The sequence below is a fragment of the Paenibacillus sp. FW507-14B1B genome (assembly GCF_058781425.1).
Genome location: NZ_JBYSWS010000003.1, coordinates 593,445 through 651,115, shown reverse-complemented (window position 1 = coordinate 651,115; position 57,671 = coordinate 593,445). Strand labels below are relative to the sequence as shown.

Here is a 57,671-nt window from a genome sequence, read left to right as displayed (position 1 = left end):
GGATGCTAGGCTATGCCATTGCTAGTTGGATGTCCACACATATACCTCGTTTGAATCGTCTACATGCAGAGGTTGATTTGTCGCAAAAACGCGTCAGCTACACCCGTAGACTGATTGCTTTTGGAGTAGATTGGATGCTTCTTATGCCCGTTGTATTGCTGTTATACGTTCTCCGAGTACCTCTGGCATATTTCATGGTGACCACAGTGTATTTCATTATCATTCCGTATCTCAAAGAAGGAAAGACGCTAGGGAAATCATTTGTACGCATTCGTATAGTAGGTGAAGGCGAGAAGCTGAAGCTGCGTGAAATTGTTATTCGTAATGGACTATTGTATCTGGTATTTGGTGGGGCTCATGTGTTGTTTATGAGTATATACAACTCCGGTATCCTCGGTGTGGTATACCTTCTTGGATTATTTCTGATGGATATGTATGTCTTCATAAATATCACCCTGAGCCTGTTAGACCGTAAGCGCCCACTGCTACATGAACAGAAGAGTGGAACGTACCATGTTATTGTTCGATAAATAAAAGTTACTTCACCCTTCTTAAAAATCCATCACAGAGGACATTTCCATTGGGATATTTGTTACAATATGGAAGTGTAGAGAGGGGTGAAGGAAATTGAAGAGAAAAATGATCTTTATATCGGCTGCCATTATCGGACTGGTTCTGTTACCTATTAATCATCTGGGAAATTCGGTCGGTGATGATCTATTTCGATGGATTGGGATTTCTCCTTGGGCACAAGGTGACAAATATGGGGCTCATATACCGGTTATATTAGGCTTTGTCTTGCTAATCTTTGGAACAATTGGGGTGGTGAACATATATAGACCCCGATATCCCAAAATCATGAGCCGACTTATTCTTGGATATATCGCTATTATGCTTATCTTTCCCTTCGTAACAGAGCAGCTCTTCTTTCTAACGAAGTTCAACTCCACGAGTATTTCTTCTGTAGCCTATTCCAAAAAAGAAAGTCAGTGTAACTATTCTTCCGAAGGTAAGCAGGTAAAGGCGGTTTGTAAGCTTAATATATATAATTACGGGAAGCTCGAGCAGGCAACTATACGGCCAATCATGAATGGTTGGTTGGTTCCGACTGAATTCAAACCAAAAGTTGTTACACTTCACCCTCAATCCCAAACATTTTTGAACGAGGTGTTCTATGGAGAGCAGATTGAAGATACCGAACGTCAAGGTTCAGGGAGTGGTATCGGTCTAGAGATTGAAGTAAACGGTTACAAGAAAAAGTTCGAGTAGGGGGTCTAGATGATGATGAATTTGAACGGTAACAAGTGGCTGATCTGGCAACTAAGCTTAAATGCTGTGATGTTATTTCTTTCAATTGTTGTATTTGCGCTGCATCACGCTCGATTCACACCTTCAAGTTTCGGCTTTCTATATTTTCTTGTTGTTTTGTGTTACGCAGGATTGGTTGTTGCTCTTCTTACCGACTTAATCACATCGGCTACGAGGCAAGTTTACGGGGAAATTGTTCATAAGGAGGGCCGAACCATTCATATAAGTAGAACGGATGGGAAGTTGAAGAAGTATAGAGTGATGGTGCCTGAAGTGCTCCAGAAGCTAGAGAAAGGCCAGTTCGTTACGATGTCACTAAGCAAACTTGCTCAAATCCCTCGATCCATCCGTATTGTTGAATCGCCAAGTGAATATGAGAATCTGCTTGAGGCCCGGTAAAGAGCCGTAAAGCTGAATGATTTTACATAAGAGGAGGGAAATCTCATTCACCGGCTTATAAAAATACCTCTGCTCACACTATGGATGTTCTTGCTATACATCTCTACTGTATGTGCAAGCTGGGCTTATGAGTTTGTAGTTAACGATGGCAGATCATATATCGTCACTAAAGAACGGGTAGAAGAGAAACTCTTAGAGGAGTACGTAGGGAAAGTCACTTACTACTCCACGCAAGAGGGATCCTATAACGGTAACTTCTCTAACTCATATCCTAAAGGCACGCAGTATTACGCCATACAAGGGACATCTCCTAATGAAGTCATCGCGATACAATCACAGACAGGGGAGTACTTTAAAGCGTACTTCAATAGAGAATATGGCGGTAGTGATGATTCGATACAGCCTAAGCAACATAGTGAAATAGCGGCAGAATATGAGAAAAAGGATTATAGTATTGTAATACTATCTGTGCTTTTGGCAGCATTTGTTGCGATGATTATTACAATATCGGCATCAGTGATTAAGAATCATAGAATATAGCATCTTAACAGAGGGGTACGTACATACATGAAACCTATTCGGAATTCGGCTAAAGCAGTCATTATACAGAATGAGCGAGTATTGTTGACGAAGAATGTAGATGAAGAGGGCTTCTTCTACCTGTTTCCCGGTGGTGGACAGGAGAAATTTGAAGAGTTGAAGGATGCTGTTGTCAGGGAATGCATAGAGGAAATAGGATGCCAAGTTGAGGTAAAGGATATTATATTTATTCGCGAATATATCGGAAAAAATCATCAATTTGCAGATTCGGATGCTGATATTCATCAGGTGGAGTTTTATTTTGAATGTGTAATGGATAATCAGGAGGAAGTGTCTAACGGTCATAATCCAGACGAAACTCAGGTGGGTGTGGAATGGATCGAACTCTCACGTCTGCACGAGATGAGGGTCTATCCTTATGATCTGGTTAAACCTTTAACAGAAGCGATAACAACACCGCGATATATTGGTGATTCGATGTGATGGTATCGCATATCTGTTGTTATCAGAATTAACATACATGGGTAAGGAAGCTCTCTACCACGCACCATCATCATGGTGCGTATTTCTATGCTCAAAAACTGCACTACAATAGGAAAATTAGTTGCCTACTCGCTAGTAAGCTATTAAGATAGGTACAGGAACATCGCTTTAATAAGCTGGATGTTTACGTATTCTCCCGCACTTTTCACTCCCGTGAAAGGGTCTACCCCCCATGTAGACGCAAGTTGTAATATCTCCTATAACAACTCCTTCAGTTAGATTTTAAACGTTAAGGATACCTTTGTTATATGTAGCTTGATTGAATGGAATTTAATAATTCCAATTTTTCCCTTACTTCAGATGAGTAAGGTTTTTTGAGTGGTTTTTATTACGATGAGGTGAGACTAGATGAGAAAGAAATTAGTTGGAATAATCGCATTGGTTACTTTGATGTCGATGTTTATGTTAGCAGGTTGTAATTCTTCCAAATCAGGTTTATCTGATTCTGGGAATAGTGCGGGCAGCGTAGATAAAAAGGATGAGTTGGTGTTAGCTTTTGGATCTGAGCCAGAGGCAGGCTTTGACCCTACAACCGGATGGGGGCGTTACGGATCGCCTCTGTTCCAAAGTACGCTTCTAAAGAGAGATAATCAACTGAACATTGTCAATGATCTTGCAACAAGCTATGAAGTAAGCGATGACGGCATGGAATGGACGGTGAACATTCGTAAAGATGTTAAGTTCTCTGATGGGGAGCCTTTAACAACGGATGATATCGTCTTTACATTTGAAACAGCAACTAACAATGGGTCGGTGGTAGATCTTAACCGTATGCGTAAGGTAGAGGCTGTGGATAAATATACGGTTAGGTTTACGTTGAAAGAGCCTCAATCCACTTTTGTTAATACCCTTATAGCAACTGGAATTGTCCCAAAACATGCGTATGGTAAAGACTACGCCGAGAATCCAATAGGTTCCGGACCCTATAAACTTGTGCAGTGGGACAAAGGACAACAGCTTATTGTCCAAGCGAATCCGGAATATTATGATAAACAATCTTACTTCAAGAAGATAACCTTCCTATTCCTGAATGAGGACGCTTCATTTGCGGCGGCACAAGCGGGTACTGTAGATCTGGCCTATATACCGGCTGCATTTAGTAAGCAGAACGTTCCTGGTATGAAGTTAGAATCCATCCAGACCGTGGACAATAGAGGGATCGCATTTCCGTTTGTAAAATCAGGTAACGTTACAAAAGATGGTCTGCCCATTGGTAACGATGTAACCGCAGATCCAGCGATACGCCATGCCATAAATATGGCTGTAGACCGACAAGCACTTGTTGATGGGGTACTGGAAGGACAGGGCACGCCAGCCTATACTTCTGTAGACGGTCTTCCGTGGTGGAATCCGGAAACCGTGATTAAAGACGGTGATATGGCTGGTGCTAAGAAGCTGCTGCAAGAAGCAGGATGGAAGGATACCGATGGGGATGGAATCTTGGAGAAGGATTCCCTGAAAGCGGAGTTCACCCTGTATTACTTGGCTAATGATGCTATCAGACAATCGCTTGCCATTTCTGTCGCTGATATGATGAAACCCTTAGGGATCCATATTAAATTAGAGGGCGGAAGCTGGGATATGATCGCTAAGAACATGCATTCAAGCCCTGTTCTTATGGGCTGGGGAAGTCATGATCCTCACGAAATGTATAACATTTATAGTAGTGAAGCGGCAGGAATTGATTACTATAACACGGGCTATTATTCGAATAAGACGGTTGATAATTATTTCGAGAAGGCTCTTCACGCTACGACCGAAGAAGATGCTCTAGAGTTCTGGAAAAAAGCTCAATGGGATGGAACAACGGGTCTTAGTGCTAAAGGGGATGCCGCGTGGGCTTGGTTAGTCAATATCAATCATTTGTACCTCGTGAAAGATGGACTTGATATCGGAGATCAAAGAATTCATGTTCATGGGCATGGTTGGCCTGCAACTGACAATATTGTGGAATGGAAATGGGCGAAGTAAGGTGCACAAATTAATAGATCGAAAGCTTGGCATATTCATTTTGTGGAAAGGATTGCGGATGGTGACTCTGTTAGTTGCTATTTGTTTCATATCCTTTCTGTTAGTGAAGAACTCCCCGATTGATCCCATTCAGGCCTATATTGGTGCGGATATGTTAAAAGTCAGCCCTGAACAGCGGGCAAAGATTGCTGAATATTGGGGAGTGGATCAGCCTGTCATGGTGCAGTTTTTTCACTGGGGTTCAGCTGTTCTGTCTGGTGATTTGGGAACATCGATGATTTATCGCCGTCCGGTTATAGAGGTTATTGGGGAACGATTCTCGAATTCCCTGGTGCTTATGCTATCTGCTTGGATATTATCAGGCATTATTGGATTTGTGATGGGTGTTGTAGCAGCCATGAAAAAAGGAACTTGGATCGATCGTTTAATCAAATGGTACTGCTTCACCCTAGCTTCTACCCCGACCTTTTGGATGGGGCTTCTAATTCTTATTGTTTTTGCTGTATGGCTCGGATGGTTTCCGGTTGGAATGGGGGTTCCAGCTGGCGTACTCGCAGAGAATGTTACACTGATGGATCGAATTCAGCATCTTGTTCTGCCTGTTCTGACGCTAAGTATGGTTGGTATTGCGAATGTGGCTCTCCATACCCGGCAAAAGCTGATTGATGTTCTTGCGAGTGACTATGTCTTATTCGCTAGAGCAAGGGGGGAACAAGGCTTTGTGTTATTTTGGCGACATGGATTACGAAGTGTGGCATTGCCAGCCATCACGTTGCAATTTGCAGCCTTCAGTGAGCTGTTCGGTGGTGCGGTACTCGCTGAGCAAGTGTTCTCTTACCCTGGTCTAGGACAGGCTACCGTAGAAGCGGGACTACGAGGGGATGTTCCTCTGTTATTAGGAATTGTTATCTTTACTACGATGTTTGTTTTTGTAGGGAATCTACTCGCTGATATAAGTTATCGCGTATTAGATCCGAGAACGAGGGAGGGGAGAGAGGTATGATTCCCATCCTGAAGAAATTTCATTTGAATCATAAGCAAGGGGCCCTTCTGAAGCTATTCATATCCGTCATTGCCATTGCCGTTGTAATTATAGGCGGTCTACTACTTGATGAGGGCAGGATGGTAACCAGTCTTGCGGATCGCAACGCTCCACCGTCTCTAGAGCATCTCTTCGGTACCGATTGGTTAGGAAGAGATATGTTCACACGTACGGTAATGGGGCTTACCTTAAGTATTGGAGTCGGGTTAATTGGAGCTATTGGCAGTGCGTCCATTGCTTTGTTCCTAGGGATGGCTGCGGCAACGATGGGGAGAAAGGCAGACCGTTTTATTTCGTGGCTCATTGATCTCTTTTTGAGTGTCCCCCATCTCGTAACCTTAATTCTTATCTCTTTTACACTTGGAGGAGGATTTAAAGGGATCGTCATGGGATTAGCACTAACCCACTGGCCAAGCCTAGCAAGGGTTATTCGAGCAGAGGTGATGCAAATTCGGTCTGCTGAATTCGTTCAGGTGTCGCGGAGGATGGGCAAGCCCGGCTGGTGGATAGCCGTGAACCACATCATTCCACATATTATACCGCAGTTTGTAATCGGTTTTATGTTACTGTTTCCCCATGTTATTTTGCACGAGGCAGCAGTGACGTTTATAGGCTTAGGTCTGTCTCCACATGAGCCCGCGATTGGAATCATTCTCTCTGAATCGATGAGGTATTTATCTTCTGGAATGTGGTGGTTGGCCTTCTTCCCGGGACTTTGTCTATTAATCATCGTGAGAATGTTCGATCAGATCGGAGAGACCTTAAGGTTGCTCACAGATCCTAATGGGAATCGCGATTAAACGGGTATACCGCGTTCAGTAGAAAGAGGAGTTAATTGAATGTCTATACTTGAAGTTGAAAATTTATCTATCTCGTTTAAACAGTATACAGCGGGTCTTAAGCAGACCAATCATAACGTTATATCTAGTCTGAACGTGAAGCTAGAAGCAGGTGAGATCCTAGCCGTTGTGGGTGCAAGTGGCTCGGGAAAAAGCTTACTCGCGCATGCGATACTAGGCATACTGCCAAGTAATGCTACGATCAGTGGAGTGATGAGATTTGAGGGGGAAGAGCTCACTCCTGCTCGGCAAAAGGCGCTGAGAGGGAAGGATATTGCGCTTGTTCCTCAATCCGTAAACTATCTAGATCCGTTGATGAAGGTTGGCAGTCAAGTCCGTACGTCCGTACGAACTGGAGATGCTGTGGAAGCGCAGCGAGCGGTATTCGAACGCCTCCGCCTTGGACGAGAGGTTGAAGGGATGTATCCGTTTCAGCTTTCAGGAGGGATGGCAAGGCGAGTACTACTATCAACGGCTATGGTGAGTGGAGCGAAGGTCATTATTGCGGACGAACCTACACCGGGAATGGACCCGGTAGTCATCAAGGAAGCACTGAGTCACTTTAGAGAGTTTGCAAACTTTGGCTCTGCTGTCATGATGATTACGCATGATATTGAATCAGCGCTTCAAATTGCAGATAAAATAGCGGTATTCTATGCAGGAACGACGGTTGAGGTCGCGAGAGTGGAGGATTTTTCAGGTCAAGGCGAAGCCATCAGACACCCGTATAGTATGGCTCTCTGGCGTGCATTACCCCAGAATGATTTCATCCCTATTTCAGGGTCTCAGCCTCATCCAGGTGCATTGCCAATGGGTTGTTTATTCGCGCCACGTTGTGCTATGGCCACACCGGAGTGCCATCAGGCACAACCAGCAATGAGGAATCTCAGGGACGGAATGGTGAGGTGCATTCATGCAACTTAAAGCGAACAATATCGGATTTCGATATGATCGTGGTCCATGGTTGTTTCGAGGTGTAAATCTATCGATAGGACCAGGAGAGGTCGTTGGGGTTACGGGTCCAAGTGGACGTGGAAAAACAACCTTGTGCCGCATATTAGCTAGTTATGAGTCCCCCTTGGAGGGGGAGGTTACGTTTAACGGTGCTCCTTTAACGAAGAAAGGGTATCACCCTGTTCAAATGGTTTTACAGCATCCGGAAAAAGCGGTTAACTCAAGATGGAAGATGCATAGAATTCTGAATGAAGGATATCAGCCTGATGAAGCGTTGTTAGAATTGTTAGGAATTCAGCAGGAGTGGTTAACACGCTGGCCCCATGAATTATCTGGGGGAGAGATACAGCGATTCTGTGTTGCCCGGGCCCTGGGGCCGAATACTAGATTTCTAATTGCAGATGAGATGACCACGATGCTTGATGCGATTACACAAGCGCAAATCTGGCAGGCTGTCACGGAAATTGCAAAAAAGCGAGAGATGGGAATTATAGTTGTGAGCCATGAAGCGAAGCTCATGCAAAGGCTTTGTCATCGTGTGATCGAGTTTTAATGGTTCTATGTACAAAAAATCGCCCTTTGGGTAGAGTGGAAGCAACTAGCTTTCACTCACAAAGGGCGATTTTTTTTATTTTCTAATCCTTTTGTTGTTCTTTCTTTTCCTGTACATGCTGCGCTACTTTTTCTTGGATTTCCGACTCTAATACCTGTACTAGATCGTCTTCAAGTTTTTGCTGGGGTTGAGGATGGAACCACTGGATGTCCCCCTTATGAACAAACCCCTTGTATTCTTCTCCTTGCACTTGCAAAGAGAACTGTTGGCGCTCATGTACAGTATCTTCAAAGACGGGTTTTAGTGTAAGATCTTGAATTCCTTTCGAAATTCCATAATGCCGCATTAATGAGTAGATAGTAGATTCAATCTTGTCCACCTTGTCCTCACCAATCATCTGCTTTGGATGAGGATTCAGCCAGAGAATCTCGTCATTATGATAGTGTCCTTTGAATTCTTCACCTTCAATCTTAAAAGTGAATGCAAGCCGCTCATGTACACGGTTCTCAAATAGGGTCTCTACCTCAAAATCTTCAAGTTCAGGATGCTTATTCTTGTCATCAGTCATATTGCATCTCCTCTCATGAAAGTATCTACTTAACCATTACTCCGGTTTTTGTATCATCCTGATTCATAGGACAATATGATCTGAGGCTGTCGTCGTCGTATCATATTAATATTTACGTAAAGAGTGCGGAGAGCGGTCATTCCACTTCTCGCTGATGATGGTATGACAATGATCTAAGATTCGCTCAATCGTTTGGGTAGAGTTAGCAAGGATTCGTATGCAAAATCCTGGTATCGCTAATTTTGAAATTCCAAATGTGAAATCAGATTCGTTCGCCTGGATGGTTTCATATAGCTCATCGAGGAGTGTATTATCCATCTGTTCACTAACGGCGATCATGGAACCTAGGTGGGTATAGCCTTCCAGGAATCCGAGATCAGAAACGCTCTGTTGCTGCGGCATTAGTTTAATGTGATCAAACACGCCAAGCATACCGTCACAATATATTTCCGTCACTAACTGGATCGTATCGTAGCTGAATTTCTCTCCGCTAGGAGACCAGCCAGGCGTGAGAATATCGGTATATAGGAACGTTGCACCGTGCTCCATATGAACAACTGTTTTCTGCTTATAGTGAGCATCCTGATACGCTATTAGTGGATCTGGAAGGTACTCTAAATAACTGCCCCGCTTCAAACGGATTTCCGTTTCTTGATAAGCCAAGCTTTTCGGCGTCTTATATACCTTTGTTGCTGATTGTGTAGTTAATGTAACCTTAGATCCTTCCTCCGCAGAGATTTCCATTCTGTACCGATCGCCGTCCAAGTAACCTCCACCAGGATTTAGTAGATAATAACATACCTGTCCCGAATCGTCAGCATAAATGGGGCGCATTACCTTGAATGCACCTTGGAAGTATACTCGCTTGGCAACGGTTCTCCCTTTGCGGTCTTCCAGATCCATAGATAAAAAGCCCGTCCAATCTGTCATATTAAGCTAAACCTTTTAAAAAAGCATGCTGTCTAATCCATTCCATGACTTCAGGCAAGCCCTCATCATTTTTTAGGTTGGTAAAGAAGAAAGGTTTGTCACCTCGGAATACCTTAGTGTCCTTGGCCATAACCTCAAGGCTGGCACCGACAAACGGAGCAAGATCGGTTTTATTAATGATAAACAGATCAGATTTAATCATACCTTGTCCACCCTTACGAGGAATCTTCTCTCCTTGTGCAACATCGATAATATAAATGGAGAAGTCAACGAGTTCAGGGCTGAATGTCGCCGCAAGATTGTCGCCGCCACTTTCAACGAATATAAGTTCTACATCAGGGTGCCGCTCTATTAATTGGTCGATCGCCGCGAAGTTCATAGAAGCATCTTCACGAATAGCGGTGTGAGGACAGCCGCCCGTTTCTACCCCGATAATACGGTCCTCTGGAAGAACCCCATTTTGAATTAAAAATTTAGCATCTTCTTTGGTGTAAATATCATTTGTGACTACAGCCATTTTGATTTCATTCGCAAGATGGCGAGTCAATTTCTCTACAAGCATAGTTTTACCTGCACCAACAGGTCCTCCGACACCGATTCTGATAGGATTCATGATAGCACTTCCCTTTTCAATTTTTTTAAACATTAAGACATAAATATCCGTATATTCACACGTTCGTGTTTCATTTGAGACAGTTCAATACCAGGTGACACAATGCCGAAATCATCTTGCGTAAGCTCCAAGATGGTATCTACAGCCTTAGTTAATTCAGGTATGAAGAGATGAGTAATGGTTTGACCTGCGGTTTGTCCAAGAGGAATGGCGCGGACTGCGTTTTGGACTTGACTGGAAATCGCAGAGTACAAATAGTAGAGGATGGTATCTTGCTTGGTTACTTGCAGTCCATGAGCTACCATCGAGAAAACAATGGCCGAGTGACCGAAAGCATTCTTATGCTTCACTTCTTCTCCATATTGTGAGAGTATGGGCAACCCATAAAGTGATTGTGTCAGCTTTAGCATTCGGTCCCCAATCATTTGGGTTCCTTCCCGAGTTTCCCTGGGTAAGTTTTGAACCGTTAATAGGCGATCTAGATGCCATATCTGCTGTATATCTTCATTCACAAGAGCCTCATAAACGAGCCGTGAGGCAAGCCCGTCTGAATAAACGAGCTGCTCATGCAAATACACCTTCAACCATTTCGAGAATGTTTCCTGATTATGAACTTTGCCCTCCTGAATGTAGCTTTCAAGCCCGAAAGAATGGCTGAAGGCTCCAGTAGGAAAGTTCGAATCGCATAGCTGAAACAAAGAGAGAAGCTGGTTATTCATGACTGTGGCCTATATGGCGGAATGCCTGTTTGACCTTTCGATCCTCTCGTTTATAAGGAATAGCAAGCTGTTCCAGTAATTCCTCAACTAAATAGTCGTATTGAACGAGCATATCATTATCTTCAAATTGAGCAGGAAGATGGCGATTCCCTAGCTGGTGAGCGATGGATCCCATCTCATGAATACTCCTAGGTTGGATAACAAGCAGGTCATCTGATAGCACATCAATAACGATCATGTTCTTATCATCCATGTATAAGACATCACCAGCTACAAGATCCCGAGGTTCGCTCAGGCGAATACCCAGCTCGTTGCCATGATCTGTTTTTACTCGTTGGATACGCTTCATTAAATGCGCGCTTTCCAGATATACCTTTTCCATATGACGCTTCTCAATATCACGTTTATCCATTTGTTCTAGATTGGTTATAATTTTCTCAATAATCAATGTCTTTCACCTCAGAATAAGAAATATCGCTGGCCCATGGGTACACTATCGACCGGATCGCAGGTCAGCAATTCACCGTTTACTTTTACTTCATAGGTTTGTGGATCTACCGTAATATCAGGTGTTTCCGAATTCAATTTCATACTTTTTTTCGTGAGTGTACGAATGCCACCAACAGGCAGGATTATTTTTTCAAGTCCAAGTTTTTCGTGGACCCCATCGTCAAAAGCTGCTTGCGAAATGAAGGTTGCTGAGCTTTTGGCTAACGCTTTTCCGAACTGAGCATACATAGGACGATAAATATATGGCTGTGGCGTTGGAATCGAGGCATTGGCATCGCCCATTAACCCTACTACGGCAAATCCGTTCTTCAGCACCATTTCTGGCTTTACTCCAAAAAACTTTGGATTCCACAGCACTAAATCGGCCATTTTCCCAACTTCAATAGAACCTACATGTTCGGAAATCCCATGTGTAATGGCTGGGTTAATTGTGTATTTGGCAATATAGCGCTTCGCCCGGTTATTATCTGCATATTGGCTGTCGCCTTGCAGAAGTCCGCGTTGTTTTTTCATTTTGTCAGCAACTTGCCAAGTACGTAGAACAACTTCGCCCACACGGCCCATGGCTTGGGAATCCGAGCTTACCATGCTGAATACGCCCATGTCGTGAAGGATATCTTCAGCGGCGATCGTTTCTCTTCTTATTCTAGAATCTGCAAAAGCGATGTCTTCTGGTACAGAAGGGTTTAAATGGTGACATACCATGACCATGTCAAGGTGTTCATCAATTGTATTAACGGTGTAGGGGAGGGTTGGATTCGTTGAGGAAGGCAGGATGTTAAGGTAACCTGCTGATTTGATTAAATCAGGTGCGTGGCCACCGCCTGCGCCTTCCGTATGGTACATGTGAAGAACTCGATCTTTTACTGCTGCCATCGTTGTTTCCATAAAGCCACTTTCATTTAATGTATCTGCGTGAAGGGCAACTTGAATGTCATACTCATCGGCTACTTGAAGTGCGTAGTCAAGGGATGAGCCGGTAGCGCCCCAATCTTCATGAACCTTTAATCCGATTACGCCAGCTCTCACTTGCTCGGCTAATGGTTCTGTCGAAGCGGCATGTCCCTTACCCGTAAATCCGATATTGATCGGGAGGCCTTCAGCGGCTGCTAGCATTCGGTGAATATTCCATTCACCTGGGGTAACCGTCGTAGCCTTAGATCCTGCAGCAGGTCCTGTACCACCGCCAATTAAGGTTGTTGTACCCGACGTTAACGCTACGTCTACTTGCTTAGGATTAATAAAATGAACGTGTGTATCGATGGCTCCAGCGGTTACAATTAAACCTTCACCAGCAATGATTTCGGTAGAAGTACCTATAATAATATCGATGTTATCCGTAATTAGGGGGTTACCGCTTTTACCAATTCCGAATATTCTTCCATCTCGAAGGGCTAAATCCGCTTTATAGATTCCGGTGTAATCCAAAATAATAACATTGGTGATGACCGTATCAGGCACACCATCGTTACGAGTTGCAAGAGGATGCTGCCCCATGCCGTCCCGTATAACCTTGCCTCCACCAAAGACAACTTCTTCTCCGTATGATGTGTAGTCCTTCTCGATTTGGATAAATAAATCTGTATCTGCCAGGCGAACCGAATCACCTGTCGTTGGTCCGTACATCTCAGCATATTGCTTTCGAGACATTCTAAAACTCATACTCAATCCTCGCTTTCTAATTTTCCATCGACTTTATTGTTGAACCCATACACACGGCGTTCTCCTGAAAAATTAATAAGCTGAATTTCTTTCCCGTCTCCGGGTTCAAAACGAACAGCCGCTCCAGCAGGGACATTAAGTCGTTTACCGTAAGCCTCTTCGCGATTGAATTGAAGTGCTTCATTAACTTCGTAGAAATGAAAGTGCGACCCGACTTGAATCGGGCGATCTCCTGTATTCGTCACGGAAATCGTAAATATCTCACTTCCTTCGTTACAGATGATGTCTTCGTCTTTTAGGATGTATTCTCCCGGTATCATCGTTTGAGCTCCTTTCTAGTTAGCGTATCGGGCTGTGTACGGTTACTAATTTCGTTCCATCTGGAAAGGTTGCTTCAACCTGTATATCGTCTATCATTTCGGGGATTCCTTCCATAACGTCGTCCCTGGTCAAAATAGAGGCTCCGTACTCCATCAGCTCAGCAACGGTCTTACCATCTCTGGCACCTTCGATGACCTCATAAGTAATCAGGGCGACGGCTTCGGGGTGGTTTAATTTTAAACCTCTGTCTTTTCTACGCTTGGCCAGATCGGCTGCGACTACGATCATAAGCTTGTCAATCTCTCGTGGCAGTAAATGCATAGCTACAACCTCCTAAATTATTTCACAACGACAAGAACCCTCCAATCAGAGGAAAGGAGGGTTCTTAATATGAAAAATATAAAATTTCTTTATATAATTTCCCCTAAAGCCCGGTAAGTAAACGTTTCCTCTGAAGTTTGAATTTTTAGCCCATTTAAACTAGTCTATCATAAATGAAGCCCAAGATGAAGCAAAAAATATTGTTCTCCAATTTGATACACATTTCGACGTTTGAGCCAAATCCACTAGGAGAAACTCGAAAGGCTGTTGAATAAATAGGGTATGAATGTTGGGAGCTGAAGTTTGAAAATTAAGGAGGGAGTCCTATGATTATTCGGGAGACTGAGGAAGTTTTTGTGATGACAACACAAGATGACCATGCACATTTTTCAGAGGAAGTAGCCCGGGGGTTTCGAAAGGAATGGTTTCTGGGTGAGCAGTATACAGAAGATTGCCTGCTTGCCATCCGGGAGCATGATCGGAGCTGGATTCGCCTAGATGACACGCCGATATGGAATGATTACGCAGCAGTACCTTTCACATTTATTGATTATCCTGTATTACCGAAGCTGGTGATGTATGAGCTTGGTTTGGACGAAGTAGAGAAGATGAGTTCTTATGCAGCACTTCTGTGTAGTATGCATTTTGCGTCATTTTTCAAGTCCGTTCAGGGTGCCGGGCACGAAGCGGAAGTTGATTTTTATCAGCGAGAGCTTGCAAGGCAAGAACGATTAAAGACGATGCTGAATGATCTGGATGAAGCGATGATTACAAGACATTTTCAACTTTTACAACTCTGTGATGATATATCTCTATATATCTGTATGAACACGGAAGGAGTCTCAAAAGAGCACGAGCACCCTTGGTTTAAGCAGGGCTTTAATAGCTTGGTAGATGGACAGAAGTTTATTGCGGAATGGATCAGTCCCTACGAGGTTCGCATAGATCCTCCAAATTTGTTCCAGCAAGCGTGTAAAGTTCACCTGCGGCATAAACGTGTATCGAAACAACGTATCAACGAAATCGGAATTCATAAGGCTTATCTTGAAAGTGAGTGGACGGACCAGATAGTTACTTTTGTGTGAATAGAACATTTTGCGAAAAAATGAGAAAAGGAGGCCTTTATGACATCATACCGGGGATCGGAGCATTATGATCAGGAAGCTTTTCTAGATCGATATTTGCAGCGGAGAAGCTGGAGCGAGAATGCCAATGATACGCTTGAGAAGCCGATTATTTACGAAATGATGGGTGATGTGCGGCAAAAGTCGATTCTGGATTTAGGTTGTGGTACGGCTGCTTATGGTAATGAATTGCTGGATATGGGCGCGGTGCAATATACGGGGATCGAAGGATCGGTTCAGATGGTCCAGCATGCTCGTCAAAATCTAAAAGATCGTCGGAACTGTCATGTGATTCATATGGTCTTGGAAGATTGGGATGCGCCAGAGTCTGCATATGACAAGATTATCTCAAGGCTTGTCCTACATTATATAGAAGATATTGATAAGCTGTTCAAAAATGTCTATCAGTCCTTAAAGTCAGGGGGGAGTTTTGTATTCTCAGTAGAGCATCCGGTCATGACATCTTCGTATGGTCTGCCGAAACCCGAAGGGCAGAAACAGGACTGGACGGTAGATAATTACTTCATTACTGGTGAGTGTGAACAAGAGTGGCTGGGAAGCACAGTCAAGAAGTTCCACAGGACAGTTGAGGACTATTTTGGCGCGCTGATCAGGGCAGGATTTCTGGTGGAAGAGGTCCGGGAATCTCGGCCGAATGAACGGTTGTTCAGCAATCGGGAAACGTATGAGCGTAGATGTAGAATTCCTTTATTCTTAATGATGAAAGGATACAAGAAGTAGAGAGAGGATTCGAAAGTAAGAGTGGGTGAGGGAAACGACACGTTGTAACACGTTCTCTAAAGAAAAATTGAAGGCCGGCATTCCTATGCATAGGTAGGAGTATCGGCCTTTTAAGTATGCATTTATAGCGTGGCAGCTGCCTGTTGCAACCAAGATGATAGTTGACTAAAATCGACTGAGTGACCTTTTTTCAACTTGATCGTCTTTCGTTCAGGAGGACCGTCGAATAATTCTTCCGGAAGTGTAAGCCCAGCTGTATTAAAGATGGTAAAGCTTACGGCATCTTTTGATGTGCTGATGACAGCAGCGTATTTACTACCCTTCAAGAAATGGGGTTTCTTGTACTGAACGCGCTCCTGGATGTCTGGAATCGTCTGATGAACAACCTCTCGAAGGCTGGAGCATAGCTCTCCCTGCCAAGGTTCTTTTACCGTTTGAATAAAATCCGTTACATCTTGGTTCATTGTTCATTCTCCTTTATACCTTCATGTGTTTTTTGAATGCGTATTCTATCGTTATTGCTTGTTAATCATCCACGTCACACCAAATTTATCTACAACTTCTCCATAATAGGCACCCCATGGCTGAAGAGCGAGAGGATACTTACTTTCGCCACCTTGGCTAAGATTGGCATATGCCGTTTGAGCTTCTGACACATCGTCGTAGGTTAAGGAAAGACAGATGCTGCGGTTATATGACACTGGTTCGAACGAGTCGGAAATCATTAATGTATTCGCTCCTGCCACGGTCAGCGCCAAATGCATGACTTTGTCCTTTATCGCCTCCGGTGTACCTGGTGTCTCGCCAAATGTGGTGAGAAAATGAATTTCACCGCCGAGTGATTCAATATAAAAATGGGCCTGTGCTCTTGCATCCTCTGACATCATATAAGGGTTTAATTGTGCTCCCATGTTAACAACCTCTTTCTTTTTTTGAAATGTAATAGACCTATGGCTTCGTGAAATGAAAAGCTCTAACTTTGGTCTCTATGAATACAACGAATGAGAAATGGTGAGATCGACACGTATAGGAAAAAATATTTTAAATTTTTAACGATTATCCGGTTTTGCTAGCAAACATTCGTCAGCACGCTTCTGGAGAAGATCGCGCTCACGCACGTTACGTGTCAATATTGAAGCACGTAAGAACTCTTTATGAGCTTCATCATGGCGTCCAAGTTTCACAAGAAGGTCGCCGCGAACGCTTGGGAGAAGATGATAACTTTTCAGTGAAGGCTCGGATTGTAGCTCGTCGATTAATTGAAGTCCGAATGCAGGACCAAAGGCCATCGCAATTGAAACAGCACGATTCAATTCAATAACGGGAGAGGGCACGATACGTGCTAATGCTTCGTAAAGGGCAGCAATACGAGCCCAGTCGGTTTCAGTTGCGGTGCGTGCCTGTGCGTGACAAGCAGATATGGCGGCTTGCAAGGCATAAGGGCCAAGTGGACGCCCGAGTTTCTGGGCTTTTTCGAGAGAGGCTAAACCGCGCCGAATCAGCAGTTGATCCCAAAGCGCACGGTTTTGGTCCACGAGAAGGATAGGTTCGCCTGTAGGATCAATCCGAGTTTTGAAGCGGGAAGATTGGATCTCCATTAGGGAGACCAAACCGTGGACCTCCGGCTCACTAGAAGCAATTTCAGTAAGGATACGTCCGAGCCGAAGTGCTTCCTGACATAGCTGAGGACGTATCCAGTTTCCACCGGAAGTTGCTGTATATCCTTCGTTGAACATGAGATAGATGACCTCAAGAACGGTTGATAAGCGCTCCTTAAGTTCATTCCCTTCAGGCATTTCAAAGGGAACCTTCGCCTTGCTCAGTGTCCGCTTTGCCCGCACAATTCGTTGTGCAATGGTCGATTCAGGCACGAGGAAGGCCTGTGCGATTTCAACAGTCGTGAGCCCCCCAAGTAGACGAAGGGTCAGGGCTACGCGAGCTTCTTGGGATAGAAGCGGATGGCATGTAGTAAAAATTAATCGCAGAAGGTCATCTCCAATTTCGCCATCCATCGTAATTCCTAGATCGTGTTCGGTAAATAATTCGTTATCCCGACTGAACTCTTCATATTTACGGTCACGTAGCTTGTTCCGTCGTATTAGATCGATTGCACGGCGCTTTGCTGTAGTCATTAGCCAAGCACCTGGATTATCTGGAATGCCACGATCCGGCCACTGTTCGAGTGCGATAACAAGAGCATCTTGGGCAAGATCCTCTGCTACACCAATATCACGAACCATACGTGCCAATCGAGCGATAAGCTTGGATGATTCAATTCGCCAAATCGCATCGATTGTTCGGTGTGTTGGAGATGAAGTCATAATTTCTTGGTCCTCGTCAATTGTTCACGGAAGGAAGCTTCCATCGCGAGCGTCTCCGGATTTTGGGTTAGATCGGTTGCCTCAAATACTTGTCGAAGCTCGATGACTCCTTCTCCGTATCCATGAGGGTCAGGCATTCGCATGGCCCATTCGATGGCTTCTTCTCTCGATGTTACTTCAATAAGTGTATAGCCAGCGATTAGCTCTTTGGTCTCTGTGAAAGGACCATCGATGACTGTTGGCTTGCCACCGGGCTCTGGATAGGAAATTCGAATTCCAGTTGAGCTTGATTGCAAACCATCAGCAGCGAGGAGAACACCCGCCTTTGCCAGCTCCTCGTTATAACGCAGCATAGCTTCAAGTAGCTTCTGATCAGGCACAATACCTGCCTCGGAGTCTTGGGTAGCCTTGACAATCATCATAAATCGCATATTATAACCTCCTATGTTTGTTACGTTAATTTACGATCCTCACTCTAAGAAACCGGTAGCTTGTCTTTATATTGACGATGAATAGAAGCATATTAAATCGAAGTCAGTCAATATCAAAATAAACCAACCACCATAATTTGTAAATGAAGTTTTAAATAGAGAAGTGGGCATAGAAATAAAAAAGAAGGAGCTCTCCCTTAAGGAATAGAATTTCTAAATTATTGAATGAAGTAGATGGACGGGAGGTTACACATATCCGTGGATGTGAAAATGTTATCGGAGCAAGCTTACGAGGTCTCCGGATTAAATATAAAGAATATACAACATCAAAAATTCTGCGTATTTGACCTGGAGACGACCGGTATTCAGGTAGAGACAGAGCGGATTATTCAGATCGGGGCGATCCGTATGGACAATTCAGGGATAATTTCAAGTGAAACGTTCTGTACATACGTCAAACCTGCTAAGTCGATCCCACAAGAGATCGAAACTTTAACGGGGATTTATAACGGTGATGTTGAGAACGCTCCAAGGCTGAAAGAGGTATATGGATCATTTTTAGACTTCGCAGATGATTGTATCCTCGTTACTCAAGCTGGATATGAGTTTGATCTGCCACTCCTTGAGCGGGAGTGCGACCGTCAGGGCCTTACGATGCCTGCCAACCCATGTATAGATACCAAGGCATTATTTACGTATCTTCATCCTGAAGTGGAGGATATTATCTCAACAGACTTTTTGCTTTATTATTATGGCTTGGATAGTAAAGGCATACAGAGACATGATGCACTGGGAGACAGTATGCTAATCGGACAGATTTTCAGAGAAATGCTTAGAGAGCTAGAACTGCGTAACATCGAGCATCTTGATTTCACGAGACCGATTATTGTCAAACGATTTCAGCTTCCTCCGTTAATTAAAAGTTTTCAATCCAATCCACATCCTGGCCGGTTCCCAGCACTTACAAGGCAGCAGTATAATTTGTTTCTGAGCATTATCATTCTATTCCTCATTACATCTGCGCTTACCGGATTTGTAGATCTGATGACTTTCCGCCTAGTATGGAGTGGTCATATATCGGGTAACGGGAATCCGGGCTTACTTGTGGTGTTTATCTTGGTTCCCTTATATGTAGTGCTACTGGTATTAACGGGTATTGCCTCACGTTATTTCTTTATTGAGAAAATGAAGGACGGCGTGTACTCAGTAGGAATACTTATCTTTTTGACCGTAATGACGGGAGTTATAGCATTGCTTGCATATGGATACTATCATCAAATTTTCAGTGGGCTAGGTGGGGGTCCTGATCATACGGATTCTATGATCTTTCGCTTCAGACACATTAATCAGTACACGAATACAGCTTACATTAACATTCTGACATATAGTCTGGGATTGGTATGTTCCATGATCGCAGGGTATGTGGCGGCTTTGATTACTAGAAGCAAACATAATTGAATCCTCGTTCTTGATAGTGAACAACGTAAAAACAAACTCAAATTCATGATCTGGTGAAGCCCGCTTAAGGCGGGCTTTTTTGATTGTTCACCCCCGTTTCCAACAGCAAATTTCTAGCTGCATTAATGAAAGAAAAAATTGTGTAGCGCTTAAAATTATGTTGCTTGCTCAGGCCAGGGGCGCCCCTATATGATGAATCCAAGCGGAGGAACGGGCCCGTAAGAACCGCGACGTTTCTTTTAGAAAGGGGGAAGGTTGTGAAAGCAGCCAGTCAACTGAGTAAGCGTAAATCTTATCATCACTTGCGTGACCATTTTCAGCTGTATTTGATTATGCTTCCCGTCCTGGTTCACATTTTTATATTCAGTTATATCCCGATGTATGGCATAGTCATTGCATTTCAGAATTATTACCCGGGAAAACCTTTCCTTTCTTTTAGCGGTGGGGTGGACTGGGTTGGCTTCCAGCATTTCATTGATTTCTTCAATGGGCCGTATTTCGGAAGACTGATGAAGAACACATTTTTACTCAGCTTTTATTTTCTGGTATTCGGCTTTTGGGTGCCAATCTTGTTCGCTCTTCTGTTGAACGAGCTCAGAAGCGGGATATTCAAGAAGTATGTACAGACCGCAAGCTATTTGCCGCATTTCATTTCCAATGTTGTAGTGGCTGGCATGGTATTATCCTTCATTAATATCGATGGAATCGTGAATGCCTTAGTAACGATTTTTGGAGGGGCACCGGTAGCCTTGAATACTGAACCCGGATATTTCCCCGCCATTTATACCATCACGAGTATATGGAAAGCGTTTGGTTGGAGCAGTATATTGTACCTCGCAGCTATGTCGTCGGTTGATCCGCATATGTATGAAGCCGCTAAAATCGATGGTGCCAACCGATTTAAGCAAATGATTAAAATTACACTGCCCTCGATTCGACCGACGATTTTTATCCTGTTGATCTTCGCAATAGGCAATTTACTATCAGCAAACAGCGAATTTATCCTGCTCATTTATAATCCTATGGTTTATGAGACTGCAGATGTTATTGGTACCTATTTGTACCGTGAAGGGCTACTAGGCGGTAATTTTAGCTCCGGAACGGCGGTTGGTTTGTTCGTATCACTCATTAATTTTACGCTGTTATACACCGCAAACGCGCTTAGCCGCAAATACTCTGATTACGCCATATGGTAGGGGGAGTTCCATGATCAGCTCGTTCAAGAGAAATCCGAATAAGATCAGGCAGGGCTCCATTATGGTCGATATCGTTCTATATGCGATTGCGTTACTAATCTGCCTGATTACACTGTATCCGTTCTATTACGTGATTATCATGTCCATCAGCTCTCCTCAGGAAGTTGCGGCCATGAATGTATTCTGGTTTCCCAAAGGGTTCTTCCTAGACTCTTATGAATTGATCGTAAGAGACACGAAAATGTGGTGGGCTTACTCTAATACGTTAATATACGTTACGGCGGGGACCTTGCTGAACTGCCTTATGGCTGTTTTGGGTGCCTATCCGCTTACGGTGAAAAATCTAAAAGGGCGCAAATGGATTGTTGCCTTTCTCCTCATTCCGATGTACTTCGGTGGTGGGCTAATCCCAACATACCTGCTTGTGAACAAACTTGGGATGTACAACACAATGTTCGCCGTAATCATTCCAGGCATGGTAAGCATCTGGAACATCATTCTGGTCCGGACCTTTTTTACAACCATCCCTGAAGGATTAAAGGAATCCGCATTTATTGACGGCGCTTCCCACTGGCAGCTGTTATTCAAGGTCATTCTACCGATATCAAAGCCCATTATTGCAGTTATTGCCATTTATTCAATTGTTGGTATTTGGAACAGCTGGTTTGAGGCGCTGGTTTACTTGCCTAATGAGAAGCTCCACCCTTTACAGATGTATTTGTATCGTGTGGTTGTCCAGCAGTCTGTAGATTTGAAGACGCTTTCATTAGAGGATACGAGAAATGCTGTAGCGAATATGCTCTCCAGCATCCAATTGAAGTACGCCATCATTGTATTCACAACGCTACCTGTTATTTTTACGTATCCTTTTTTTCAGAAGTATTTCATTAAAGGCGCTCTTCTCGGTTCGTTAAAGGAATAGCATTCCATGAATATTTTGCAAAATGCGAAAGAACATGATCAAGGGGGAATTCGTCCATGAATACTTGGAGAAAAACGTTAGTATCGGCAGTGGCCGCAGTACTACTGCTTGGATCAATTACAGCCTGCAGTGGTGACAAACAAAATGGAGAATCCGGTACAGAGGAATCAACTGGTAAGCTGCGGCTGCTCGGTCCAGCCTCGGCCAATAAGTATATCAAATTTGATGACAGAGAAAAGTATCCGGTGTGGAAAGAGATTGACAAGATTCTAGATGAAGTGGGTCTGGATCTCGATTATGAGCTGGTCCCGAACGAGCAATATGATGTGGTCATCAAAACAAGGATGGCTTCCGGGCAAGATCTTCCCGATATCGTAAATATATCAAGGCTTGATAACACAACGGTGCTGAATTTGGCAAAGCAGGGAGTCATACAAGACTTGAACCCACTTATTGAGAAATACAGCAACGGCAACATCAAGAAAATGTATGATACAGAATTCCCGTATGCAAGAAAATCGACGACTTCACCTGATGGCAAAATGTATTGGTTCAGCAACCTTCACAAAAAGACATATCAAGAAAAGAACCCAGCCCCGGTCTCTTTAACCATGCTGATCCGCAATGACTGGCTTACAAAGTTGAATCTTCCGGTTCCGTCAACAGCGCAAGAGTATGTAGATACCTTGAAGCAGTTTAGAGACAACGATGCTAACGGCAACGGACTGAAAGATGAAATCCTGTCCTATGATCCAGGGCTATTCTCAGGCTCGATTGCTCAGTGGTTTGGTCTTGGTTCGGATATTACAGCAGTAGACGTGGAGAACAAAAAGGTCGTATCTCCGTGGTATCAAGAAGGAATCAAGGATTATTTCCGCTATATGCAAGAGCTGGTGAAGGAGGGTGTACTGGATACGAGCCTCATCGGGGCTAGCGGTGAACAACGAACACAAAAAATGACAGAAAATAAAGTCGCTTCGCTTAGTGATTATAATCTGGCGACATATAATGAGCCCTTGATTAAGGGAGGCGGAGAGTATCTCCCACTCATGCCACTTAAAGCTGCGGATGGAATCGATCCTGCTGCGCAGCTAGAGCCTGAGTTTCTTGTGTGGCAGAAGTATGCAATTACTAAGGATTGCAAGGATGTAGAGGCTGCTATTAAATTTTTTGACATGATATATTCGGAGCAATATGCAGATCTGCTGTACTGGGGAATTGAGGGTTTGACTTATAAAACCGATGATAGCGGCGCCAAGGTATTTATTAATAAAGGTCCGGATGAAGAACTAGCAAAGTCTGGGCAGGTCACAGGGCAAAAACTTTTCGGAGATACCGTATTCCCGCGTGTTCAATTCGCCAACCTCGAGTTTGAGCTTGCTAGTGTTCCGAAATACAAAGCAGATAATGAGCTAGAGATTTTGAACTATAAGCCGTATTTTGTAAATATGAATCATATCTACTTAGCGATACCAGATGATAAGCAGCTAGAGAGAAAAACCAAGATTCTGACGAATTTGTCCACCTATTCAACGGAGCTTGCAACCAAGCTTGCACTGGGTCAAAAATCGCTAGACGATTGGGATCAGTATATGGCGGAGCTCAAAAAGCTCGGGCTTGATGAGCTTCTCGAAATCGATCAGCAGTTGCTTGACAGATACAACAGCATCAAGTAGCCTAATTCACAATAAAATGGTAGAAATGGCAGACTCCTTACCGCGTGGATGATCTGCCATTTTTCGTATTTTGCCAAAGGAGGGACGTCACTTGCATAAGAGGAGTTTCGGAAACAGTGCATATAGAAAAATATTGATTTCTTACACTGCTATACTTATTATTCCCATTATTGTCTTCAGCGTCCTGAGCGTGTACCAAAACATCAGGGAGGAGCAAGGGGAACAATTTAATAAGCACTCGGCGGATGCTAAGCGTATTGCTGCTATTGTGGATAATAAGCTGAATGAACTCAAAACTCTCGGTAAAACCATGAGCAGTGAAACTTGGGTGATTAAGCTAATGCAGAATACAAACGTATATGAGCCGGAGTTTGATCTACTCAAAATGCTAGAAATCCAGAAAAATCTGAATCAGGATATCAATTCATTAGGCGTTCTTTCCTTTGGCATGGTTGTGTTTCCCGAGAATGAGCGGATTTTGACCTCGTGGGGTACGTACGGAATAGATCATTTTTTTGAAAGTGTAGCTGTCTTTGATCCAGAGACCGAACAGTCGATCCAAAACTCACTTTTATCTCCAGACTATTTCAAAATCATGCAGCCCACAAAGATGAAGCTATGGGGGATGGGGAAATCGGTTATTCCGGTTGTTCAAAGCTTGGAGGTTGTGAACCATCCGAGGGCTGTACTGGTTCTGTTTATTGACAGCGCTTACTTATCGGATTATTTGCACCGTTTTGGCGGCGCCGAATTTATGAAGCTCATTATTTCGGATGAAGATTCGGTTGTTTACCAAACCCTAGGTGGGACGGACACGAAAGATTTGGAGGATACAACTTACACGATCTCGCTTTTATCCCAGGCGAGCAAGTGGAAGTACGATATATCTTACGAGGACCCCAGCTGGCGGTGGATTCACAACTTACTAGGTCCACTGCTATTGCTTATTTTGTTGCTGGCTGTGGGTATCTGCTGTACGTTCCTATTAGCTAAGCTGACCTATCATCCGCTTCGGGCTTTGCTGAATAAACTTTCGGGAATGCTCCAAGATGAAGAGAGTAAGGGGGGACCTGTATACGGCTCAGAATACAGTTATATTGAGAAGTCGTTCGACCGCTTGCTTCATGAAAATCAGAAGCTGCAGCAAACGATGCAGGACTTTGAAAGTGCTGCGAGATCGAATATGCTTCTGCGACTGTTAAAGGGGTATTTTCCAGACGATCAGCATATGAACAGACTCCGTAAATTCGATATTCCTTACACGGACAACAAATATTACTGCACAATGCTGATAAGCTTTCATGCGATTCAGGATCTTGCGGATTATGATAATCTGCGGAAGATAGAAATGATCACCATGATTGTCGCTCAGCAAACCATGCAGCGGTATCAATTGGAGTATGAGCTGTTTGAGGTGACGAGCGCGGACAATGCTCTCATTCTCTCCTCCAGCGATTGGTTCGGGGAGGACGGGATGATCGAGCGGATTGCGGAGGAGGTAGCGTCAGTCATCGGACAGACGTGTGGATTTCAACCTGACGTTCTACACGGAACGGTGGAACAAGGTGTCGTTGGCATCAGTAAGTCGTATTATATGGCTCAGGAACGACTGCACTATGTTATTTTTTCAAGAGGACACATCGTCCCTACAGCGGTAGAAACCATTCCACATGCTGTGAATTATTACTATCCTACGGATTGGGAGGTGCAGTTGATTCATAATCTGAAGGTCGGTAATCTGGATACGTCGATTCAAATTCTACAAGAGATCAGCATGGAGAATGAGAAGCGGCAACTATCTGAGGAGTGTACGGTTAAGTTGATCTCCTTATTGATGGAGACGATGCTCAGAGTTCTGCAGGAGCTTAATCTCGACATCGGCATTTACGCCAAACAGTTTGACAATAGACTAAGCGCTGCCGATCAAGGTGCCATGTGGAGTTATGTGTTCGAGGTCGGTACTTTGATCTGTGAAAGAAAACAGTATTCGAACTCCTCCTCCACGATGGAGGTCGGAAGTAAGATGCTTCAATATGTAAATGAGAATTATACTAGCGTGGATATTTCGCTGAAACAGCTGGCAGAAATGTATCAAGTCTCGGTCTCGGGTGTGTCCAAGATCTTCAAGGAGTTTACGGGCATTAACTTTTACGATTATCTCTGCCGCTTGCGTATGGAGATGGCAAAGGGATTACTCCGAGAGAATAGCTGCAAAATCGATGATATTGCGCACCAGGTCGGGTACGAAAATGTATATTCATTTAAGCGTGCCTTCGCTAGGTATGAAGGCATTAAACCGGATGAATACATGAAACTGGCAAATTGAAAAATAGAATTCGGTTAAATGAGATCACATAAAAATTCAGGAGCAGTCCCAGGTCATTCGACCTTTAAAGACTGCCCCTGTTCACTTTAAATCCAGCCTTTTTCCTCAGCGAGAGCAATGGCTTCAATCCGGTTCTTGGCTTCTAGCTTGCTCAGCAGCTCGGACATATAGTTGCGCACGGTTCCATAGGACAGGTGCAGAGTCGAAGCGATTTCGCTAGAACTGTTTCCTGCAGCTGCTAGCTTGAGAATTTCTCGTTCTCGCTCGGTCAGAGGGTTGGTTTCACGCATGGTGCCAAAGACAAGCTCTGGTGACACCTCCCGCCGTCCTTCCATGACGCGCCGGATCGCCTCGGCTAGTCGATCGCTTGGTTCGTCTTTGAGTAAGTACCCTTGTACACCCGCTTGAACTGCTCTCTCGAAATAACCAGGCCGGGCAAAGGTCGTAAGAATCATAATCCGGCAAGGAAGCTTCATCTGCTTCAGCTCCTCCGCAACCTCGAGTCCACTCATAAACGGCATCTCAATGTCGAGCAGGCAAACATCGGGTTGTAACTGACTTATGAGAGAGAGGGCCTCCTTGCCGTCTCCGGCTTGACCGACAACCTCAATATCTTTTTCAAAATCTAGCAACAGGGCTAGCGCACCTCTTAACATACGCTGGTCCTCAGCAATCAACACTCGGATGCTCAACTAAGCTTCACGCTCCTTCCGGTTCGTAATGACAATGGGTACTCGCACGGTGAGTAGCGTACCCCTCTCAGCCGTGATTCTCATCATCCCACCAACTAAGGCAAGTCGCTCAGCCATGCCCTTCAATCCATTCTTCTCCCTTGTATATCCATGATTATCGGTTGGAACTCCAACACCGTTATCTTTCACCAACAGCCGCCATTCTCCCTCAGACTGCTCAAAGCTGACGTGACATCGTGAAGCCCGGCTGTGCTTGACGATATTCGTTACCGCTTCCCGTAAGCATAGACTGAGAATATTATGTGCAGTGTCAGGGATGCCATCAAATCGCGGATTTCCCTCGTGAGTGAGCTCTATATCTGCACTTTGCAGAATAATTTTGGCTTCGTTCAATTCTTCAGTGAGCGTGGCGGTCCGCATATCAGAGACCAATTCACGTACTTGGCGAAGGGCAGCGCGGGAGGTATTCTGAATCTCCCGAGCTTCATGCCGGGCTTGTTCAATATTGACATCAACGAGCTTCTCTACAAGCTGACTCTTTAATGTAATAAGAGACAGCGTATGACCAAGCGTATCATGTAAGTCTCTTGCGATTCGCATACGTTCTTCGCCTTTGATCAGATTGTGAATCTGCTCATTAGCCTGTGCGAGCTCCTTCTCGAGCTTCTGCCGGCTGATCATGGAACGTATGCCGAATGGAGATAGAAGCATGATGATCATGAAAGGAAGTGTATATAAAAGATTGATATTCCAGATCTCATCCATATGGTAAATAAGTGGAATGGTCTCTACCAATACAAATAGTATATATGCCGTTCTAAATTTCTGTTTATCTGTATACCAGCCGATAAAGTTAGCTGTAAAAAAGCCCATTAATAGATAAGAACTGCTGTAACCTATGCAGAAGATAAGAATAATTAGCATTTGAAGGAGGAGCCATGGGAAGAAAGATCGTTTCCCCTCTGCAAAGTAAAGCTGCCTATAGGTCACAAAAAACAATCCTACCATGATATACCCTATATATAGCTTCCAACCTGTTTCATAAGAAATCAGATTATAGATCGGCAAACTAAGATAGACGAGCCATAAATAAGGGAAGAATCCTAAATGACTTGGAAACATATGAAACGAGTGCCTCTTCATCCACCATCATCCTTACGCAGCTTGCTGCTTTTTTCGAATATAGGTGGATATTACCATAAACAACACCAAATATCCTGCCAAAAGTAAAATGGATTTCAACTGTGGTAGGTTCCCACGGATGATCTCCCAGCCTCCGCTGGCAAAATGATAAGAGGGCAGCCATTCCCCCACCACTCGAAGGAATGAGGGCAGAATTTCCATTGGCATCCACATGCCCCCCATGATTGCAAGAGCTAAATAGATACCATTGCTAACCCCGCTTGCCGTTTCCACACGCTTCATCGCTCCTACGAGTGTTCCTACCGCAAGAAATGGGGCAGAGGCAAGCATGATCCATAGCCCGCTTGTGATCCATTGCCATGCAGGCATATGAACACCATTAATAAGGTAGCCCGCAGCAAAAATTACGATAATAGAGAGCAGATGCATGACGGATTGCCCGAACATTTTGCCGAGGAAATACACACTTCCAGGTAGAGGCGTTACTCTCATATAGACAGACCAGCCCAGAGTTCGTTCCTGTACAAGCCTAATGCCCATCGACATAATAGCTGAACCCATGACACTGAAGGTTGTCATTGATATCAAATAATGTGCTTGCCATACTGCAGCATCGGGCATGCCGCTATCGACCACCCGAGTAAAGATGAAATAGAAGAGGATCGGCATCGCGAGGGACCAAAATATAAAATACGGATTGCGTGCAATACGCAGTAGCTCCATCTTGCATTGTAATGCGATCAATCGTCCTGTCATTGTTATACAGCCTCCTCTTGTCTTTGGGTCAGTTGATCAAACGCCTCATCAAGACTGCCCATCTCTACCCTTACATCGCGTACAGCCATCTCCTCACGGAAAATCACCCCTAGTGCCTGATCCGTGTTCTCTGTCACAACATGCAGTCTACCTTCCAGTTCATATACCTCCGATACACCCGGGACCTGATAGAGACGCTCCATAACCAGTCTCTGACCTGTCTCCACTACAAAAGATACCGAGCGCCGCGTGAGCTTCGCTTTAATACTTTCCGGATTGCCGTCTGCGGCGACGCTACCGTTATTGAATAGAATGATTCGGTCAGCCATATCGTCCGCTTCCTGCAGATAGTGGGTGGTGAATAGGATTGTCTTGCCTTGATTAGCTAATTGCTTGACGGTTCGCCAGAACAGGCGGCGAGCAGTCGTATCCAAACCAACTGTAGGTTCATCGAAAAATAACAATTCGGGATTCCCGGATAGTGCCAGCGCAAAGCTCAGCTTCCTTTTCTGTCCACCAGACATCTTGGTAGCTCGCTTGTTCAGCTCTTCATCGGTAAGACCCGTCAGCTGAATCAGCTGCGCCATCTCCATCGGATTCGGGTAGTAGCCACGAATGAGTGAGATAATCTCTCTGGCTTTTAGACCATCCATAACACTAACCTCTTGCAGCATGGCACCGATCTTTTCCTTCACCTGACGATCCTTCGGATCGCTACCGAATAGCCGGATTTCCCCCTCTGTAGGGTCACTGAGTCCGAGCATCATCGATATGGCTGTTGTCTTTCCTGCGCCGTTGGGACCCAGAATCGCTGTAATGGAGCCTTTCTCAATGTTGAATGAGATATGATCGACTGCTTTCTTGGCTCCGTATGTTTTTGTTACGTTCACAAGCTCCGCTATAGAGTCATTCCTATGTTTCGTCATACTTTTCGCACCTCCGATTTATTCCTTGGTTCTATCTTATCGAGTGCGGCATTTCGAGATTAGTAAATGTTGTCATGAATTCGAGGTGACAATTGTCATAAAAGCGTATTGTGCCAAATGATGTTTACCAGCATGAATTACGCTTCGCTGGAGCATAATAAATTGCTGTACAAATCTGTTTTTTTCTCGTTTACCGTCTGTCAGATGGTGTAAGTAATAAATATGTGTATTTAGATGTCCGGTATATATCCTGATATATCACCGGGCATTTTTATAGAAACAGGGGCCGGCAATAGTAGGGGATTGGAATAGGAAAGGGGCATACAGATGAAAAAAACATGGTGGAAAGAAAGCGTAGTGTATCAGATTTACCCGATTAGCTTCAAAGATTCGAATGGTGATGGTATAGGAGATCTACGAGGTGTCATCTCGAAGTTGGATTACTTAGAATACTTGGGCGTCAATGTGATATGGATATGCCCAATTTACGAGTCACCAGGTCACGACAACGGCTATGACATCAGCGATTATTATGCGATTAAGGGTCAGTATGGGACGATGGAGGATTTCGATGAGTTGCTTGAAGAAGCGCATAAGCGTGGCATAAAGATTATGATGGATCTCGTGCTGAATCATACATCGGATGAGCACCCGTGGTTCCTCGAATCACGCTCCTCCAAAGACAATCCGAAGCGGGATTACTATATATGGCGCAAAGGAAAGAATGGTTTGTATCCGAACAACTGGGAGTCATATTTCAGTGGCTCGGTATGGGAATATGACGACAAGACAGATGAATTCTATATGCACCTCTATGCGAAACAGCAGCCGGATTTGAACTGGGAGAATGAGGCGATGATCGAGGAATTGTACGAAATGGTTCGCTGGTGGCTCGCCAAAGGTGTAGATGGCTTTCGCTTTGATGCGATTGCACATATCGTTAAGGCTGTGGGCTTGCCCGATGCGGATAACCCAGATAACCTCCCCGTTGTTCAGGCTTACCAGTTGTTCTCTAACCTCGATAAGGTACATGATATGCTCAAAAAATTGAATGAGCAGGTCTTGTTCGAATTTGACATTATGACTGTTGGGGAGACGTCAGGTCTTGGGCCAGAGCAGGCTCTCGATTATGTCGGTGAGGATCGCAATGAGCTGGATATGGTGTTCCAGTTCGAGCATATGTACCTTGATGCTGCCTCAGGTGGTACAGGGAAATGGGACATTCGTTCTTGGACACTGTTAGAACTGAAGAAGATCATGAGCAGCTGGCAGACTATTTTGCACGAACGAGGGTGGAATGCTAACTATTTGAGCAATCATGACCAGCCCCGTCCGGTATCCAGGTTCGGTGATGATGGAGAATACCGAGTGGAATCAGCCAAAATGCTAGCTACCTTTATGCACATGCTGCAAGGCACGCCTTATATTTATCAAGGTGAAGAGATCGGAATGACCAACGTAACATTTGACTCCATGGATGACTACCGAGATGTAGAGACACTGAACTATTATGAGCAGTCCAGACTCAGAGGCCAGCCGGAGGAAGTTACGATGAATGCCATTCACAAGAAGAGCCGAGATAATGCGCGTACGCCAATGCAGTGGGATGACACACCACATGCTGGCTTTACAGAGAGTGAACCGTGGATCAAAGTGAATAAGAACTATAAGGATATTAATGTGAAGCAGGCGCTGGCTGATCCGAACTCTATTTTTCACTATTATCGGAAATTGATCTCAATTAGGAAGCAGTGCCAAGCAATCGTGTATGGTGACTATAAACTGTTGCTTCCACTAGATACGGAGATTTATGCATTTGTTCGGTCTATAGAGAATGAGAAGCTGCTAGTCATCTTGAACTTTTTTGACAAGAGTCCCGTATTTGAGTGGCCGGAGGATTTAAGAACAGATGAGAAGAAGTTAATGATCTCGAATTATGAGCCAGCTGAGGGTGAGGATCTATATCATCTAACTTTAAGACCGTATGAAGCGAGAGTATATCTGCTAGAAGGTGACTGTATAGAGCCGTAAATGTACGGTAAAACAAAAGTTCTTAATTGTCATAAAATCCACAAATATTGTATACCAACTAAAAATAAAGGTCTTTAGCTAGCTTCGTTTCTCTTCGGGGAGCGGGGCTTTTGACATATATTAATAGTAACGACAATAGATTAGGGTTATGTGATAGTCCATGGATGCGCTATCAATCATAGGCGATTCAGAGAATAAGATGCTTTATTTATAAGGTTTTTTTGCCCCTGATCGGGTGCCCAATCCCCCTCTACCTTCTCTTGACCGATAGGGTACCTTCAATTATAGTGGGTACAGTAGGAGCATTCTATTTTAGAGGGAAAAAGGTGGCTTGTAACATGTCTGAGAACATCTACGTTGGTGTCGATTTAGGTGGTACCGCGATTAAAGTCGGAATATGCAATCAAGAGGGTCAACTACTTCAAACGTATGAAGGACCGACTGAAACATCCAAAGGCGTGGACACGGTAATCGGCAACATTGAGAAGTATGTACGTCATATTGTGGAACAATCGCCATACAGTTGGGACCAGCTTGCAGGTATAGGAGCGGGGGTTGCAGGCTTTACGAACATTCGTGAAGGAATCATTATTTTTGCACCTAACGTAGGTTTTAAGGATGTTCCAATTCGTGCGCTGCTTGAGGAACGACTTGGCAAGCCAGTCAAAATAGATAACGATGCGAACGTAGCAGCTTTGGGTGAGGCTTGGAGCGGTGCAGGACGCGGTGTTGATAATTGTGTCTGCTATACACTTGGTACAGGTGTTGGTGGCGGCATTATCGTGAACGGAAAGATATATCAAGGTTCTAATGGTATGGCTGGAGAACTCGGACATATCACGGTTGTACCTGATTTAGAAGCTATTCAGTGTGGCTGTGGCAAAATGGGATGTCTTGAGACCGTTTCTTCGGCAACAGGCATTATTCGTATGGCCAAAGACGCTGTTGAGCGTGGCGATCGTACTTCCTTGGCTCTTGTTGACAACATCGCGGCAAAAGAAGTGTTCGATGCAGCAAAAGCAGGGGATGAAGTGGCTCTACGTATTATCAAACGTGCAGCATATTACCTTGGTAAATCGATGGCATCTGTTGCGGCAGTTCTCAATCCAGAAGCTTTCATTGTTGGAGGCGGTGTCTCCAAAGCTGGCGAAATTCTATTTAACGAAGTTCGCGCTGTGTTTAATCAACTGACCCCAGAGCCTTTGCAGCGTGGAGTGAGAATCGTACCTGCAGAACTTGGCAATGATGCTGGAGTTGTAGGTGCAGCAGGTCTACATCTGCGTTCATAATATTATAATTAGTATTCGCCGCTCTTTTCATAAGGGTGGCGAAAAGATCAACCGAATGGCTATGACTTAAACTATAAGGGAGGGGAAGCTGATGCTGGAAGCAGCGGATCGCAGCACCACAACATCAATGGCCACCCTAATCATCATTACCGGCATGTCGGGAGCCGGGAAGACCTTAGCTGTACAAAGTCTGGAGGATCTCGGCTTTTTCTGTGTCGACAATCTGCCCCCTGTACTCATTCCCAAATTCGCGGAACTGATTGAACAATCTAAGGGTAAGATTGGTAAGGTTGCATTGGTCATCGACTTGCGTGGCCGTGAATTCTTCACTGCACTATCGGAATCACTTAATTATATGAAGGATCATTTCACAATTCATAGTGAAATTCTATTCCTGGATGCGACCGATTCCGTACTCGTTCAGCGCTATAAAGAGAGTCGGCGTCGTCATCCACTCGCACCTGAAGGCATGCCACTTGATGGGATTCGTCTGGAGCGCAAAATGCTGGATGAACTCAAAAATTCGGCAACTCAGGTTATTGATACAAGCAATATGAAGCCTGCTAGGCTCAAGGAAAAAATCATTTCTCGATTCACTCATTTGGAGACCAATACATTGTCAGTGAATATTACGTCTTTCGGATTTAAGTATGGCATTCCGATTGATGCTGACCTGGTATTTGATGTCCGCTTTTTGCCTAATCCTCACTATGTTGAGAATCTGCGTCCCAACACAGGACAGAACAGCGATGTGTATGAGTACGTAATGAAATGGCCTGAGACGCAGTCGTTTCTAACCAAACTGCTGGATATGCTTCATTTTCTTATTCCGCAATATCGGAAAGAAGGGAAAAGCCAAGTCATCATTGCAATCGGCTGCACCGGAGGCAAACACCGTTCCGTTGCCATTGCAGAATATCTCGGTAAGATGCTTGGTGTGAGTGAGACAGAATCGGTAACGGTCAGCCACCGTGATTCTGATCGGGATCGGCATTAATAGAGGGAAGTGATGAACGTGGCTGAGCAAGCTAGGAAGCGCCCTCGCATTGTTGTGATGGGTGGAGGAACAGGGCTGTCTGTCATGCTGCGTGGCCTGAAGGAGAAGCCCCTAGATATTACGGCAATTGTAACTGTTGCAGACGACGGGGGCAGTTCAGGGATTTTAAGAAGTGAACTGCAAATGCCTCCACCGGGAGATATTCGAAATGTACTAACAGCGCTCGCAGATGTCGAGCCGCTGTTATCTGATATATTGAAGTACCGCTTCAGCACCGGCTCAGGACTGGCGGGGCATAGCCTCGGCAATTTAATCCTGGCTGCCATGACGGATATGCACGGTGATTTTGTCACGGCGGTTAAGGAAATGAGCCGGGTTTTTGTTGTTCGCGGACAGGTGCTACCTGCCGCAGGTGAGGCGGTTATTTTACATGCTGAAATGGAAGACGGCAGCATTGTGACAGGCGAATCTAAAATTCCGGAGGCCGGGCGACGCATCAAACGGATATTCCTTGAACCTAAGAATGTGGAACCATTGCCGGAAGCACTCGAGGCCATTCAGCAAGCCGATGCCATATTGATTGGCCCAGGTAGTCTGTATACAAGTATATTGCCCAATTTGTTAGTTCCTAAGCTTGCAGAGGCCATTGTGGCCTCGGATGCAATCAAAATGTTTGTGTGTAACGTTATGACACAACCAGGTGAAACCGATAATTACACGGTTAGCGATCATTTGCAGGCGGTATACGACCATATTGGTCTTCATTTGTTTGATTATGTCATTGTGAATGATGGTGAAATTCCGTCACAGGTTCAGGATAAGTACGCTGAAAAAGGTTCAAAACCTGTACTCCTTGATCGGGATGAAGTAGAGAGCCGCGGATACAAGCTGATTGCAGATAAGCTAGTGCTATTCCGTACGTACTTGCGGCATGATGCCGATAAGTTAAGCAATCATATTTTCCAATTGGTGCAAGATTGGATTTTACGAAAGAGGTGAGACCCTTGTCCTTTGCGGCACAAACTAAAAAAGAATTAACCATGGTTGAAGGCCAGAGCTGTTGCGAGAAAGCTGAGCTATCCGCGCTTATCCGAATGAATGGATCGGTTCAGGTTTCGAGTAAAAAAATAGTGCTGGATATTTCGACGGAAAATGCCGCGATCGCAAGGCGCATTTATTCCTTAATCAAGAAGCATTTCCAGGCACATACTGAACTTTTGGTGCGTAAAAAAATGCGTTTGAAGAAGAATAACGTATATATCGTTCGCATTCCCGCCCGCGTTCAAGAGATATTAAAGGAGCTGCGGATTGTATCCGAAGGTTTCTTGTTTCAGTCCCGGATTGATGAGGAAATTGTACGTAAGAACTGTTGTAAAAGAGCTTATCTGCGCGGAGCTTTCATGGCAGGGGGATCGGTCAATAATCCGGAGGGATCATCGTACCATCTGGAGATTGCCTCCATGTATGAGGAGCATTGCCAAGCCTTGGTGGAACTTGCAAATGAATTTCATCTGAACGCGCGCTGTATTGAGCGGAAGAAGGGATTTATTTTCTACATCAAGGAAGGGGAGAAGATCATTGAGTTCCTCAATCTGATCGGTGCGCACCAAGCGCTGTTCAAGTTCGAGGATGTTCGCATCATGCGGGATATGCGTAACTCCGTTAACCGTATTGTTAACTGTGAAACCGCCAACTTGAATAAGACGATTGGCGCTGCTGTACGGCAGATTGAGAACATCAAGCTACTCCAGCGCGAAGTCGGTCTTGAAAGTCTACCCGATAAACTTCGTGAGGTTGCCGAGATTCGTCTTGCCCATCCGGACATGAATTTGAAGGAAGTTGGCGAAATGTTGAAGGGAACGGTTAGCAAATCAGGGGTCAATCACCGTCTTCGCAAAATTGATGAGCTTGCTGAAAAGGTCAGAAATAGGTAAGTTTTTTTTAATCTAGTGTCCTGTATGTTAAAATGGTATAATATTATAAAATAGCATCGATTTTAAAGTTTTTTTGAGATTCGATAATAGGGGGTAAACTTTACATGACAAAGCACCCAGTAGTCGTTCGGTTAAAAACCGGTTTGCATGCGAGACCGGCCGCGCTTTTTGTTCAAGAAGCGAATAAATACTCATCTGAAATTTTCGTGGAAAAAGATGATAAAAAAGTTAACGCAAAAAGTATCATGGGAATTATGAGCCTTGCCATTAGTTCAGGTACCGAAGTTCACATTAGCGCTGAAGGTGCTGATGCAGAGCAAGCGGTTACTTCTTTAGTGAACCTGGTAAGCAAAGAAGAATTAGAGAACCAATAATCGCATCCAAAAAAAGTCTTGTCGTGTGCAAGGCTTTTTTTAGTTTATACATACAAAGGCAGAGGTGGATATGATCCGCCTTTTTTGTATTTGTCAGAAGATAGACAGTCGTTGTTTAACTTCAGTTTAAAATATTGCGTTATTCTTTCCTTGGATAGCAACAGGAGAAGGGAAGAGCAAACATATGAGCATACATGATCAAACTATAGAAAATAGGGAGCTTGTGCGGAATGAGAACACGAATGCGAAACCAGGATTTCAGGCATTCTTCCGCCTAATGAAAGAGACAAAGCCACCTAAGTTTTTGCTTGTTATAGCTATACTGCTGAGTGTTGTTTCAACACTTGTCGGATTGGTGATTCCGATGTTTACGAAAAGCTTGGTGGATGGCTTCTCTCTAACCGATATGAAATCATCGCATATTATTGGGCTAGGGGTTGCGTTTATTCTACAGACGATTGCTTCTGGTTTCTCAATTTTTTTACTGAGTTATACCGGGCAGAAGATGGTCGCGGCACTACGCGAACGATTGTGGAAGAAGCTGCTGGTACTGCCGATCCGATATTTCGACCATAACCGTTCAGGCGAATCCGTTAGCCGGATGACGAATGATACAGGTGTCATTAAAAGTTTAATTTCAGACCATTTGGCTGGATTTTTCAGTGGGATCATCTCAATTATCGGCTCCATTGGCGTACTTCTGTATTTAAACTGGAAGATGACATTGACGATGTTTATTGTCATTCCAATCGCAGCGCTGATCCTTGTGCCTCTTGGTAAGAAGATGTACAAAATATCGCTTGGTATGCAGGACGAGACAGCTTCATTCACAGCGAATATCAGTCAAGTGCTGTCAGAGATCCGCTTGGTTAAGGCCTCTAATGCTGAAGATAAAGAATATGCAAGTGGAAGTAGAGGCATTACCAACTTGCTGAGTTTCGGTATCAAGGAGGGAGTTGTCTCGGCGTGGATCGCACCACTAATGTCCTTTGTTCTGATGATGCTACTTGTTGTCGTTATAGGCTATGGTGGATTACAAGTATCTACAGGTGCGCTGACAGCAGGTGAACTAGTGGCGTTTATTTTGTATTTGATTCAAATTGTGATGCCTATGACGCAGTTGACTACATTTTTTACCCAGCTTCAGAAGGCTAAAGGAGCCACAGAGCGAATACTAGAAACACTGGATGCAGACGAGGAGTCACTCACAAGTGGGGTGGATGTGATGAATGCAAATCAACAAATATCGATTGAGAACCTGACGTTTGGATATAAGGCGGATGAGCCCGTATTAAAGGATGTTAGCTTTCAGATGGAGCCTGGAACGGTGACAGCTGTTGTGGGACCAAGTGGAGGCGGGAAAACAACGTTGTTCTCGATGCTTGAACGTTTCTATCTGCCAACGGAAGGGAAGATCAGAATGGGGCAGGCCCCGATCAATACATTTTCCTTGCGTTCCTGGCGGGGCTTGATCGGTTACGTTTCTCAAGAAAGTCCGATGATTGCGGGTACGATTCGGGAGAACCTATGTTATGGGATAGACCGGGAAGTAAGTGATACTGAGGTTCGAAGAGCTGCGGAGATGGCATATGCGGACGGATTTATAGATGATCTGCCGAATGGTTTTGATACCGATGTTGGTGAACGAGGAGTGAAGCTTTCCGGTGGACAGCGGCAGCGGATTGCGATTGCAAGGGCACTTTTACGAGATCCTAAGATACTAATGCTCGATGAAGCAACATCCAGTCTAGATAGCCGATCGGAAATTGAAGTGCAGAAGGCACTGAGTAATCTGATGGCTGGACGGACAACGATTGTAATTGCACACCGACTATCTACTGTGGTGGGAGCAGATCAGATCATATTTATAGAAAAGGGAACGGTAACCGGTCGTGGAACACATGAGGAGCTATTACAACGGCATGATATGTATAGAGAGTTTGCAGTTCAGCAGTTGCAGATGAATGATGGAATCAAGGCGTAGTTGTACTGTTATGTTGGCGAAAGGGGGATACTTGTGGCGAAAATATTAGTGGTGGATGACGATCCGTACATTCGGGAACTTGTGAAGGTGTTTCTTGAGGAGGCGGGCATGGAAGAAGTGTTCGAAGCCTCTGATGGAGTAGAAGCCCTATCTGTTATGGAGCAGACCGCGGTTGATTTGGTCGTTATGGACATTATGATGCCGAATATGGATGGGTGGGAATTATGCCGGGAAATACGTAAGAATGAAGGCATACCGGTTCTGATGTTAACCGCCATAGGGGAGACAAAACAAATCCTGAAGGGATTTGAGCTGGGGACAGACGATTACCTTGTGAAGCCTTTTGAGCCTGCAGAGCTTGTTGTGCGTGTGAAAGCATTGCTCAAGCGATATCAAGTAGCGGCTTCTCAGACAGTGACAATCGGAAAGCTGCAGATGAACCGTCGAACGTATGAAGTCAAGACAGCTGATGAGATATTAACGATACCTTTGAAAGAGTTTGAACTGCTTTTTAAGCTGGCTAGTTATCCGGGAAGTACACTTACGCGTGATCGATTAATCGAGGATATTTGGGGATATGACTTTGAGGGGAACGAGCGAACGCTCGATGTTCACGTGAACAGATTGCGAGAGCGATTTCCTGAGGAGAAGTATCGGTTCAAGATTCGAACAGTGCGTGGGCTTGGCTATCGTCTAGAGGTGGGTGGCAGCTAATGCGAAAAGCACTTCGTATCACCTGGATGATCATACGTGAGACGTTAGTGACTTTAGCCGGCTTCGCGCTACTAGCTGCATCATGGACAGGAAGCACGTATATAACGAAGGCCATCTATCTCAAGACAGGAGCTCCCTCTTCGAATTATATTGCAGGGCTCATTGATCTTTTTCTGAGTGTTATTATTTTCTTCATTACTATATTTCTTGTGGGCCTCTTGTTCCGGCACAAACAGATTGCAACGATGAACGTAATTACAGATGCGATGCGCCGTATATCCAAAGGAGATTTCTCTGTGAAGGTGGAGGACCAGAAAGGGCGTAGCGAATTCCAGACGATTGTGAAAAGCATTAATGATATGGCTGGTGAGCTTGGGCGGATGGAAACCATGCGTCAGGATTTCATCTCGAATGTATCACATGAAATTCAGTCCCCACTGACGTCAATTCGTGGATTCGCAAGGGCTCTTCGTAATCCGAAGCTGACAGAGGAGCGGAGAAATTACTATCTGGAGATCATTGAAGGAGAAAGTCGACGATTATCACAGCTTAGCGACAATCTATTGAAGCTGTCTTCCCTGGAAGGAGATAAACAGGTATTTGAGGTAGCGCGCTATCGGCTCGATGAGCAGCTTCGGTCGATTGTTTTGGCGAATGAACCTCAGTGGCTCGCAAAACAAATTCAGATTGAGCTGGATCTGGCAGAGGTGGAGATCGAGGCCGCGGAGGATTTGATGAATCAGGTGTGGATCAATTTGCTACATAACAGCATCAAATTCACACCCGAAGACGGTATGATTACGATAACGTTGAAAGCGAATGATCAAGGAGCTGAGGTGTCCATCGCAGATACAGGTGTTGGGATGTCGGAGACGGACCAGATGCGTATATTCGAACGTTTTTATAAGGTAGATAAATCACGGAACCGAGCCGCGGGGGGGAGTGGTCTGGGGTTATCCATTGTGAAGCGAATTGTCGATATTCATCAAGGGGAGATTGCTGTCCAGTCGGAGCTTGGGAAGGGCTCAACATTTACGGTGAAGGTGCCATGTGCGCGTTCTCAGAAACAAGAGTAAGATTGCAGGACTGAGGTTTATTAATACATTCACACAAAAGGCTCACATGGGAATGGACACCCATGTGAGCCTTTTTACGCAAAATACGCTTCAATACGCCTATAAAACCTTCTCTAAGAAGCTGATGGTACGCTCGTTCTTCGGATTTCCGAACAACTCTTCTGGAGGTCCTTCTTCTACGATGTACCCACCATCCATAAAGATAACCCGGTCGGCCACCTCACGGGCAAAGCCCATCTCATGGGTAACGATCATCATCGTCATACCTTCACTCGCTAGCTTCTTGATCACGCCAAGTACCTCGCCCACCATTTCGGGGTCAAGTGCCGACGTTGGCTCGTCAAAAAGCATGATATCCGGATTCATCGCTAGTGCACGGGTGAACTCTACCCCCAAGGACCGACTCCTTCAATTGTTAATGCCCAATCAAAATTTATAACCTTTGAAGTTGATTGGTTTAGGAATCTAGCTTGTATTTTTAGTCCCATACTAGTGTTTAGTCCCTCATCAAGAACCTCTACCCAACCTGAAGGAGCTGTTGCAAGATAGGTCTTGCCGAAGCTAAGGTCACCTCCTAATGGTGAGCAGTTAGATTTCTGGTTCTGAGCATAATTATTAATTCCAGGTCCAGTTTGAACCATGGTGCAATAATTTGTAAGATAAGGGATTATGTTACTGTTAGGTGAACTACCCTTGTCGAAGCGCCAATACGCTTTATCCATTCCCATCCAGACGAAATTGTTTTTTTCGATTTGGTGGTAATATAACGAAATAGTTAATTTAATTGATTTATCGGAAGTCTGACTGGAACCTGAGTAAGAATAGGGGTCAGATGCAACAACCAAATCGGTTTTGTATTGTTGGATAACATCACCTGTTTCTATATTCTGTAAGTCACGATAAATATGCGTTTCGTTTTTAAGAATTTCAGTATTTGTGCTATCGAAATCATTAGAAATAGATCCAGATTTATCATGCTGTTGAGTTTCGGATAGAAGAGTCTTCCCTTCTACTAGCATGTCCACTTTTGTGCTGGCATCAGTAGTATCATATTCTTTGATAACTTGGTATCCTGGCGGAACCGTTGAATCAAGTGGAACTGTTAAGTCAGGAACAGGTGCAGCTGACACTAGGCTTACGGAGCTGAAAGTCAAAAAACCAATTAACGTAGTACTGATAAATTTTTTAGTTTTTGCCATTCTAAAACCTCCATTTTTTGTAAGTTGCATTACTCGATACTATTAAACCAAAATTGAGGAATTTAATCACTTTTTCATATATCTATGTACTTGTATCGTTGCGAAATCTTTAAATCAAGCGGAATCGATACCAATAATTAATGAAGTTTATTCATAAGAAAATACTGAAATATTAAGAGATTTGAAAAGCTTAAATGTCCTAATAGCTAAACGGCTATTTTTATTTGATCTACCCGAATCGCTTCTTCACCAAATGAGTGCTTGTTACCTTTAAATATGGAGCTCTCTTTGAGTTAAGCTTGAAATTAAGGTGAAATATTATCTTAAACTTCAACTAATGCGCAACATTTACCAATTTATGCGCGTTAGAAAGGTAAGGCAAGCATGACAGCGATGCCAATTCGAAGGAGGTCGAGATCAAATGAAAGTTTGGGCTAAACGTTTGGGGTCGGTTATGATCGCAGGGGCGCTTCTTACAGGCGGTTCCGTATGGACAGGTGCTCTGGGAACAGGTGAGGTGTATGCAGCTGAGGCTGCGCAGCAGAACCTTATTAAAGTACTGGGTAAGGGTGAAATCTCCGTAAAGCCGGATATTGTATATCTGTCGATCGGTGTAGAATCCTATGCAGAGACAGCAAAGTCCGCTCAGAAACACAATGCTACAAAGATGGCACAAATTAATACCCTGCTCAAAAAAACATGGAAAATTGATGACAAGGATATCAAAACTGAGCAGTTCTATGTTCAGCCAAATTATAGTTACAGCGATAAAGAAGGACGCAAAGTACAAAATTACACTGCTGCGCATTCTCTTGAAGTAACACTTCGTGATCTAAGCAAGGTTGGTGAATTGCTTGATGCTGTCGCAGAAGCTGGGGCGAATAATATCGGCAATGCAAGATTCTCTATTGAGAACCGGGATGCATTTGAGACTCAAGTAATTGAAAAAGCAATGGCAAATGCGGACTTGAAAGCACTAGCTATTGCGAAGGCTTCCAAACGTCAGCTTGGTGCTGTTGTAAGCGTTATTCAAGATGAAGCTGCGAACCGTGAGTTGTACAGCTATGGTAATATGGATATGGCAAAAGCAGAAAGTGCTTCGATGGCTGATGCAAGCACCTCTGTAAAACCTGGCGAAATCAAACTCATCACGCAGCTGTATGTTCAGTATGAAATGAAATAGGCTAATTTTATTAGCCCATTAAATACAAGAACCGCCCATTTTCGCAGTATATGCGAGATGAGGCGGTTTTATTTTTGGAAAGATAGGAAATTATATTAATCTTAGGTATGTGTCCTCATATGGAGGACATACATCGCACTATTTACACTTTTAACCCTGCATGGTGAAGAATACCAAAAAGCGTGACGGGATAAGGTTCGAACCTGTCGAATAACTCAGAAAAGTGTTGTGTATAGGGTCAAAACAAGGTATAGTGAATATGCAAAAAACTGTACTTGTAAAGACGTTAAGCCATACCAATGGATATGGCTTTTTTCTCTTAGCGCATCTGATGATAATTGTGTGACTGTACAACATGATGTCGCAAGAATAAACACCGCGAAAACGCGGTTGCCCTTTAAGGAATACGTCGGAAGACGTTTTTCTTACTTTATAGGATAGACTACTAATATTAACCGTAAGGGGATGATGGTGCACATGATTGAACTTGTCCAAATAGAAAAACAGTTTCAGGGACAAGCGGTCGTGCATCCGCTGTCGCTCTCCATTAAGGAAGGAGAATTCCTGACTTTGCTGGGCCCCAGCGGTTGCGGCAAGACGACAATCCTCCGAATGATTGCAGGATTCGAACAGCCAACGGAAGGGGAAGTATGGCTCGCTGGTCAGAACGTGACTGATGTGCCGGCGAACAAGCGAGATTTGAATCTCGTGTTCCAACATTATGCCCTTTTCCCGCACATGACCGTAGAAGACAATATTGCCTTCGGATTGAAAATGAAAAAAATGCCGCGTTCTCAGATCAAGGAACGTGTAGCGGAAGCTGTGGCTATGACCCAGCTTACTCAACTTGTGGATCGTTATCCGCACCAGCTTTCGGGTGGACAGCAACAGCGTGTGGCTATTGCCCGTGCGATTGCGAATAAACCGAAAGTGCTTTTGCTGGATGAGCCGCTTGGTGCACTCGATCTTCAGCTCCGCAAAAACCTGCAGTCTGAATTGAAGCATCTACAGCGTTCGCTTGGCATTACATTTGTATATGTCACGCATGATCAGGAGGAAGCGATGATGCTATCAGACCGGATCGTTATTATGAATAACGGGAAGGTAGAGCAGATTGGTACTCCACGTGAGATTTACGCTAGACCACAAACCCTGTTCGCTGCAACCTTTGTTGGAGAGAACAATATATTCTCTTCGCGCGAAGGGCTTTTTGCTGTGCGTCCTGAGAAAATTACTCCGCTTCGCGGACCAGGTGGCAAGAAGACTGGCGTGATTGAGGATGTCCAGTACTTAGGCAACGTGCATAAATTGATGGTACAGCTCGAAGACGAACCGATGAGAGTAACCATTGCGCTTGACTTTACAGATGACGAGCCTTGGGAAGTCGGTGAAAGAATCGGCCTGAACTGGGATGCGAGAGATGAGGTGGGAATCGGGTCATGAGAAAATCTAAATTCCTCCTGACTCCTGTCCTGCTGTGGCTCTCCCTGTTCCTTATTGTACCGATGCTTATTGTAGTAGCCATATCTTTTATGCAACGTGATGTGCATGGAGATATCGTATTTTCCTTCAGCCTGGAAGGATACAAGACGTTCTTCGATCCGTTATATCTCGGCATTTACTGGGATACGCTTGTTCTATCCGTGTTAACCACGGTCATTTGTCTATTCGTCAGCTATCCGCTGGCCTATTATATAGCCAACGCCTCCCCGCGTATCCAGACATGGGGGCTGATCTTAATCACCGTGCCGTTTTGGATCAATTTCTTGATTCGTACGTATGCTTGGGTGCTTCTACTCCGAACACAAGGGGTTGTAAATACCGTTCTTATGAATCTGGGATGGATTGATGAACCTATGCAGATGCTGTATACGAAGGGTGCTGTCCTGCTTGGGATGGTATACAACTTCATTCCGTTCATGGTGCTTCCCATTTATGTGGCACTGGAACAGATGGACAAGCGTCTTCTTGATGCAGCAAGCGATTTAGGTGCTTCGAAGTGGAGGGCATTCCGACATGTTACCTTACCTCAGAGCAAATCCGGTATTATGACGGGTTCCATCTTGGTATACGTATCTACAACAGGCATGTTCGTTGTTACAGATATTCTAGGCGGTGCAAAATCGGCTATGATTAGTAACATTATTCAAGCACAGTTCCTGGGTGCGCGTAACTGGCCGTTTGGAGCTGCCTTGTCGGTTATTTTTGTTATTACCTCGCTGGTGTTAGTGATGTTATTCAACAGGGCCATGCAAGCCCGTCACCAACGATTGAAGGAGGGGAGAGCGTGAAGAAACGAAGTCACCCCTTACTTGGGATTCACTCATTCTTGATGATGGCTTTCATCTATGTACCGATTCTTATGATCGTGATCTATTCCTTTAATGATACACGGTTGAGTGGTAACTGGGAGGGCTTTACGTTCGACTGGTATGTTTCGCTGTTCAGTAATAGAAACGTTATGGAAGCTCTCATGAACAGTTTGACCGTTGCCGTGATCTCAACGATTGTATCCACTATTCTCGGGACATTAGCGGCTTTATCACTTCGTAACCTCGGGAGAAAGAGTCGGAGTGGCATGACAGGGCTGATGTACTTACCAGTCATTATCCCAGACATTATCATGGGTCTGTCACTGCTTGTTCTATTCACGCAGATGGATATGCCTCTAGGTAAGACAACGATTATTATCGCTCATATTACATTCAGCTTATCTTATGTGTATGTAGTGGTAACGGCGCGGCTTGCTAATATGGGTAAGCAACTAGAAGAAGCAGCGCTGGATCTAGGAGCTTCCCGGTGGCAGACCTTCCGTCATGTAACATTGCCGCAGATCTCCCCAGGTATTATCTCTGGCGCACTGATTGCATTCACACTGTCGCTTGATGATTTCATGGTTAGCTTCTTTGTAGCTGGCCCGAGCTCAACAACGCTTCCGATTTATATCTATGCCCAGGTGAAGCGAGGGATTTCCCCGGAAATTAACGCATTATGTACATTGCTCATTTTGGTGAGCGTAACGCTGATCCTACTTGCTCAATATGTACTTAACCGGGGCAATGGTCAGAAGAAACACAAGACACTGCCGATCTAAGCGGACGAACCGTTTTTCGGATAAATTTGTTTAAAAAAATGTAAGGCGGAAAGAGAGGAGATAGTGAATTGAAAAAATCGAGATGGACCCGTCTGCTGCTGGCAGGCGTGATCGCTACAATGTCGTTAACAGCCTTGGTAGCTTGTGGCTCCGAAAAGGAAACTCTGCACATTTATAGTTGGGCGGATAACTTTGACCCAGCGGTGCTGAAGGATTTTGAGAAAGAGTTCGATGTCAAGGTGACATACGACAATTACGCGAATAATGAGGACTTGCTGGCGAAGATTAAAGTAGGCGGTAGCGGCTATGATCTAATTCAGCCTTCCGATTATATGGTAAAGACCATGATCAATATGGATTTGCTGGAGCCGCTTGATAAGAACAACATCCCGAACATCGATAATATTGCGGATACGTTTAAGAATCCGGATTTTGATCCGGGCAATAAATACTCTGTAATTTATACATCCGGTGTAACGGGAATCGCATATAACAAGAAGTATGTTAAAGAAGAGATTAAGAGTTGGAATGATCTTTGGAATCCAGCTTATAAAGGCAAAGTGCTGCTCCTTGATGACAATCGTGAAATGATCGGTATGGCACTCAAGAAGGAAGGTAAATCTAACAGCACAACGAATGAAGCGGAGATTAAGACGGCTGTGGATGAGCTGAGAACTTTACTCCCGAACGTACTGGCCTTTGATACAGACAACATTAAGCAGAAGATGATTCAAGAAGAAGGCTGGATCGCAACCGTATGGTCTGGTGATGCTTCTTTTATCGCTAAGGAAAATCCGGATGTAGCTTATGTTGTACCAGAAGAAGGGGCAACCATCTTCTCTGATAACTATGCGATTCCAAAAGGCGCGAAGAACAAAGAACTGGCAGAGAAGTTTATCAACTATATGCTAGATCCAAAAGTGAGTGCTAAAAACTATGAATTCATCGGTTACAGCAATCCGAACAGTAAAGCGATGGAGTTCCATAATGAGGAATATCGTGCAGATAAAATGATCAACCTGACAGAAGATGAACTGAAGCGCACAGAGTGGCTGGGCGATGTCGGTGAGAATCTGCAAATTTACGACCGTTTCTGGACGGAACTGAAGAGCGGAAGATAAGAACCGGCACACTAAAGGCTGGCTATTGAAATAGTTAAGAATGGTTATTAAGGACCCGTAGGGGAACGCTTTGAGACAAAGTGTTCCTTCGTGCGGGTCTTTTTTTATAACGAGTCGTTTATTGAACCTCATTAGCAGTGGGACATTTCGGGCCGGGGCATATTCCCGGACACAGAATCCGCTATTTTCGTGATTTGGGCCGAATGTGCTACTTAAATGGACGGTAGATCCGCTATTTAATCATATTCGTTGATTTTACAGCTCTTTTTGGCTCAATAGTGGAACCTGTGTCCGATAGATTACGAAAAAAACTTTTGAGTGAAATAAGGGATTTGGTGTCCAATAATACGCGGTATGACGGTCTTTATTGTTTCTAATTAACAGGAATCAAAATTGTCACCACGATTGTTACCTCTCTAACTAACGTGTTCCCTATAATGGAAATGGGTAATATAGTAAATGACCTTACTTTTATATGGAAGGTGGAGCATAATATATGAATTATAAAATGAAATATGGTGCAGCGGTTATTGCAACAGGCGTATTTTTGGGAGGATTAAGTTTAAGTGGACAAGCAGTAGATGCAAGCAATTCTAAGACCACAGCTAGTTCGGTAGCAGCTTCTTCAAAGAAAGTGAATTCTGATATATCGCTTAAGTGGAATGGTAAAGCATTATCGCAGAAAGGAATGCTTGATCATGGTGCCCTTTATGTGCCAGCAACGGTAATTCGAGATGTACTCGGTCTTCCTTTGAAATATGACGCCAAGAACAAGGTTTACACGCTAGGTGATGGCTACAACAAATTAAGCGCGAATGTATATGATGCGAATGAAATCTATCTCACGGTGAATGGATATTTTGCAGGAGAACCAGGCGCTAAGATTGTAAACGGCCGATTGTACATCCCTTACAAAGTGCTGAATGAATACATGGGTATTCAAGGACAATGGAGTCCGTCTGCGAAACTGCTAAATATGACAGCGAAGAAACAAAATCCAATCACCATTAAGACAGAGACAGTGAAGAAGAAAATTCTAAATACAACAGCGGTTGTAAATTATCCGGTCATTAGTGGCTTAGAGAATGAAGAGGCCCAGACGAAAATCAACAATGTACTAAAAACAAATATGGAAAATGTGTTCGATGGAGCTGAAGGAGACATAGGCACCTTACCTCCATCAGGAAGTAATTATCCGTATGAGTTCCAGGGAGATTTCGTGGTGCATTATAATGCTAACGGTTTACTCAGCATCACGACATATAATTATTCCTATACAGGCGGGGCGCACGGCATGACGTTCCGCAATAGCTATACGTTCTCGCTCAAGGATGGAAAGCAGATGAAGCTTGGTGATTTCATCAACATGCAGGGTAAGAACAAGCAGAAGTTAAATAACCTTGTCCTTAACAAAATGAAACAAGATGGCGGATACCTTGGCGGTTTTAAAGGGGTCCCTGCAGATGCTCAGTTCTATCTGAAGGATAATGCAGCTGTTCTGTATTTCTCGTTATATGAATACACAGCATACGCTTATGGTTTCCCGCAGTTTGAGCTGAATTTGAAGGAATGGAAATAGCAATATTCGAGATTGTGAAAAATAAGGGGCAGAAGCCAAGAAATTGGCCTCTGCCCTTGCTTTATTTTGGTCTATCTTTGACTTCGCTCGATTGAAGGTCTCATTACTTCTCCTGAACAATGGGTGTATTCTTGCTGCGGAAACGGCCGAGTGAATAACCGAGTAATCCTGCTACGAGAGCAATCATGGTGCACAGGAGTACAAGGGTTAGGTCCGATGGAATATTTAGAAATAATCGGAGTCCGTAAAGGGGGAAGAAATAAATAAAGGCAACGGGAAGAAGTATGATGAATGATTTTGTCAAATAACCTAATGCAAAAACTAAAATACCTGCTATCCAGTACAGGGAAAACCAGCGAACAAAATAAGATTGGTCTTTTAACCCGAGCAACAGGCCAAGCAGAAATAGTAGTATGACAGCAAAGACAGATGCAACTGTGTGTTGTATATCAGGTGTATTTCCTTTAAACGCAGGAAGTATGTTGATTATGGAAAATGGGATTGAACAGAGGGGAAGTAGTAAAATCAAGGATAATCGGTTACCCACTATAGTCATCTCTCCGATCGCAATATTAATTAATCCCAATTATATCCACAAAAGACATAGGGTGTCTAATTATTTCATGCCAAAAAGGCTAACATCCGTATATTAACGGATATTAGCCTCTTGTTGTTGCAAAATGTTAGATGCCTTGCGGCGGCGTGCTCTCAAGAACTTGGTCGATCAGACCGTATTCCTTCGCTTCAGCAGCAGTCATGAAATAGTCACGATCCGTATCCTTCTCAATACGCTCAAGCGGTTGACCTGTGCGCTCTGCGAGAATATGGTTCAGCTTATCGCGCATCTTCAGGATGCGACGGGCGCGGATTTCGATATCCGTTGCTTGCCCTTGAGCTCCACCAAGTGGTTGGTGAATCATAACTTCACTGTTAGGAAGCGCAAAACGTTTACCCTTAGCGCCTGCATTCAGCAGGAATGCTCCCATGGAAGCAGCCATGCCGACACAGATGGTAGACACGTCAGGTTTGATAAACTGCATTGTATCGAATATGGCCATACCAGCGGTGATTGATCCGCCAGGGCTATTGATGTAAAGGTGAATGTCCTTCTCTGGGTCCTCAGCTGCCAAGAACAGCATTTGTGCAATGATGGCATTGGCAACTACGTCATTCACGTCGGAGCCGAGGAAGATGATGCGATCTTTCAGCAATCTGGAATAGATGTCGTACGCGCGCTCACCGCGGTTGCTTTGTTCAACGACCATAGGTATGAAACTCATATAAAAAACCTCCTCTTAAATGCATTCCTCATTAAAATACTGTTACCGTATTACCCACATAATAAACAATTTCAACCATAAAGTCAAAGAAAGTCAAACTATTGGGTAAAAAAAAGAGCCGTTATGGGCACTTGTGGGTAAACAATATATAGAAGTTATGAAAATAAATGGCGCGCCCGCGAGGAATCGAACCTCGATCTCAGGCTCCGGAGGCCTACGTCATATCCATTGGACCACGGGCGCAAAATAGCAACGAAGATGATTATACCGCATCTTTTTCGAAAAGACAAGAACAGTGCCAAAGATTCTAATAAGCATGGCTGATGAGAGCGAGACAGAATCCATCTGTATATGAAGAAATTCACACCTTTTGGGAGATACTGTATATGACTTTGACAGTTGTGTATCCACTTTAAGGACAACCTCTTCCCGATGTATAAGAATGCTTAGGGTTGAGAAATATACATTCGGAACACTTGCAACCTCCATAAATATTGGTTAGAATAAGGGTGGGACTTAAAACGCTTGACTGGGACATTTTGCGACCATCGGTAGAAGGTCCAAGACGAAGTTGCAGGAGTGGAATGCATGCGTAACTTATTAGAATTACAAGAGCAGCTTCTGCCCGATCTCATGGACATTCTCAAGCGAAGATATACGATCCTTCATCAGATCATGTTATCTGGAATGGTGGGGCGCAGGACGCTCGCGGCATCACTGTCAATGACCGAACGTGTGCTGAGGGCCGAAACAGACCTACTGAAAGCACAAGGGCTCATCGAGATTGAGACGCTTGGGATGAGGATTAGCAGTAGCGGACAGAACTTACTTGACCAGCTTGAGCCTGTCATGAATGATTTGTTCGGATTAGCTGATCTGGAGGAGAAGATCCGCGAGGCTTACGGGCTGCGTAAAGTAGTAGTTGTCCCCGGTGATAGTGAGTCTTCAGCTGATGTGAAACGCGAACTTGGCAGGGCAGGTGCAAGAACATTACTTAACTATGTCAATAGCGGAGACATCATTGCTGTAACAGGTGGATCAACGCTCGCTGAAGTAGCTGAGCAGATGGCACCGCCGTCAGCTGGTCCTTTAACAGGTTCGTGGTTTGTACCTGCAAGGGGCGGTTTGGGCGAGAGTATGGAGATTCAAGCCAACACAATCGCATCTAAGATGGCGAAGAAGGTAGGAGCCGAATATCGGCTACTGCATGTACCAGATCTGTTGAGCGACGATGCCTATCAGTCACTGGTTCAGGATCACCATATCCGGGACATTGTGAATGTGATACGTCGATCATGTGTTATTGTTCACGGTATAGGAGATGCTATGGAGATGGCTCACCGCAGGAAGCTTGATGAACCTTCAATTAAGGATCTGAAAGCGGAAGGTGCGATTGCCGAATCCTTTGGCTACTATTTCAGTGAAGATGGAACAGTCGTTCACCGTATGCTTACCCTTGGGCTAAGACTTGAGGATATTATGCGGACAGAGACGATTATTGGTATCGCTGGTGGACGAAGTAAGGCTAAAGCGATACATGCCGTGCTGAAGTTCGGACACGAGGACATTCTCGTTATGGATGAGGCCGCGGCTCTGGAAATAGCGAAGAGCCTGGACTAAGCGACAGGCATAAAGAACAATGACGAAGAGCATTCGTACTAACTTTGTTGTCATGATGGGCCTCACGGTCCGTCTTGAATAAATAAAAAACTTTCACTATATGGAGGGAAATACTCATGGTTAAAGTAGGTATTAACGGATTTGGACGTATTGGACGTAACGTGTTCCGCGCAGCGCTGGACAACAAGGATGTTGAAATTGTTGCAATCAACGATTTGACAGACGTAAAAACGCTGGCACACCTTTTGAAATATGACACAACACATGGCAAATTCAACGCAACTGTAGAAGCTAAAGAAGGCGCGCTTGTTGTAAATGGCAGAGAAGTTAAAGTATTTGCAGAGCGTAACCCTGAGAACCTTCCTTGGAGCTCCGTAGGCGCTGAAATCGTTGTGGAATCCACTGGTATCTTCACAGCTAAAGAAAAAGCTGAAGCTCACTTGAAAGGCGGCGCGAAGAAAGTTATCATCTCCGCACCAGCTACTAACGAAGATATCACAATCGTTATGGGTGTTAACGAAGATAAGTATGACGCAGCTAGCCATACAGTAATCTCCAACGCTTCTTGCACAACGAACTGCTTGGCACCATTTGCTAAAGTATTGAACGACAAATTTGGTATCGTTAAAGGTATGATGAACACTATTCACTCCTACACTAACGACCAAAACGTTCTTGACCTGCCGCACAAAGACCTTCGTCGTGCTCGCGCAGCAGCTCAAAACATCATCCCAACTACAACTGGTGCAGCGAAAGCAGTATCCCTTGTATTGCCTGAATTGAAAGGCAAATTGAACGGTATGTCCATGCGTGTTCCTACACCTAACGTTTCCGTTACAGACTTGGTTGTTGAGCTTGAGAAGAACGTTACAGTTGAAGAAGTTAACGCAGCTTTGAAAGAAGCAGCTGAAGGCGCATTGAAAGGTATCATGAACTACTCTGATGAGCCTTTGGTATCGAGCGACTACAATGGTGACCCAGCTTCTTCCACAATTGACGCATTGTCAACTATGGTAATTGGCGACAACATGGTGAAAGTCGTTTCTTGGTATGACAACGAGTGGGGCTATTCCAACCGTGTTGTTGACCTCGCTGCATACATCGCAAGCAAAGGTCTGTAATTGATCTGATACACAAATCGAAGAGGGGTTCCTTGTGGCGCTCCTCTTTGATTTTGTCTTATGGAAACGTATCAGCTTCTTAATAAGGAAGAGTCGTTTCTACTTGTTTATATATTTTCATGCCAGAGTACTGGGAAGAATAGATAGAACCGGACTCTAAAACAAAAGAGAGAGCAGCTGCGCTGTCGGCGAGGAAATAGTTTCTTAGGAGGAACGTGGAGATGAACAAGAAAAGTGTACGTGATGTAGAAGTAAGCGGCAAACGGGTGTTTGTCCGCGTCGATTTCAATGTACCCCTTGAGGATGGAAAGATTACTGATGATACTCGGATCCGTGAAACTCTGCCGACCATTAAGTATTTGGTAGAGAAGGGCGCTAAAGTCATTTTGGCAAGCCATATGGGTCGTCCGAAAGGTCAAGTGGTTGAATCCATGCGCTTGACGCCTGCAAGCGAACGCTTGTCTGAGCTTCTTGGCAAACCTGTCGTGAAGGCAGATGAAGCAATTGGGGATGCAGTAAAAGCTCAAATTGCAAACATGAAGGACGGAGACGTTCTCGTGCTTGAAAACGTTCGTTTTTATCCGGGTGAAGAGAAGAATGATCCAGAGCTTGCGAAGCAATTCGCTGAGCTTGCCGACCTGTTCGTGAATGATGCTTTTGGTGCTGCACACCGTGCACATGCATCGACTGAAGGAATCGCGCATCATCTTCCAGCTGTATCGGGTCTTCTGATGGAGAAAGAATTGTCTGTACTTGGCAAAGCTCTTTTGAACCCGGATCGTCCATTCACAGCTATTATCGGTGGATCGAAGGTTAAAGACAAAATCGATGTGATTAATAACCTGCTTACGCTCGCTGACAACGTCATTATCGGCGGTGGACTTGCTTACACGTTCTTCAAAGCCCAAGGTCACGAGATCGGTCAATCCCTGTGTGATGATTCCAAACTGGACACTGCACTTGGCTTTATCGAGAAAGCAAAAGAACTTGGTAAGAACTTCTACCTTCCGGTAGACATTGTGGTTTCGGATGATTTCAGTGCGGACGCTAACACGAAAATCGTTGATATCGACAGTATTCCTGCAGATTGGGAAGGCGTAGACATCGGACCGAAGACGCGTGCGAAGTATGCAGAAGTGATCAAAAACTCCAAGTTGGTTGTATGGAATGGACCGATGGGTGTATTTGAAATTGAACCTTTCTCTAACGGTACTCGTGAAGTAGCACAAGCTTGTGCAGATACGGAAGCTTACACGATTATTGGCGGCGGTGATTCCGCAGCAGCAGCAGAGAAGTTCCACTTGGCAGATAAAATGAACCACATCTCTACAGGTGGCGGTGCATCTCTTGAGTTCATGGAAGGTAAAGAGCTTCCTGGTGTTGTGGCACTGAACGATAAGTAGTAAAATTTCACGTAGAAGCGCTGTTGTCCTAGGATAACAGTTGGTTCTACTTGTATAGCGTAAGTTATCGCAAAGAATCGAACCCCAAGATGGGGGTGAGCAAAGGAGTGAACTGTGTGAGAACACCTATCATAGCTGGCAACTGGAAAATGTTCAAAACTGTTCCGGAAGCTAAAGCATTCTTCGAAGAAGTAAAAGGAAAAGCGGAAGTCGAGGGCGTTGAAGCCGTGATCTGCGCGCCGTTTACGAACCTTCCAGCACTTGTTGAAGCTGCTAAAGGTACTAGCATCAAGATTGGTGCGCAAAACTTGCATTTTGAAGAAAATGGCGCATTCACTGGCGAAATCAGCGGCGTTATGCTGCAAGATTTGGGCGTGGATTATGTCATTATCGGACACTCTGAGCGTCGTCAATATTTTGGCGAAACGGATGAGATTGTGAACAAAAAGGTTCATGCTGCATTCCGTCATAGCCTTCTTCCAATCGTGTGTGTTGGTGAGAAGCTTGAAGAGCGTGAAGCTGGACAAACTAAAGATGTATGTAAAGTACAAACAGAAGCTGCTTTTGCAGGAATTCCTGCGGATCAAGCGGTTCATGTTGTCATTGCTTACGAGCCGATCTGGGCAATTGGAACAGGTAAATCTTCTACAGCACAGGACGCTAACGAAGTAATCTCTTACATCCGTGACCTTGTGAAAGGAATGTATGGTGAAGACGTCGCTGCTCAAGTACGTATTCAATACGGCGGTAGTGTGAAGCCTGAGAATGTAGCAGAGTACATGGGACAAAGCGATATCGACGGTGCGCTCGTTGGCGGTGCTAGCTTGCAGCCGGCTTCTTATATCCAACTCGTTGAGGGGGCGAAGTAAGATGTCAGCACCCAAACCGGTAGCATTAATCATCATGGATGGATTCGGTCTGCGTAACACGTCTGAAGGCAACGCGGTCTCTCAGGCGAACAAGCCGAACTATGATCGTTATTTGAAGCAGTATCCGAATACGACATTGACAGCTTGTGGTGAAGCAGTAGGTCTTCCAGAAGGACAGATGGGTAACTCCGAAGTGGGCCATCTGAATATCGGAGCCGGCCGGATCGTTTATCAGGACCTGACTCGGATTTCGAAATCGATTCGCGAAGGTGAATTCTATGAGAATGAAACCTTGGTTGAAGCGATTCGGGCCGCTAAGAAAAACAACAAGAAGCTCCACCTGTACGGTCTTGTGTCCGACGGTGGTGTCCACAGTCATATTGAGCATATGTTCGCTATGCTGGATCTGGCGAAGAAGGAAGATATGCATGAAGTGTACATCCATGGTTTCATGGATGGCCGCGATGTGGCTCCTGACAGTGGTAAGCAGTTTGTTAAAGATCTGCTTGCTAAAATTGAGGAAGTCGGTGTCGGCAAAATTGCTACGATTTCGGGACGCTACTATGCGATGGACCGCGACAAACGCTGGGATCGTGTAGAGAAAGCTTACCGTGCGATGGTATATGGCGAAGGCCCGAAATACACAGATCCGCTGAAAGCGATCAATGAATCTTATGAGAAATCGGTTTACGATGAATTCGTAGAGCCAACTGTTATTGTAGATGATCAGGGCAATCCGGTGAGTCTGGTAGAAAGCGGAGATTCCGTTATCTTCCTGAACTATCGTCCGGACCGTGCGATTCAGCTGTCCCAGGTATTTACGAACAAAGATTTCCGTGGATTTGAGCGTGGACCTAAGTTCCCACAAGGCTTGCATTTTGTCTGCTTAACCTTGTTCAGCGAAACTGTGGAAGGCTTTGTAGCATACAAGCCGAAAAACCTCGACAATACGCTTGGTGAAGTTCTTGTGCAGAACAACAAGAAACAACTACGTATTGCTGAAACGGAGAAATACCCACACGTAACCTTCTTCTTCAGTGGTGGCCGTGATGTAGAACTTCCGGGTGAAACTCGGGTGCTGATCAACTCACCAAAGGTTGCTACTTATGATCTGCAGCCTGAGATGAGCGCTTATGAAGTGGCAGATGCTTGTGTGAAGGAGATCGAAGCGGATAAACACGATGCGATCATCCTGAACTTTGCAAATCCAGACATGGTTGGTCACTCCGGCATGCTGGAACCAACGATCAAAGCAGTAGAAACAACTGATGAATGTGTTGGTAAAGTAGTGGATGCAGTTCTTGCTAAGGGCGGTGTGGTAATCATCACTGCTGACCACGGTAATGCGGATATGGTGTTCGATGAGAATGGACGGCCGTTTACAGCTCATACAACAAATCCAGTTCCGTTTATCGTGACTGAGGAGAACGTAACCCTGCGTGAAGGTGGTATCCTAGCTGATATCGCTCCAACCATCCTAGATCTGATGCAGCTTGATAAACCGGAGGAAATGACCGGTACTTCCATGATTGCATCTCGCAAATAAATTGATTTACTATTTAAAATAAATAACTTTAAAGGAGACTACACAAATGACTGTTATTTCTGACGTTTATGCACGCGAAGTCCTTGACTCCCGTGGTAACCCGACTGTAGAAGTTGAAGTATACTTAGAATCCGGCGCAATTGGCCGCGCAATCGTACCATCCGGTGCATCCACTGGTGTTCACGAAGCTGTTGAGCTTCGCGACGACGACAAATCCCGTTACCTTGGTAAAGGTGTTTTGAAAGCTGTTGAGAACGTAAACGAAATTATCGCTCCAGAAGTGATCGGCATGGATGCTTTGGATCAACTTGGCATCGACAAGCTGATGATCAACTTGGATGGAACTCCAAACAAAGGCAAGCTAGGCGCTAACGCAATCCTGGCTGTATCCATGGCTGTTGCTCGCGCAGCTGCTGACGCTCTTGACCTGCCGCTGTATGTTTACCTCGGTGGATTCAATGCAAAACAACTTCCAGTACCAATGATGAACATCGTTAACGGTGGTGCTCACGCTGACAACAACGTTGACGTTCAAGAGTTCATGGTATTGCCTGTTGGCGCTGAAAGCTTCAAAGAAGCACTTCGTATGGGCGCTGAAATCTTCCACAACCTGAAATCCGTACTTAAAGGTAAAGGCTTGAACACTGCAGTTGGTGACGAAGGTGGATTCGCTCCTAACTTCACTTCCAACGAAGATGCATTGTCTTCCATTATCGAAGCGATCGAAAAAGCTGGCTACAAGCCAGGCGAAGATGTATTCCTCGGTATGGACGTAGCTTCCACTGAGTTCTTCAAAGATGGTAAGTATGTTCTTGAAGGCGAAGGCAAATCCTTCACGCCTGCAGAGTTCGTTGACCTGCTTGCTTCTTGGGTTGATAAATACCCAATCATCACAATCGAAGACGGATGCTCCGAAGACGACTGGGATGGTTGGAAATTGCTCACTGAGAAATTGGGTGACAAAATTCAACTCGTTGGTGACGACTTGTTCGTTACGAACACTGAGCGTTTGGAAAGAGGTATCAATGAAAACATTGGTAACTCCATCCTGATCAAAGTTAACCAAATCGGTACATTGACTGAAACATTCGATGCAATCGAAATGGCTAAACGCGCTGGATACACAGCTGTTATCTCTCACCGTTCCGGTGAATCCGAAGATAGCACAATCGCTGATATCGCAGTTGCTACAAACGCTGGTCAGATCAAAACAGGTGCTCCTTCCCGTACTGACCGTGTTGCGAAATACAACCAATTGCTTCGCATCGAAGATCAATTGGGTGAACTCGCTCAATACAACGGCTTGAAGTCTTTCTACAACTTGAAGCAAAAATAATTGAGATAGATGAAAGCCCGGCTCCTGCTTTAGGGAGCTGGGCTTTTTTTGCGTTGTCATGGATGGAGGGCAATGATAAGGGCTGCACACTATTGGTGGCTGCGTTGGCGGTGCGTAAATCGTCTCCGGTCGCTGTTAAAATCGGGAAACTGAAATGGAATAGTCTAAGGAGGTTTCCCGATTTTAAAGGCGAACGCGATGCTCCTCCGACCGATTCACGCACCTATTGCAGTGGAGAGGAGTGCAGCCCTTTCGGGTGTCTCATGGGAGCGCAAAAGAAGCCCAGCTCTGGGTAAACTACACGAGCTGGGCTTTTGGAAGTGGAGGGAGAGACTCTTAGGTGGCTGCGTTGGCGGTGCGTAAATCGTCTCCGGTCGCTGTTAAAATCGGGAAACTGAAATGGAATAGTCTAAGGA

57 protein-coding genes, 1 tRNA gene and 1 pseudogene (1 of these 59 only partly in view) are annotated in these 57,671 nt (G+C 44.6%); 38 read left to right on the top strand and 21 right to left on the bottom strand.

Features of this window, described 5'->3' with window-relative positions; genetic code table 11:
- The 10 genes from AC3WJJ_RS18615 to AC3WJJ_RS18570 form a co-directional block, all read left to right on the top strand.
- Window positions 1–530 carry the 3' end of a VanZ family protein gene (locus tag AC3WJJ_RS18615; protein WP_492543005.1) on the top strand. Its footprint begins 556 nt before the window's first position, so the window shows 530 of its 1,086 coding nt (coding positions 557–1,086); its start codon lies off the left edge, out of view; the stop codon is at window positions 528–530.
- A gap of 109 nt (window positions 531–639) precedes the next feature.
- On the top strand, window positions 640–1,269 hold the full coding sequence (locus AC3WJJ_RS18610) for a hypothetical protein (protein WP_492543003.1): 630 nt from the start codon (window positions 640–642) through the stop codon (window positions 1,267–1,269).
- Window positions 1,270–1,281: 12 nt separating this feature from the next.
- Window positions 1,282–1,707: a hypothetical protein gene (locus tag AC3WJJ_RS18605; protein WP_492543001.1), complete on the top strand. Its 426-nt coding sequence runs from the start codon at window positions 1,282–1,284 to the stop codon at window positions 1,705–1,707.
- Window positions 1,708–1,791: 84 nt separating this feature from the next.
- The gene (locus AC3WJJ_RS18600; RefSeq protein ID WP_492542999.1) at window positions 1,792–2,247 is read left to right on the top strand and encodes a hypothetical protein; all 456 of its coding nucleotides are present in this window, start codon (window positions 1,792–1,794) and stop codon (window positions 2,245–2,247) included.
- Window positions 2,248–2,274: 27 nt separating this feature from the next.
- Window positions 2,275–2,730 carry an NUDIX domain-containing protein gene (locus tag AC3WJJ_RS18595; RefSeq protein ID WP_422659197.1) on the top strand — a complete coding sequence of 152 codons (456 nt, stop codon included), beginning with the start codon at window positions 2,275–2,277 and terminating at the stop codon, window positions 2,728–2,730.
- Window positions 2,731–3,138: 408 nt separating this feature from the next.
- Window positions 3,139–4,761, top strand: a complete 1,623-nt coding sequence (locus AC3WJJ_RS18590) for an ABC transporter substrate-binding protein (protein ID WP_422659198.1) — start codon at window positions 3,139–3,141, stop codon at window positions 4,759–4,761.
- Window positions 4,706–5,764: an ABC transporter permease gene (locus tag AC3WJJ_RS18585; RefSeq protein ID WP_492542997.1), complete on the top strand. Its 1,059-nt coding sequence runs from the start codon at window positions 4,706–4,708 to the stop codon at window positions 5,762–5,764. Before AC3WJJ_RS18590 ends, AC3WJJ_RS18585 begins: the two co-directional genes overlap by 56 nt.
- Window positions 5,761–6,603 carry an ABC transporter permease gene (locus tag AC3WJJ_RS18580; protein ID WP_422659200.1) on the top strand — a complete coding sequence of 281 codons (843 nt, stop codon included), beginning with the start codon at window positions 5,761–5,763 and terminating at the stop codon, window positions 6,601–6,603. Before AC3WJJ_RS18585 ends, AC3WJJ_RS18580 begins: the two co-directional genes overlap by 4 nt.
- A 39-nt stretch (window positions 6,604–6,642) precedes the next feature.
- Entirely contained in the window at window positions 6,643–7,566 is a 924-nt protein-coding gene (locus tag AC3WJJ_RS18575; protein WP_492542995.1) for an ABC transporter ATP-binding protein, read from the top strand.
- Window positions 7,556–8,149, top strand: a complete 594-nt coding sequence (locus AC3WJJ_RS18570) for an ABC transporter ATP-binding protein (protein WP_492542993.1) — start codon at window positions 7,556–7,558, stop codon at window positions 8,147–8,149. Before AC3WJJ_RS18575 ends, AC3WJJ_RS18570 begins: the two co-directional genes overlap by 11 nt.
- Before the next feature lie 82 nt (window positions 8,150–8,231).
- Here the strand turns inward: AC3WJJ_RS18570 and AC3WJJ_RS18565 are convergent, their stop codons facing one another.
- From AC3WJJ_RS18565 to AC3WJJ_RS18530, 8 genes are all read right to left on the bottom strand, one after another.
- Entirely contained in the window at window positions 8,232–8,717 is a 486-nt protein-coding gene (locus tag AC3WJJ_RS18565; RefSeq protein ID WP_492542992.1) for a hypothetical protein, read from the bottom strand.
- Window positions 8,718–8,822: 105 nt separating this feature from the next.
- A complete protein-coding gene (locus AC3WJJ_RS18560; protein WP_492542991.1) occupies window positions 8,823–9,647 on the bottom strand; it encodes an urease accessory protein UreD in 825 nt (274 codons plus the stop codon).
- Window position 9,648: 1 nt separating this feature from the next.
- Window positions 9,649–10,260, bottom strand: a complete 612-nt coding sequence (gene ureG / locus AC3WJJ_RS18555; protein WP_422659205.1) for an urease accessory protein UreG — start codon at window positions 10,258–10,260, stop codon at window positions 9,649–9,651.
- A gap of 32 nt (window positions 10,261–10,292) precedes the next feature.
- The gene (locus tag AC3WJJ_RS18550) at window positions 10,293–10,979 is read right to left on the bottom strand and encodes an urease accessory protein UreF (protein WP_492542989.1); all 687 of its coding nucleotides are present in this window, start codon (window positions 10,977–10,979) and stop codon (window positions 10,293–10,295) included.
- Window positions 10,972–11,427, bottom strand: a complete 456-nt coding sequence (ureE, locus tag AC3WJJ_RS18545) for an urease accessory protein UreE (RefSeq protein WP_492542987.1) — start codon at window positions 11,425–11,427, stop codon at window positions 10,972–10,974. Before ureE ends, AC3WJJ_RS18550 begins: the two co-directional genes overlap by 8 nt.
- 11 nt (window positions 11,428–11,438) lie before the next feature.
- Window positions 11,439–13,151, bottom strand: a complete 1,713-nt coding sequence (gene ureC / locus AC3WJJ_RS18540) for an urease subunit alpha (RefSeq protein ID WP_492542986.1) — start codon at window positions 13,149–13,151, stop codon at window positions 11,439–11,441.
- Window positions 13,152–13,153: 2 nt separating this feature from the next.
- On the bottom strand, window positions 13,154–13,471 hold the full coding sequence (locus tag AC3WJJ_RS18535; RefSeq protein WP_492542983.1) for an urease subunit beta: 318 nt from the start codon (window positions 13,469–13,471) through the stop codon (window positions 13,154–13,156).
- A 19-nt stretch (window positions 13,472–13,490) separates the two neighbouring features.
- Window positions 13,491–13,793, bottom strand: coding sequence for an urease subunit gamma (locus AC3WJJ_RS18530; protein ID WP_422659210.1), 303 nt, complete (start codon window positions 13,791–13,793; stop codon window positions 13,491–13,493).
- 326 nt (window positions 13,794–14,119) lie between these two features.
- On the opposite strand from AC3WJJ_RS18530, the gene AC3WJJ_RS18525 reads away from it, so the two are divergent.
- Together AC3WJJ_RS18525 and AC3WJJ_RS18520 are read left to right on the top strand one after the other, a co-directional pair.
- A complete protein-coding gene (locus tag AC3WJJ_RS18525; protein ID WP_492542981.1) occupies window positions 14,120–14,878 on the top strand; it encodes a DUF3891 family protein in 759 nt (252 codons plus the stop codon).
- Window positions 14,879–14,917: 39 nt separating this feature from the next.
- Window positions 14,918–15,658, top strand: coding sequence for a class I SAM-dependent DNA methyltransferase (locus tag AC3WJJ_RS18520; protein ID WP_492542979.1), 741 nt, complete (start codon window positions 14,918–14,920; stop codon window positions 15,656–15,658).
- A 122-nt stretch (window positions 15,659–15,780) separates the two neighbouring features.
- Here the strand turns inward: AC3WJJ_RS18520 and AC3WJJ_RS18515 are convergent, their stop codons facing one another.
- The 4 genes from AC3WJJ_RS18515 to AC3WJJ_RS18500 all read right to left on the bottom strand — a co-directional run bounded on the left by AC3WJJ_RS18515 (window position 15,781) and on the right by AC3WJJ_RS18500 (window position 18,410).
- On the bottom strand, window positions 15,781–16,122 hold the full coding sequence (locus tag AC3WJJ_RS18515) for a DUF1801 domain-containing protein (protein ID WP_492542977.1): 342 nt from the start codon (window positions 16,120–16,122) through the stop codon (window positions 15,781–15,783).
- 51 nt (window positions 16,123–16,173) lie between these two features.
- The gene (locus AC3WJJ_RS18510) at window positions 16,174–16,569 is read right to left on the bottom strand and encodes a VOC family protein (protein ID WP_492542975.1); all 396 of its coding nucleotides are present in this window, start codon (window positions 16,567–16,569) and stop codon (window positions 16,174–16,176) included.
- Between the two features lie 138 nt (window positions 16,570–16,707).
- Window positions 16,708–17,979, bottom strand: a complete 1,272-nt coding sequence (locus AC3WJJ_RS18505) for an RNA polymerase sigma factor (RefSeq protein WP_492542974.1) — start codon at window positions 17,977–17,979, stop codon at window positions 16,708–16,710.
- Window positions 17,976–18,410 (bottom strand): YciI family protein, encoded by a 435-nt coding sequence (locus tag AC3WJJ_RS18500; protein ID WP_422659215.1) that lies wholly within the window; start codon window positions 18,408–18,410, stop codon window positions 17,976–17,978. Before AC3WJJ_RS18500 ends, AC3WJJ_RS18505 begins: the two co-directional genes overlap by 4 nt.
- A 258-nt stretch (window positions 18,411–18,668) precedes the next feature.
- Between AC3WJJ_RS18500 and AC3WJJ_RS18495 the strand changes: the two genes are divergently transcribed.
- From AC3WJJ_RS18495 to AC3WJJ_RS18475, 5 genes are all read left to right on the top strand, one after another.
- Entirely contained in the window at window positions 18,669–19,868 is a 1,200-nt protein-coding gene (locus tag AC3WJJ_RS18495; protein ID WP_492542972.1) for a 3'-5' exonuclease, read from the top strand.
- A gap of 257 nt (window positions 19,869–20,125) precedes the next feature.
- The gene (locus AC3WJJ_RS18490; protein WP_492542970.1) at window positions 20,126–21,064 is read left to right on the top strand and encodes an ABC transporter permease; all 939 of its coding nucleotides are present in this window, start codon (window positions 20,126–20,128) and stop codon (window positions 21,062–21,064) included.
- Between the two features lie 10 nt (window positions 21,065–21,074).
- A complete protein-coding gene (locus tag AC3WJJ_RS18485; protein WP_492542969.1) occupies window positions 21,075–21,986 on the top strand; it encodes a carbohydrate ABC transporter permease in 912 nt (303 codons plus the stop codon).
- A gap of 56 nt (window positions 21,987–22,042) precedes the next feature.
- Window positions 22,043–23,662 (top strand): extracellular solute-binding protein, encoded by a 1,620-nt coding sequence (locus AC3WJJ_RS18480; RefSeq protein WP_492542967.1) that lies wholly within the window; start codon window positions 22,043–22,045, stop codon window positions 23,660–23,662.
- A gap of 91 nt (window positions 23,663–23,753) precedes the next feature.
- The gene (locus AC3WJJ_RS18475) at window positions 23,754–25,988 is read left to right on the top strand and encodes a helix-turn-helix transcriptional regulator (RefSeq protein WP_492542965.1); all 2,235 of its coding nucleotides are present in this window, start codon (window positions 23,754–23,756) and stop codon (window positions 25,986–25,988) included.
- An 86-nt stretch (window positions 25,989–26,074) separates the two neighbouring features.
- Here the strand turns inward: AC3WJJ_RS18475 and AC3WJJ_RS18470 are convergent, their stop codons facing one another.
- The 4 genes from AC3WJJ_RS18470 to AC3WJJ_RS18455 are packed head-to-tail and all read right to left on the bottom strand — an operon-like array spanning window position 26,075 to window position 29,505.
- The gene (locus AC3WJJ_RS18470; protein WP_492542963.1) at window positions 26,075–26,680 is read right to left on the bottom strand and encodes a response regulator transcription factor; all 606 of its coding nucleotides are present in this window, start codon (window positions 26,678–26,680) and stop codon (window positions 26,075–26,077) included.
- Window positions 26,681–27,823, bottom strand: a complete 1,143-nt coding sequence (locus AC3WJJ_RS18465; protein WP_492542961.1) for a sensor histidine kinase — start codon at window positions 27,821–27,823, stop codon at window positions 26,681–26,683.
- Window positions 27,824–27,835: 12 nt separating this feature from the next.
- The gene (locus tag AC3WJJ_RS18460; protein ID WP_492542959.1) at window positions 27,836–28,579 is read right to left on the bottom strand and encodes an ABC transporter permease; all 744 of its coding nucleotides are present in this window, start codon (window positions 28,577–28,579) and stop codon (window positions 27,836–27,838) included.
- Between the two features lie 2 nt (window positions 28,580–28,581).
- The gene (locus tag AC3WJJ_RS18455) at window positions 28,582–29,505 is read right to left on the bottom strand and encodes an ABC transporter ATP-binding protein (RefSeq protein ID WP_492542957.1); all 924 of its coding nucleotides are present in this window, start codon (window positions 29,503–29,505) and stop codon (window positions 28,582–28,584) included.
- Between the two features lie 327 nt (window positions 29,506–29,832).
- On the opposite strand from AC3WJJ_RS18455, the gene AC3WJJ_RS18450 reads away from it, so the two are divergent.
- The 9 genes from AC3WJJ_RS18450 (at window position 29,833) to AC3WJJ_RS18410 (ending at window position 39,904) form a co-directional block, all read left to right on the top strand.
- Complete coding sequence (locus tag AC3WJJ_RS18450) at window positions 29,833–31,536, top strand: glycoside hydrolase family 13 protein (protein ID WP_492542955.1); 1,704 nt, start codon at window positions 29,833–29,835, stop codon at window positions 31,534–31,536.
- A 338-nt stretch (window positions 31,537–31,874) separates the two neighbouring features.
- Window positions 31,875–32,825, top strand: coding sequence for an ROK family glucokinase (locus tag AC3WJJ_RS18445; RefSeq protein ID WP_422659226.1), 951 nt, complete (start codon window positions 31,875–31,877; stop codon window positions 32,823–32,825).
- Between the two features lie 91 nt (window positions 32,826–32,916).
- Window positions 32,917–33,822: an RNase adapter RapZ gene (rapZ, locus tag AC3WJJ_RS18440; protein WP_422659227.1), complete on the top strand. Its 906-nt coding sequence runs from the start codon at window positions 32,917–32,919 to the stop codon at window positions 33,820–33,822.
- 12 nt (window positions 33,823–33,834) lie between these two features.
- Window positions 33,835–34,821, top strand: coding sequence for a gluconeogenesis factor YvcK family protein (locus AC3WJJ_RS18435; protein WP_422659228.1), 987 nt, complete (start codon window positions 33,835–33,837; stop codon window positions 34,819–34,821).
- Between the two features lie 5 nt (window positions 34,822–34,826).
- Entirely contained in the window at window positions 34,827–35,756 is a 930-nt protein-coding gene (whiA, locus tag AC3WJJ_RS18430; RefSeq protein ID WP_422659229.1) for a DNA-binding protein WhiA, read from the top strand.
- Window positions 35,757–35,860: 104 nt separating this feature from the next.
- Window positions 35,861–36,130: an HPr family phosphocarrier protein gene (locus AC3WJJ_RS18425; protein WP_007133000.1), complete on the top strand. Its 270-nt coding sequence runs from the start codon at window positions 35,861–35,863 to the stop codon at window positions 36,128–36,130.
- Window positions 36,131–36,407: 277 nt separating this feature from the next.
- The gene (locus tag AC3WJJ_RS18420; protein ID WP_492543099.1) at window positions 36,408–38,114 is read left to right on the top strand and encodes an ABC transporter ATP-binding protein; all 1,707 of its coding nucleotides are present in this window, start codon (window positions 36,408–36,410) and stop codon (window positions 38,112–38,114) included.
- 33 nt (window positions 38,115–38,147) lie between these two features.
- Window positions 38,148–38,828, top strand: coding sequence for a response regulator transcription factor (locus tag AC3WJJ_RS18415; RefSeq protein ID WP_492542952.1), 681 nt, complete (start codon window positions 38,148–38,150; stop codon window positions 38,826–38,828).
- Window positions 38,828–39,904 (top strand): sensor histidine kinase, encoded by a 1,077-nt coding sequence (locus AC3WJJ_RS18410; RefSeq protein WP_492542950.1) that lies wholly within the window; start codon window positions 38,828–38,830, stop codon window positions 39,902–39,904. Before AC3WJJ_RS18415 ends, AC3WJJ_RS18410 begins: the two co-directional genes overlap by 1 nt.
- Before the next feature lie 99 nt (window positions 39,905–40,003).
- Here the strand turns inward: AC3WJJ_RS18410 and AC3WJJ_RS18405 are convergent.
- Window positions 40,004–40,294 (bottom strand): annotated as a pseudogene (locus AC3WJJ_RS18405) (ATP-binding cassette domain-containing protein); the annotation flags it as partial.
- Window positions 40,291–41,103 (bottom strand): hypothetical protein, encoded by an 813-nt coding sequence (locus AC3WJJ_RS18400; RefSeq protein WP_492542948.1) that lies wholly within the window; start codon window positions 41,101–41,103, stop codon window positions 40,291–40,293. The gene AC3WJJ_RS18400 and the pseudogene AC3WJJ_RS18405, both read right to left, overlap by 4 nt.
- A gap of 421 nt (window positions 41,104–41,524) precedes the next feature.
- Here AC3WJJ_RS18400 and AC3WJJ_RS18395 point away from each other — a divergent pair, with 421 nt between their 5' ends.
- The 6 genes from AC3WJJ_RS18395 (at window position 41,525) to AC3WJJ_RS18370 (ending at window position 48,080) form a co-directional block, all read left to right on the top strand.
- On the top strand, window positions 41,525–42,286 hold the full coding sequence (locus AC3WJJ_RS18395) for an SIMPL domain-containing protein (RefSeq protein ID WP_492542947.1): 762 nt from the start codon (window positions 41,525–41,527) through the stop codon (window positions 42,284–42,286).
- Between the two features lie 477 nt (window positions 42,287–42,763).
- Window positions 42,764–43,729, top strand: coding sequence for an ABC transporter ATP-binding protein (locus AC3WJJ_RS18390; protein WP_492542945.1), 966 nt, complete (start codon window positions 42,764–42,766; stop codon window positions 43,727–43,729).
- Window positions 43,726–44,577 (top strand): ABC transporter permease, encoded by an 852-nt coding sequence (locus tag AC3WJJ_RS18385; RefSeq protein ID WP_422659234.1) that lies wholly within the window; start codon window positions 43,726–43,728, stop codon window positions 44,575–44,577. The genes AC3WJJ_RS18390 and AC3WJJ_RS18385 overlap by 4 nt, the downstream gene beginning before the upstream one ends.
- The gene (locus AC3WJJ_RS18380; RefSeq protein WP_422659235.1) at window positions 44,574–45,380 is read left to right on the top strand and encodes an ABC transporter permease; all 807 of its coding nucleotides are present in this window, start codon (window positions 44,574–44,576) and stop codon (window positions 45,378–45,380) included. The genes AC3WJJ_RS18385 and AC3WJJ_RS18380 overlap by 4 nt, the downstream gene beginning before the upstream one ends.
- Before the next feature lie 68 nt (window positions 45,381–45,448).
- Window positions 45,449–46,501, top strand: coding sequence for an ABC transporter substrate-binding protein (locus AC3WJJ_RS18375; RefSeq protein ID WP_492542942.1), 1,053 nt, complete (start codon window positions 45,449–45,451; stop codon window positions 46,499–46,501).
- Window positions 46,502–46,997: 496 nt separating this feature from the next.
- A complete protein-coding gene (locus AC3WJJ_RS18370) occupies window positions 46,998–48,080 on the top strand; it encodes a PdaC/SigV domain-containing protein (RefSeq protein WP_492542940.1) in 1,083 nt (360 codons plus the stop codon).
- A 103-nt stretch (window positions 48,081–48,183) separates the two neighbouring features.
- On the opposite strand, the gene AC3WJJ_RS18365 is transcribed toward AC3WJJ_RS18370, so the two are convergent.
- The 3 genes from AC3WJJ_RS18365 to AC3WJJ_RS18355 form a co-directional block, all read right to left on the bottom strand.
- The gene (locus tag AC3WJJ_RS18365; RefSeq protein ID WP_492542938.1) at window positions 48,184–48,666 is read right to left on the bottom strand and encodes a hypothetical protein; all 483 of its coding nucleotides are present in this window, start codon (window positions 48,664–48,666) and stop codon (window positions 48,184–48,186) included.
- A gap of 97 nt (window positions 48,667–48,763) precedes the next feature.
- A complete protein-coding gene (clpP, locus tag AC3WJJ_RS18360; protein ID WP_492542936.1) occupies window positions 48,764–49,360 on the bottom strand; it encodes an ATP-dependent Clp endopeptidase proteolytic subunit ClpP in 597 nt (198 codons plus the stop codon).
- A gap of 168 nt (window positions 49,361–49,528) precedes the next feature.
- Window positions 49,529–49,603, bottom strand: a tRNA-Arg gene (locus AC3WJJ_RS18355).
- Between the two features lie 345 nt (window positions 49,604–49,948).
- On the opposite strand from AC3WJJ_RS18355, the gene AC3WJJ_RS18350 reads away from it, so the two are divergent.
- The 6 genes from AC3WJJ_RS18350 to eno all read left to right on the top strand — a co-directional run bounded on the left by AC3WJJ_RS18350 (window position 49,949) and on the right by eno (window position 57,255).
- The gene (locus AC3WJJ_RS18350) at window positions 49,949–50,980 is read left to right on the top strand and encodes a sugar-binding transcriptional regulator (RefSeq protein ID WP_492542934.1); all 1,032 of its coding nucleotides are present in this window, start codon (window positions 49,949–49,951) and stop codon (window positions 50,978–50,980) included.
- A gap of 116 nt (window positions 50,981–51,096) precedes the next feature.
- A complete protein-coding gene (gene gap, locus AC3WJJ_RS18345) occupies window positions 51,097–52,101 on the top strand; it encodes a type I glyceraldehyde-3-phosphate dehydrogenase (RefSeq protein WP_422659241.1) in 1,005 nt (334 codons plus the stop codon).
- A 221-nt stretch (window positions 52,102–52,322) separates the two neighbouring features.
- Window positions 52,323–53,504: a phosphoglycerate kinase gene (locus tag AC3WJJ_RS18340; protein WP_492542931.1), complete on the top strand. Its 1,182-nt coding sequence runs from the start codon at window positions 52,323–52,325 to the stop codon at window positions 53,502–53,504.
- A 116-nt stretch (window positions 53,505–53,620) separates the two neighbouring features.
- Window positions 53,621–54,373, top strand: coding sequence for a triose-phosphate isomerase (gene tpiA / locus AC3WJJ_RS18335; protein ID WP_492542929.1), 753 nt, complete (start codon window positions 53,621–53,623; stop codon window positions 54,371–54,373).
- Between the two features lies 1 nt (window position 54,374).
- Window positions 54,375–55,919 carry a 2,3-bisphosphoglycerate-independent phosphoglycerate mutase gene (gpmI, locus tag AC3WJJ_RS18330; protein WP_492542927.1) on the top strand — a complete coding sequence of 515 codons (1,545 nt, stop codon included), beginning with the start codon at window positions 54,375–54,377 and terminating at the stop codon, window positions 55,917–55,919.
- A 46-nt stretch (window positions 55,920–55,965) separates the two neighbouring features.
- Window positions 55,966–57,255: a phosphopyruvate hydratase gene (eno, locus tag AC3WJJ_RS18325; RefSeq protein WP_422659245.1), complete on the top strand. Its 1,290-nt coding sequence runs from the start codon at window positions 55,966–55,968 to the stop codon at window positions 57,253–57,255.
- Window positions 57,256–57,671: the final 416 nt, after the last annotated feature.

What these genes read in the sequence shown, in the direction of transcription:
- AC3WJJ_RS18610 (WP_492543003.1), top strand. Translation starts at nt 640, where the DNA reads ATGATCTTTATATCGGCTGCCATTATCGGACTGGTTCTGTTACCTATT.
- AC3WJJ_RS18605 (WP_492543001.1), top strand. Translation starts at nt 1,282, where the DNA reads ATGATGAATTTGAACGGTAACAAGTGGCTGATCTGGCAACTAAGCTTA.
- AC3WJJ_RS18600 (WP_492542999.1), top strand. Translation starts at nt 1,792, where the DNA reads ATGTTCTTGCTATACATCTCTACTGTATGTGCAAGCTGGGCTTATGAG.
- AC3WJJ_RS18595 (WP_422659197.1), top strand. Translation starts at nt 2,275, where the DNA reads ATGAAACCTATTCGGAATTCGGCTAAAGCAGTCATTATACAGAATGAG.
- AC3WJJ_RS18590 (WP_422659198.1), top strand. Translation starts at nt 3,139, where the DNA reads ATGAGAAAGAAATTAGTTGGAATAATCGCATTGGTTACTTTGATGTCG.
- AC3WJJ_RS18585 (WP_492542997.1), top strand. Translation starts at nt 4,706, where the DNA reads ATGGGCATGGTTGGCCTGCAACTGACAATATTGTGGAATGGAAATGGG.
- AC3WJJ_RS18580 (WP_422659200.1), top strand. Translation starts at nt 5,761, where the DNA reads ATGATTCCCATCCTGAAGAAATTTCATTTGAATCATAAGCAAGGGGCC.
- AC3WJJ_RS18575 (WP_492542995.1), top strand. Translation starts at nt 6,643, where the DNA reads ATGTCTATACTTGAAGTTGAAAATTTATCTATCTCGTTTAAACAGTAT.
- AC3WJJ_RS18570 (WP_492542993.1), top strand. Translation starts at nt 7,556, where the DNA reads ATGCAACTTAAAGCGAACAATATCGGATTTCGATATGATCGTGGTCCA.
- AC3WJJ_RS18565 (WP_492542992.1), bottom strand. Translation starts at nt 8,717, where the DNA reads ATGACTGATGACAAGAATAAGCATCCTGAACTTGAAGATTTTGAGGTA.
- AC3WJJ_RS18560 (WP_492542991.1), bottom strand. Translation starts at nt 9,647, where the DNA reads ATGACAGATTGGACGGGCTTTTTATCTATGGATCTGGAAGACCGCAAA.
- ureG (WP_422659205.1), bottom strand. Translation starts at nt 10,260, where the DNA reads ATGAATCCTATCAGAATCGGTGTCGGAGGACCTGTTGGTGCAGGTAAA.
- AC3WJJ_RS18550 (WP_492542989.1), bottom strand. Translation starts at nt 10,979, where the DNA reads ATGAATAACCAGCTTCTCTCTTTGTTTCAGCTATGCGATTCGAACTTT.
- ureC (WP_492542986.1), bottom strand. Translation starts at nt 13,151, where the DNA reads ATGAGTTTTAGAATGTCTCGAAAGCAATATGCTGAGATGTACGGACCA.
- AC3WJJ_RS18535 (WP_492542983.1), bottom strand. Translation starts at nt 13,471, where the DNA reads ATGATACCGGGAGAATACATCCTAAAAGACGAAGACATCATCTGTAAC.
- AC3WJJ_RS18530 (WP_422659210.1), bottom strand. Translation starts at nt 13,793, where the DNA reads ATGCATTTACTGCCACGAGAGATTGACAAGCTTATGATCGTAGTCGCA.
- AC3WJJ_RS18525 (WP_492542981.1), top strand. Translation starts at nt 14,120, where the DNA reads ATGATTATTCGGGAGACTGAGGAAGTTTTTGTGATGACAACACAAGAT.
- AC3WJJ_RS18520 (WP_492542979.1), top strand. Translation starts at nt 14,918, where the DNA reads ATGACATCATACCGGGGATCGGAGCATTATGATCAGGAAGCTTTTCTA.
- AC3WJJ_RS18515 (WP_492542977.1), bottom strand. Translation starts at nt 16,122, where the DNA reads ATGAACCAAGATGTAACGGATTTTATTCAAACGGTAAAAGAACCTTGG.
- AC3WJJ_RS18510 (WP_492542975.1), bottom strand. Translation starts at nt 16,569, where the DNA reads ATGGGAGCACAATTAAACCCTTATATGATGTCAGAGGATGCAAGAGCA.
- AC3WJJ_RS18505 (WP_492542974.1), bottom strand. Translation starts at nt 17,979, where the DNA reads ATGACTTCATCTCCAACACACCGAACAATCGATGCGATTTGGCGAATT.
- AC3WJJ_RS18500 (WP_422659215.1), bottom strand. Translation starts at nt 18,410, where the DNA reads ATGCGATTTATGATGATTGTCAAGGCTACCCAAGACTCCGAGGCAGGT.
- AC3WJJ_RS18485 (WP_492542969.1), top strand. Translation starts at nt 21,075, where the DNA reads ATGATCAGCTCGTTCAAGAGAAATCCGAATAAGATCAGGCAGGGCTCC.
- AC3WJJ_RS18480 (WP_492542967.1), top strand. Translation starts at nt 22,043, where the DNA reads ATGAATACTTGGAGAAAAACGTTAGTATCGGCAGTGGCCGCAGTACTA.
- AC3WJJ_RS18465 (WP_492542961.1), bottom strand. Translation starts at nt 27,823, where the DNA reads ATGAAGAGGCACTCGTTTCATATGTTTCCAAGTCATTTAGGATTCTTC.
- AC3WJJ_RS18460 (WP_492542959.1), bottom strand. Translation starts at nt 28,579, where the DNA reads ATGACAGGACGATTGATCGCATTACAATGCAAGATGGAGCTACTGCGT.
- AC3WJJ_RS18455 (WP_492542957.1), bottom strand. Translation starts at nt 29,505, where the DNA reads ATGACGAAACATAGGAATGACTCTATAGCGGAGCTTGTGAACGTAACA.
- AC3WJJ_RS18450 (WP_492542955.1), top strand. Translation starts at nt 29,833, where the DNA reads ATGAAAAAAACATGGTGGAAAGAAAGCGTAGTGTATCAGATTTACCCG.
- AC3WJJ_RS18445 (WP_422659226.1), top strand. Translation starts at nt 31,875, where the DNA reads ATGTCTGAGAACATCTACGTTGGTGTCGATTTAGGTGGTACCGCGATT.
- rapZ (WP_422659227.1), top strand. Translation starts at nt 32,917, where the DNA reads ATGCTGGAAGCAGCGGATCGCAGCACCACAACATCAATGGCCACCCTA.
- AC3WJJ_RS18435 (WP_422659228.1), top strand. Translation starts at nt 33,835, where the DNA reads ATGAACGTGGCTGAGCAAGCTAGGAAGCGCCCTCGCATTGTTGTGATG.
- AC3WJJ_RS18425 (WP_007133000.1), top strand. Translation starts at nt 35,861, where the DNA reads ATGACAAAGCACCCAGTAGTCGTTCGGTTAAAAACCGGTTTGCATGCG.
- AC3WJJ_RS18420 (WP_492543099.1), top strand. Translation starts at nt 36,408, where the DNA reads ATGAAAGAGACAAAGCCACCTAAGTTTTTGCTTGTTATAGCTATACTG.
- AC3WJJ_RS18410 (WP_492542950.1), top strand. Translation starts at nt 38,828, where the DNA reads ATGCGAAAAGCACTTCGTATCACCTGGATGATCATACGTGAGACGTTA.
- AC3WJJ_RS18400 (WP_492542948.1), bottom strand. Translation starts at nt 41,103, where the DNA reads ATGGCAAAAACTAAAAAATTTATCAGTACTACGTTAATTGGTTTTTTG.
- AC3WJJ_RS18395 (WP_492542947.1), top strand. Translation starts at nt 41,525, where the DNA reads ATGAAAGTTTGGGCTAAACGTTTGGGGTCGGTTATGATCGCAGGGGCG.
- AC3WJJ_RS18390 (WP_492542945.1), top strand. Translation starts at nt 42,764, where the DNA reads ATGATTGAACTTGTCCAAATAGAAAAACAGTTTCAGGGACAAGCGGTC.
- AC3WJJ_RS18385 (WP_422659234.1), top strand. Translation starts at nt 43,726, where the DNA reads ATGAGAAAATCTAAATTCCTCCTGACTCCTGTCCTGCTGTGGCTCTCC.
- AC3WJJ_RS18370 (WP_492542940.1), top strand. Translation starts at nt 46,998, where the DNA reads ATGAATTATAAAATGAAATATGGTGCAGCGGTTATTGCAACAGGCGTA.
- clpP (WP_492542936.1), bottom strand. Translation starts at nt 49,360, where the DNA reads ATGAGTTTCATACCTATGGTCGTTGAACAAAGCAACCGCGGTGAGCGC.
- AC3WJJ_RS18350 (WP_492542934.1), top strand. Translation starts at nt 49,949, where the DNA reads ATGCGTAACTTATTAGAATTACAAGAGCAGCTTCTGCCCGATCTCATG.
- gap (WP_422659241.1), top strand. Translation starts at nt 51,097, where the DNA reads ATGGTTAAAGTAGGTATTAACGGATTTGGACGTATTGGACGTAACGTG.
- AC3WJJ_RS18340 (WP_492542931.1), top strand. Translation starts at nt 52,323, where the DNA reads ATGAACAAGAAAAGTGTACGTGATGTAGAAGTAAGCGGCAAACGGGTG.
- gpmI (WP_492542927.1), top strand. Translation starts at nt 54,375, where the DNA reads ATGTCAGCACCCAAACCGGTAGCATTAATCATCATGGATGGATTCGGT.
- eno (WP_422659245.1), top strand. Translation starts at nt 55,966, where the DNA reads ATGACTGTTATTTCTGACGTTTATGCACGCGAAGTCCTTGACTCCCGT.